The sequence below is a fragment of the Pseudoalteromonas distincta genome (genome assembly GCF_005877035.1).
In the GTDB taxonomy this organism is placed as follows: domain Bacteria; phylum Pseudomonadota; class Gammaproteobacteria; order Enterobacterales; family Alteromonadaceae; genus Pseudoalteromonas; species Pseudoalteromonas distincta.
The window spans coordinates 461371-519041 of the sequence record NZ_CP040559.1 but is presented as its reverse complement, the minus strand read 5'-3'; the positions used below and the strand labels follow the sequence as shown (position 1 = coordinate 519041).

Annotated in this window: 45 protein-coding genes and 1 pseudogene (2 of these 46 only partly in view); 25 read left to right on the top strand and 21 right to left on the bottom strand. The window is 39.9% G+C overall.

Features of this window, described 5'->3' with window-relative positions:
• Positions 1–1355: the 5' portion of a ubiquinone-dependent pyruvate dehydrogenase gene (gene poxB / locus FFU37_RS19050; protein WP_138490321.1), read on the bottom strand. The gene continues 370 nt to the left of window position 1, outside the view; only the first 1355 of its 1725 coding nucleotides appear in the window; the start codon lies at positions 1353–1355; the stop codon falls past the left edge of the window.
• A 316-nt stretch (positions 1356–1671) separates the two neighbouring features.
• Between poxB and FFU37_RS19045 the strand changes: the two genes are divergently transcribed.
• Positions 1672–3327: an RluA family pseudouridine synthase gene (locus FFU37_RS19045; protein WP_138490320.1), complete on the top strand. Its 1656-nt coding sequence runs from the start codon at positions 1672–1674 to the stop codon at positions 3325–3327.
• Positions 3328–3504: 177 nt separating this feature from the next.
• Entirely contained in the window at positions 3505–5424 is a 1920-nt protein-coding gene (locus FFU37_RS19040; protein ID WP_138490319.1) for a tetratricopeptide repeat-containing diguanylate cyclase, read from the top strand.
• Between the two features lie 36 nt (positions 5425–5460).
• Here FFU37_RS19040 and FFU37_RS19035 read toward each other — a convergent pair whose 3' ends face one another.
• The 3 genes from FFU37_RS19035 to FFU37_RS19025 are packed head-to-tail and all read right to left on the bottom strand — an operon-like array spanning position 5461 to position 6277.
• Positions 5461–5679 carry a DUF6500 family protein gene (locus FFU37_RS19035; protein WP_002960126.1) on the bottom strand — a complete coding sequence of 73 codons (219 nt, stop codon included), beginning with the start codon at positions 5677–5679 and terminating at the stop codon, positions 5461–5463.
• Positions 5680–5708: 29 nt separating this feature from the next.
• Positions 5709–5963, bottom strand: coding sequence for a hypothetical protein (locus tag FFU37_RS19030; RefSeq protein WP_138490318.1), 255 nt, complete (start codon positions 5961–5963; stop codon positions 5709–5711).
• Positions 5964–6022: 59 nt separating this feature from the next.
• Positions 6023–6277 carry a hypothetical protein gene (locus FFU37_RS19025; RefSeq protein WP_138490317.1) on the bottom strand — a complete coding sequence of 85 codons (255 nt, stop codon included), beginning with the start codon at positions 6275–6277 and terminating at the stop codon, positions 6023–6025.
• A gap of 331 nt (positions 6278–6608) precedes the next feature.
• Here FFU37_RS19025 and FFU37_RS19020 point away from each other — a divergent pair, with 331 nt between their 5' ends.
• A complete protein-coding gene (locus FFU37_RS19020) occupies positions 6609–7034 on the top strand; it encodes a hemerythrin domain-containing protein (RefSeq protein WP_138490316.1) in 426 nt (141 codons plus the stop codon).
• 99 nt (positions 7035–7133) lie between these two features.
• Here FFU37_RS19020 and FFU37_RS19015 read toward each other — a convergent pair whose 3' ends face one another.
• Entirely contained in the window at positions 7134–9650 is a 2517-nt protein-coding gene (locus FFU37_RS19015; protein ID WP_138490315.1) for a plasma-membrane proton-efflux P-type ATPase, read from the bottom strand.
• A gap of 287 nt (positions 9651–9937) precedes the next feature.
• Positions 9938–10351 carry a hypothetical protein gene (locus tag FFU37_RS19010; protein ID WP_002960120.1) on the bottom strand — a complete coding sequence of 138 codons (414 nt, stop codon included), beginning with the start codon at positions 10349–10351 and terminating at the stop codon, positions 9938–9940.
• Between the two features lie 429 nt (positions 10352–10780).
• Between FFU37_RS19010 and FFU37_RS19005 the strand changes: the two genes are divergently transcribed.
• The 10 genes from FFU37_RS19005 (at position 10781) to FFU37_RS18960 (ending at position 27126) form a co-directional block, all read left to right on the top strand.
• The gene (locus FFU37_RS19005; protein ID WP_138490314.1) at positions 10781–13141 is read left to right on the top strand and encodes a TonB-dependent receptor; all 2361 of its coding nucleotides are present in this window, start codon (positions 10781–10783) and stop codon (positions 13139–13141) included.
• Between the two features lie 24 nt (positions 13142–13165).
• Positions 13166–15319 (top strand): dihydrolipoyl dehydrogenase family protein, encoded by a 2154-nt coding sequence (locus tag FFU37_RS19000; RefSeq protein ID WP_138490313.1) that lies wholly within the window; start codon positions 13166–13168, stop codon positions 15317–15319.
• 2 nt (positions 15320–15321) lie between these two features.
• A complete protein-coding gene (locus tag FFU37_RS18995; RefSeq protein ID WP_138490312.1) occupies positions 15322–16140 on the top strand; it encodes a DUF547 domain-containing protein in 819 nt (272 codons plus the stop codon).
• Positions 16127–17461 (top strand): ABC transporter substrate-binding protein, encoded by a 1335-nt coding sequence (locus tag FFU37_RS18990; protein WP_138490311.1) that lies wholly within the window; start codon positions 16127–16129, stop codon positions 17459–17461. The genes FFU37_RS18995 and FFU37_RS18990 overlap by 14 nt, the downstream gene beginning before the upstream one ends.
• Positions 17458–19212 (top strand): ABC transporter permease, encoded by a 1755-nt coding sequence (locus FFU37_RS18985; RefSeq protein WP_138490310.1) that lies wholly within the window; start codon positions 17458–17460, stop codon positions 19210–19212. The genes FFU37_RS18990 and FFU37_RS18985 overlap by 4 nt, the downstream gene beginning before the upstream one ends.
• 55 nt (positions 19213–19267) lie before the next feature.
• Positions 19268–19906, top strand: a complete 639-nt coding sequence (locus tag FFU37_RS18980) for an ATP-binding cassette domain-containing protein (protein ID WP_138490309.1) — start codon at positions 19268–19270, stop codon at positions 19904–19906.
• Positions 19907–19938: 32 nt separating this feature from the next.
• The gene (locus FFU37_RS18975) at positions 19939–20619 is read left to right on the top strand and encodes a CDP-alcohol phosphatidyltransferase family protein (RefSeq protein WP_138490308.1); all 681 of its coding nucleotides are present in this window, start codon (positions 19939–19941) and stop codon (positions 20617–20619) included.
• Positions 20612–21403: a sterol desaturase family protein gene (locus FFU37_RS18970; protein ID WP_138490307.1), complete on the top strand. Its 792-nt coding sequence runs from the start codon at positions 20612–20614 to the stop codon at positions 21401–21403. Before FFU37_RS18975 ends, FFU37_RS18970 begins: the two co-directional genes overlap by 8 nt.
• A 420-nt stretch (positions 21404–21823) precedes the next feature.
• The gene (locus tag FFU37_RS18965) at positions 21824–23950 is read left to right on the top strand and encodes a glycoside hydrolase family 16 protein (protein ID WP_138490306.1); all 2127 of its coding nucleotides are present in this window, start codon (positions 21824–21826) and stop codon (positions 23948–23950) included.
• 242 nt (positions 23951–24192) lie between these two features.
• A complete protein-coding gene (locus FFU37_RS18960; RefSeq protein ID WP_138490305.1) occupies positions 24193–27126 on the top strand; it encodes a TonB-dependent receptor in 2934 nt (977 codons plus the stop codon).
• A gap of 51 nt (positions 27127–27177) precedes the next feature.
• On the opposite strand, the pseudogene FFU37_RS18955 reads toward FFU37_RS18960, so the two are convergent.
• Positions 27178–27453: pseudogene (locus FFU37_RS18955) on the bottom strand (S41 family peptidase); the annotation flags it as partial.
• A gap of 170 nt (positions 27454–27623) precedes the next feature.
• On the bottom strand, positions 27624–28496 hold the full coding sequence (locus FFU37_RS18950; protein ID WP_002960100.1) for a trypsin-like serine protease: 873 nt from the start codon (positions 28494–28496) through the stop codon (positions 27624–27626).
• Between the two features lie 452 nt (positions 28497–28948).
• Here FFU37_RS18950 and FFU37_RS18945 point away from each other — a divergent pair, with 452 nt between their 5' ends.
• Positions 28949–29980, top strand: a complete 1032-nt coding sequence (locus FFU37_RS18945; protein WP_138490304.1) for a LacI family DNA-binding transcriptional regulator — start codon at positions 28949–28951, stop codon at positions 29978–29980.
• Between the two features lie 95 nt (positions 29981–30075).
• Here FFU37_RS18945 and gtfA read toward each other — a convergent pair whose 3' ends face one another.
• Entirely contained in the window at positions 30076–31548 is a 1473-nt protein-coding gene (gene gtfA / locus FFU37_RS18940) for a sucrose phosphorylase (RefSeq protein ID WP_138490303.1), read from the bottom strand.
• A gap of 176 nt (positions 31549–31724) precedes the next feature.
• On the opposite strand from gtfA, the gene FFU37_RS18935 reads away from it, so the two are divergent.
• The 3 genes from FFU37_RS18935 to FFU37_RS18925 all read left to right on the top strand — a co-directional run bounded on the left by FFU37_RS18935 (position 31725) and on the right by FFU37_RS18925 (position 36580).
• Positions 31725–32951 (top strand): MFS transporter, encoded by a 1227-nt coding sequence (locus FFU37_RS18935; protein WP_101216379.1) that lies wholly within the window; start codon positions 31725–31727, stop codon positions 32949–32951.
• A gap of 171 nt (positions 32952–33122) precedes the next feature.
• A complete protein-coding gene (locus FFU37_RS18930; RefSeq protein ID WP_024596984.1) occupies positions 33123–35519 on the top strand; it encodes a TonB-dependent siderophore receptor in 2397 nt (798 codons plus the stop codon).
• 113 nt (positions 35520–35632) lie between these two features.
• Positions 35633–36580 carry a carbohydrate kinase family protein gene (locus tag FFU37_RS18925; RefSeq protein WP_138490302.1) on the top strand — a complete coding sequence of 316 codons (948 nt, stop codon included), beginning with the start codon at positions 35633–35635 and terminating at the stop codon, positions 36578–36580.
• Between the two features lie 45 nt (positions 36581–36625).
• Here the strand turns inward: FFU37_RS18925 and FFU37_RS18920 are convergent, their stop codons facing one another.
• The 3 genes from FFU37_RS18920 to FFU37_RS18910 form a co-directional block, all read right to left on the bottom strand.
• Positions 36626–37015, bottom strand: a complete 390-nt coding sequence (locus FFU37_RS18920; protein ID WP_138490301.1) for a nuclear transport factor 2 family protein — start codon at positions 37013–37015, stop codon at positions 36626–36628.
• An 82-nt stretch (positions 37016–37097) separates the two neighbouring features.
• Positions 37098–37748 carry a DsbA family protein gene (locus FFU37_RS18915; protein WP_138490300.1) on the bottom strand — a complete coding sequence of 217 codons (651 nt, stop codon included), beginning with the start codon at positions 37746–37748 and terminating at the stop codon, positions 37098–37100.
• Positions 37749–37788: 40 nt separating this feature from the next.
• Positions 37789–38667, bottom strand: coding sequence for an MBL fold metallo-hydrolase (locus tag FFU37_RS18910; RefSeq protein ID WP_138490299.1), 879 nt, complete (start codon positions 38665–38667; stop codon positions 37789–37791).
• A gap of 119 nt (positions 38668–38786) precedes the next feature.
• Between FFU37_RS18910 and FFU37_RS18905 the strand changes: the two genes are divergently transcribed.
• Positions 38787–39674 (top strand): LysR family transcriptional regulator, encoded by an 888-nt coding sequence (locus FFU37_RS18905; RefSeq protein ID WP_138490298.1) that lies wholly within the window; start codon positions 38787–38789, stop codon positions 39672–39674.
• 95 nt (positions 39675–39769) lie between these two features.
• Here the strand turns inward: FFU37_RS18905 and FFU37_RS18900 are convergent, their stop codons facing one another.
• From FFU37_RS18900 to FFU37_RS18890, 3 genes are all read right to left on the bottom strand, one after another.
• Positions 39770–40150, bottom strand: a complete 381-nt coding sequence (locus tag FFU37_RS18900) for a SpoIIAA family protein (RefSeq protein WP_002960091.1) — start codon at positions 40148–40150, stop codon at positions 39770–39772.
• Positions 40151–40248: 98 nt separating this feature from the next.
• Positions 40249–40941, bottom strand: coding sequence for a cupin domain-containing protein (locus FFU37_RS18895; RefSeq protein ID WP_138490297.1), 693 nt, complete (start codon positions 40939–40941; stop codon positions 40249–40251).
• A 49-nt stretch (positions 40942–40990) separates the two neighbouring features.
• Complete coding sequence (locus tag FFU37_RS18890) at positions 40991–41611, bottom strand: glutathione S-transferase family protein (protein ID WP_138490296.1); 621 nt, start codon at positions 41609–41611, stop codon at positions 40991–40993.
• Positions 41612–42002: 391 nt separating this feature from the next.
• Between FFU37_RS18890 and FFU37_RS18885 the strand changes: the two genes are divergently transcribed.
• Positions 42003–42521: a TetR/AcrR family transcriptional regulator gene (locus FFU37_RS18885; RefSeq protein ID WP_138490295.1), complete on the top strand. Its 519-nt coding sequence runs from the start codon at positions 42003–42005 to the stop codon at positions 42519–42521.
• 83 nt (positions 42522–42604) lie between these two features.
• Here FFU37_RS18885 and FFU37_RS18880 read toward each other — a convergent pair whose 3' ends face one another.
• From FFU37_RS18880 to FFU37_RS18860, 5 genes are all read right to left on the bottom strand, one after another.
• Positions 42605–44074, bottom strand: coding sequence for a carbon starvation CstA family protein (locus FFU37_RS18880; protein WP_004334688.1), 1470 nt, complete (start codon positions 44072–44074; stop codon positions 42605–42607).
• A 259-nt stretch (positions 44075–44333) separates the two neighbouring features.
• Positions 44334–45251, bottom strand: a complete 918-nt coding sequence (locus FFU37_RS18875) for a carbohydrate kinase family protein (RefSeq protein ID WP_007584308.1) — start codon at positions 45249–45251, stop codon at positions 44334–44336.
• A gap of 2 nt (positions 45252–45253) precedes the next feature.
• The gene (locus FFU37_RS18870; RefSeq protein ID WP_138490294.1) at positions 45254–46777 is read right to left on the bottom strand and encodes a mannitol dehydrogenase family protein; all 1524 of its coding nucleotides are present in this window, start codon (positions 46775–46777) and stop codon (positions 45254–45256) included.
• Between the two features lie 47 nt (positions 46778–46824).
• Positions 46825–48546, bottom strand: a complete 1722-nt coding sequence (locus FFU37_RS18865; RefSeq protein ID WP_004334683.1) for a purine-cytosine permease family protein — start codon at positions 48544–48546, stop codon at positions 46825–46827.
• Between the two features lie 210 nt (positions 48547–48756).
• Positions 48757–49431, bottom strand: coding sequence for an HAD family hydrolase (locus FFU37_RS18860; protein ID WP_004334681.1), 675 nt, complete (start codon positions 49429–49431; stop codon positions 48757–48759).
• 427 nt (positions 49432–49858) lie between these two features.
• Between FFU37_RS18860 and FFU37_RS18855 the strand changes: the two genes are divergently transcribed.
• Both FFU37_RS18855 and FFU37_RS18850 read left to right on the top strand, forming a co-directional pair.
• The gene (locus FFU37_RS18855) at positions 49859–51385 is read left to right on the top strand and encodes a catalase (protein WP_039488381.1); all 1527 of its coding nucleotides are present in this window, start codon (positions 49859–49861) and stop codon (positions 51383–51385) included.
• Positions 51386–51484: 99 nt separating this feature from the next.
• Positions 51485–52000, top strand: coding sequence for an ankyrin repeat domain-containing protein (locus tag FFU37_RS18850; protein WP_138490293.1), 516 nt, complete (start codon positions 51485–51487; stop codon positions 51998–52000).
• Positions 52001–52056: 56 nt separating this feature from the next.
• Here FFU37_RS18850 and yddG read toward each other — a convergent pair whose 3' ends face one another.
• Positions 52057–52977 carry an aromatic amino acid DMT transporter YddG gene (yddG, locus tag FFU37_RS18845; protein WP_138490292.1) on the bottom strand — a complete coding sequence of 307 codons (921 nt, stop codon included), beginning with the start codon at positions 52975–52977 and terminating at the stop codon, positions 52057–52059.
• A 447-nt stretch (positions 52978–53424) separates the two neighbouring features.
• On the opposite strand from yddG, the gene FFU37_RS18840 reads away from it, so the two are divergent.
• The 4 genes from FFU37_RS18840 to FFU37_RS18825 all read left to right on the top strand — a co-directional run.
• Positions 53425–54078, top strand: coding sequence for a TetR/AcrR family transcriptional regulator (locus tag FFU37_RS18840; protein WP_004334664.1), 654 nt, complete (start codon positions 53425–53427; stop codon positions 54076–54078).
• Between the two features lie 3 nt (positions 54079–54081).
• Positions 54082–54564 (top strand): putative 4-hydroxy-4-methyl-2-oxoglutarate aldolase, encoded by a 483-nt coding sequence (locus FFU37_RS18835; RefSeq protein WP_039488377.1) that lies wholly within the window; start codon positions 54082–54084, stop codon positions 54562–54564.
• Between the two features lie 409 nt (positions 54565–54973).
• Positions 54974–56176, top strand: coding sequence for an amidase family protein (locus tag FFU37_RS18830; protein WP_138490291.1), 1203 nt, complete (start codon positions 54974–54976; stop codon positions 56174–56176).
• On the top strand, positions 56173–57671 hold the 5' portion of the coding sequence (locus FFU37_RS18825) for a gamma-glutamyltransferase family protein (RefSeq protein WP_138490290.1). Its footprint extends 103 nt past the window's final position; 1499 of the gene's 1602 nt are visible here — the first part of the coding sequence; the start codon lies at positions 56173–56175; its stop codon lies beyond the right edge, outside the window. Before FFU37_RS18830 ends, FFU37_RS18825 begins: the two co-directional genes overlap by 4 nt.

The window sequence follows — 57671 nt, the reverse complement described above, 5'->3', positions numbered from 1 at the left end:
TTAAGGTGCTTAAGCGAGATTAAGTCCCCCATTAACATCGAAAAGCCACCATCACCACACATTGCAATTACTTGGCGGTCTCTGTCAACAGATTGAACTCCCATTGCCTGCGACATCGCATTTGCCATAGAGCCATGATTAAACGAGCCAATTAAGCGGCGCTTACCATTCATTGATAAATAACGCGCAGCCCACACTGTTGGCGTACCTACGTCACAAGTAAAAACAGCATCGTCAGCCGCTTGCTCGTTGAGTAACCGTGTTAGGTATTGTGGGTGAATTAAATTTTGCGAGGTTTTGCCGCTGGCTAGTTCATCGAGATCTTGTCGCGATTCTTTATAGTGCTTAACACTCTTTTGTAAGTGCGAGTCTGTGCGCTCACCTTCAATATACTCAAGTAATGTGGCCACTGAATTTTTTGTATCCCCTAGCACGCCACAGTCAATTTGCACGTGTCGCCCGAGTGACGCAGCCTGATTATCAATTTGTAATATGATGGTATTTTCGGGGTAAAAAGCACGATAAGGAAAACTAGTACCAATCATTAATAACGTATCGGCTTCTTGCATTGCATGATAGCCCGACGCAAAGCCAATAAATCCGGTCATACCAACATCGTAAGGATTATCGTATTCAATAAATTCTTTACCGCGCATGGCATGCACTATCGGTGCTTGTAATTTTTCGGCTAGCGCAACAATTTCGTCGTGGGCATCCTTACAACCAGCACCACACAATAAGGTTACTTTTTTACTTTTATTAAGATGAGTCGCCATTGCTTCAATATCAGATAAAGCGGGAGTATACGTTGCTGGCTTTGGCACGTTCCAATTTGGTTTGATAGCTTTAGGCATATCTTTTAATGCAATGTCGCCAGGTAGCACAAGTACACTCACGCCTTTGTTTAATATTGCTTGTCGCATTGCGGTTTCAAGCAGGTACGGCATTTGCTCAGGGCTCGACACCATTTCACAATACACACTGCATTCTTTAAATAATTCTTGCGGATGGGTTTCTTGAAAATAACTACTGCCAATTTCAGATGAAGGAATATGTGCGGCAATTGCTAATACTGGTACATTATTGCGCTGACAATCAAATAAGCCATTAATTAAATGAAGATTACCTGGCCCGCAAGAACCCGCACACACGGCAAGCTCGCCTGATAAATGGGCTTCGCCACCAGCCGCAAATGCGGCAGCTTCTTCATGTCGCGTACCTAACCATTCAATTGTTCCCATTTTTCGCAGACTTTCACTAATGCCGTTAAGTGAATCGCCAGTTACTCCCCAAATACGTTTTACGCCCGCTTGTTCGAGGGTTTTAGTGATAAAACTTGCGATATTTTGACTCATAATATAGAACTCCTAAATATTCAGTTATTCTGTAAATTGATTTTTTGCCTCTGATCTATCAGGTAAGTCATCGTTTCGAAATGCGCTCAATTATTGAGAATCGATAAGCTTAAATATTTTGATAATGATAGTTATATTACTACTGAGACTTTACTAACAAACGCCTATGCTTGCTGCGACCCCATACTGATACATAAAACATGAATGTCCGCTTTAAAGTGTTTATGAATATGCGGGTGCGAGATTTTTAGTGGCTTAACTATGAATATGTTATTATGCGCTCAATTATTTTACTGAATGCTTTTCTCTTACTTCTATGTCAAATTCTGCTTCTTGCTTTACATTATTTTCTCAAAATATTGATGCTCTCGCGCTTCCTGAAAAGTTTACTTTCCCTTTTTATTACGAGCCGCAACCATTAGCTGTAGCAGCCACTAAACAATTACAGCAACAACTTGAAACGTTAACGCATTTAAAAGCAGAAAATGCAGGTAAAATGTTTGGGGTTTTAGTGGTGCAAAATGCTAAGCAACAATTAGGCTTTTTAAGCGCTTATTCGGGGCAAATTGTAGGTGATAAAGGCAATATTAGCTTTGTGCCGCCTGTTTCTAGCATGCAGCTGCAAGACGATAGCTATTTGGCTCAAAGTAAAATAATTAACGATATTAATGTTCAAATTGAGCAATTAGAAAATAGCGAACAACTGCTTGAAGTTAATAGAAAACTTGATGATGCAACACAGAGCTACCAGCAAGCGTTATTAGCTCAACAGGCGGTAATGCAAGCCGGTCGTCAGCAAAGAAAAATACAACGTACCGAAGGTGAATTAGAACTTAGCGAAAGTGATTTTGAGCAGTTAAAAAATAAGCTTGCAGGGCAAAGCATCGTAGAAAAAAAGCAACTGCTGGCACTTAAATCCTATTGGCAAAATATAATCGAGTCACTGCAGCAAACACACATCAATATTTCTGATGAAATTACTCATTTAAAAAAACGCCGTAAAACGCTTTCTAAAAGCTTACAAAAAAAGCTATTTGCACAGTACCAATTTTTAAATGCAAATGGTGAAACTACAGATTTAAATGCTATTTTTGCAGCATTACCTGAGCACACTCCTCCTTCGGGTGCTGGCGATTGTGCAGCGCCTAAATTATTACAATACGCCTATAAACATGACTTAAAGCCACTTGCTATGGCAGAGTTTTGGTGGGGAGCAGCACCTAAATCAGCAATTAGGCAGCATAAGAATTACTACCCTTCTTGTTACAGTAAATGCCAACCAATACTTGGGCATATGCTAAAGGGTTTAGATGTTGAAGATAACCCGCTACTTACCAACCCAGCTCAGGGTAAAGATTTAAGTATTGTTTATAAAGATGACGACTTACTTGTGGTAAATAAGCCCGCTGAGTTTTTATCAGTGCCTGGCGTTAATATTGATGACTCAGTTTATATGCGGATCAAAACGCAGTTTCCAGAGGCATCAGGCCCACTAATTGTACACAGATTAGATATGTCGACTTCTGGGTTATTGATGATTGCGCTTAATAAACGTGTGCACAAAGCACTGCAAAAACAGTTCATTGAACGCACCATAGATAAACGTTATGTCGCATTAGTTAATGGTAACGTAGCTGAGGATAGCGGAGTAATTGATTTGCCCTTAGTGCTCGACTTTGATGATAAACCGCGCCAAATGGTGTGTTACACACACGGTAAGCCATCACTTACTACCTGGCAGGTTTTAGAGCGTAACAACAATATTACCCGATTACAGTTATACCCTAAAACAGGGCGAACTCATCAATTAAGAGTGCATTGTGCGCACAGCTTAGGTTTAAATATGCCAATTATAGGCGACACACATTACGGGCAAAAAGCCGAACGATTACATTTACATGCAGAATACTTAGCATTTACTCACCCTATTACGCTTAAACGATTAGAGTTTGAAGTAGCAGCTGATTTTTAATAAACACATAACTACAGCGACTATATTATACAATGTGTTTGTTTTTATTAATTAAATTGATATCGTTTGTGGTCTTATTTTTTCAATGAGAAGTATATAAAAGCTGTTCAAACCCAAGTTTATTAAGCACTGTGAATAAGTATTTCAATAATAAAAATAAATCAGCAAAGGATTAACATGGCTAACAATACACAAATAAAGATTTTAGGTAATACTTTATGGGCAAAGTATATTGTTCTCCTTTTATTTTTACTTTTTAGTAAACTTGCCTCTGCTAACGGCGATTCATTAAATGCAACTTCACATGCGCTAGACTTTGACACGACTCAAACTCTCATCAATAACATAAAACTAAATGAATTAGACTATCTTCAAAATGGAGACAAACTCACTCAAGCGTTTAAAATAAGCAAAGATCAAAATTGGGAAAAACTTCATTTAGAAGCGGCCGCTTTGTATGCGGAGTTACTTTTTAGACAAGAAAAATACGCAGCGTTAAACACTCACTTATCCTATTACTTAAAGAACAAAGAGTTACCAAACCAAAAAAGTGTGTATTTATTATTTCTCGAATCACAACTCAAGTCTCTAGCGAGGGATGCAAACCCAGCTCCAGCACACATGCTAGCCACAAAATTAGAAGAGAGCCTGCAACAGCATTCATCTAAAGAAAAAATTATTATTTTACGAGCACTTGCTTACTATTACACCGATACAGACGCATTGAAAAAGACCCTAAATGTTGCACTGGAGGGGCTAGAGTTATCATTAAAAGATGACGACTCAGCATCTCAGGGATACTTTTTTAGAAAAATAGCCGATGCATACAATTATCTAAATGAAAAAGACAAAGCCGTATATTATGCAAAGAAAGCGGTTGAAGCATATGAGCAAACACAAGATGGGCTTTTTACTGCAAAAGCATATTGGAGTTTAGGCAATATATTGCTCGAGATAAAAAAACCTAAAGATGCCTTAATATACCTAGACAAAGCATTGCTCTATTTTAAAAAAGCTAATATGCAAAAAGGCTTAACCTTTGCCCAATACTCAATTGCTAGCATTGAGTACTTACAAGCAAACTACGATAAAGCTTTAACTTTAACTAAAGAAAATATTGAGCTTGCTCGTTCTGCAGGTGTACACGACATGCAACTCGCATCGCTCATTTTGTTAGCTGACATATATATAAAACTAGATTTACTTGATCAAGCAAATGAAGCAAACGATGAGGTATTTTTAAAATTAGATAAATTCAGCCGCAGTATTTATAAAGCCGATTTTTTAAGTAAACGCTATGAGCTAAAGCGACGCCTTAACTACACTAACGAGGCTTTTGAAGCAATTGAACAAAAGCTCCTTTATACAAAAAAACACTACGAAGCTACCAGTGAAAGTAATATAAAAACACTACAGGTACAGTTTGAAGTAAAAGAAAAAGAAGAAAAAATACAGCAACTAGAGTACGCAAAAGACATTAGTGAACTACAAGCTAAAGAAGAGTACCAACAAAAAATAATTTGGCGACTCAGCGCTGCTATTGCGTTTATTTTAGTGATTGCTTCATTATTTTTATTTTATAGGCAAGCTCGACAACGTCAAAAATATCACGATATTTCATTAACAGATTATCTAACAAATAGCCCTAATCGCAGAGGAATAATGCGCGCCGCAGAAGCAAAGCTTGATGAAGGTAAAATGACGATAGCAATTGTTGACTTAGACTACTTTAAAAAAGTTAACGACCAATTTGGTCACGATGTTGGAGATTTAGTTCTTATTTCCTTTGCAAAGGCTGCAAAAGAAACACTAAGTGGTGATCATCAGTTTGGCCGCTACGGCGGCGAAGAATGGTTGTTTGCACTAAATTCGGTGGACGAACTAGCTATTCGAGACATATTTGACCAGCTCGCCACTAGGTTTACCGAGCATTGTAGTAATATAAAAGACCTTCCTAGTAATACACAAATCACTTTTAGTGTGGGAGCCTCTGTAAGTAACCCTTTAAAAAGCACACTAGATGTTCTTATTAAGCATGCAGATAAATTACTTTATAAAGCAAAAGAAAACGGAAGAAACCAAGTCGTTGTTGATTAAATAAATACAGCTAAAAATACTTGCTCAGTTAATTGACTAAAGTCCATCTAAAACCATCTGTTTAATTTTATGTGCTTTTACAAAATGATCTAATTTATGGGTGTGTATCCACCAAGTAGCGGCCTCCATAAGTAGCTCTGGGTCGTCGTTTTTATTGGCAAAAAATGCATAAAAAGAAAGCCCTACATTTTCGCCTTTAGCTACTATTTTTTTATCGCACACGGTAATTATTTTTGCTCTTAGTTCTTCCCTCATACATACCTTATTTAATTATATTTTTACTATTAAAATACGCCATTTAAAAAGCTAACGATTAGCTGTAAAAGGCTTCTATCAACCAAGCCATGATTCTCAAGCTCTTTATTAGGCGTATTTACTTTTGCAGCTTTGCATTCATTATCTAATGTCTCATTTTTACGTGTATCGGTTTCGTATGCAATATCTGCTTGGTCCATACATTTTGCCGAGCCTGCATAAGGCTGCGCCGCACAAGCGCTTAGTAATAAAAAAAGTGGAATTGCTATCAATAATTGCTTCATAAATAATCCTATTTTTACGCAACTTATTTACTTTAAATTACAGCTGCAAGTTAGCCTATTTACTTTTCTACCACCATTGCAAAAAATTCAAAAAAGAACGTACCGATGGCATCAAAAAAAGTGTCATTTTTTTCATCCTTTTTAATTTGTGCGCTAATGCATTGATTGTAAACCTGTGAGCTTGTTTGAGCGCCATTTCGATCAACCATTTCAGCCTCTTCAATGCATAAGTTAGGGTCAGAACGCGGGGCTGTACTACATGCACTCAGTAAAGCGCACAGTAATAATGCGGCGATGGGGCTTTTTATGTTCATCCCTAAACTATCCTATTAAGTTAACGTGCTACCTGCATTTATGTGTGAGAGTAATATATAGGTTGTACCCAAATAACACTGACACTTTATCACTGCAATAAAATAAACAACCAGTAAATATTTGTAAGGTTCTGTAGGAATTTATACTCACTTTTATAATTGAACTACGCAAAAGCCTGAAATTATTGCATTCATATCACTGTAAAATTTACAGTGATCGCAGCCAAAGAATAAAAAATTAAATTAAATTTATTAAAATACAAGAACTTAATATTTGGCATTTAGTTTGCTAGTTAATGATATAAGCAAATAAATTGTAAAAGGACTAGTTATGAATATTTTTGAAGCACTACGTCACGATCATGATAAACAACGAGAATTGGTAGATGCGCTTATTCAAACACACGGCGACACAGAGCAGCGCCACAAGCTAATGGATGAGCTAAAAACAGAATTAGAAGATCACGCAAAATTTGAAGAACGTTACTTTTATAACCCACTTATGTTTGATGACTTAACTCATGAAAAAGCGCGCCACAGCGTAGCTGAACATCACGAAATTGATGAATTAATTGAACAACTTGAAGATACCGAAATGAGCTCATCTGCATGGTTAGTTGCAGCTAAAAAGCTACACCATTTGGTACACCATCATTTAAGTGAAGAAGAACATGAAGTGTTTCAATTAGCGGGTAAAGCACTTACCGAAGGGCAAAAAGAGAGCCTTGCTGAGCAATATAACGACGCTATGCATTAGTTGCATAACATGCAAACCGACTTCCACACACTCCCTGTGTACTTATTGGTTATAAGCCTTATGGCTTATAACCAATTTTTTTATTTTTAAGCCTATATGCTAGCTCTTCTCTAGCAATGGTGCTTCTGTCGGATCAAAAATTCGATACGCCACTAGCTTTAAACCATCGTTAATAAAAAACCACACCAAAGCATATGCCCACACAGCAAGTGCCCAGCCCCATCCTAATGGGGTCATAAACACACCATAAACAGCAATAAGTGTTGCTATAACTTGCGTGCCAAATACGGCGACCATTAATATAGCAGACGGTTTAATAGACCAAAATGGACCTCGGGTACGCGCTAAAAATATAGTCAAATGCCCTGCTACAGAAAGTAATAAGTACATTAATGTTTGAAGATGAGGACGGTCGAGTTCAAATACTTTATCTCCTAAGTAAAATAAACCAAAGGCTGCAATTGGCCCTAGAATTCCCAGCACAGATGCAATACCTAAAACGAGCCGCATATTCCATGTTTCGGGCTTATTTTGATAATGTACATTGTCGTATGCAATTGACAAAATGGCGGCATCGTTAAGTAAAGCAAGCATTACAATCATGACTGCTGTTAACGGATAAAAGTTAAAAATTAATATCGCCATTGTCATAAAAAGTAATACGCGCAGAGTTTCAGCAACCCTGTAAATAGCGTAACTGTTCATGCGTTGAAATATTTTTCGGCTTTCTTTAACTGCATCAATTATAACCGACAAGCCATCGGTCATTAACACGATTGATGCTGCTGAACGCGCTGCATCTGTAGCGCCCGATACAGCAATACCACAGTCAGCTTTTTTAAGTGCTGGCGCGTCATTTACGCCATCTCCTGTCATACCAACAATGTGCCCTCTATGCTGAAGCACATCAATAATATGGTATTTATGCTCAGGAAATACTTGTGCGAATCCGTCAGCACTCTCAATAGAGTCATCTAACTGCGTTGTTTGGTGATGCTCAGTTGCACCAAATCCACTAGCATCAAGAATGTTTGTCCCTAAACCCAGTTTACTTGCAGTTTCACGCGCAATGGCCACTTGATCGCCCGTGACCATTTTAACGCTCATACCCATTTCTTTTGCATCGGCAATGGTTTGTATTGCTTCTTCACGCGGTGGATCAAAAAGCGGCAATACGCCTATAAATTGCCATTTACCTTGCTCGTCTGTTTTAGCAACCGCTAAAGAGCGAAACCCACGCGCTGCAAATTCATCTATCGATGCCTCAACTGCAGTTTTAACTGCTTCAATATTAACCGACAAAGCTAAAATAACCTGCGGTGCACCTTTGGTCACTTTAAACGTTTTGCCATCAGCATTTTTAACAATTGCTTCAGTACGTTTGCTCACAGGATCAAATGGCTGAAAATGCTCTATATGATAAGAATCTAGATGCTGCTCAGCTTTTACACTTTGTAATACTGCTAAGTCAATCGGATCGTTATTTTCTGAGCGAGATGCTAATGCCGCGTACAATATAACTTGCTCAGCAGAGCCTTTATTTATTGAGTTTTCGATATAAAACGGGTCACCTAATGTTAATAGGTTTTGTGTCAATGTGCCGGTTTTATCAGAACAAAGAATATCAACACCCGCTAGCTCTTCAATTGCGGCTAAACGTGTTACAACCACTTGCTTTTTAGCCAATAAACGAGCGCCTACAGCCATAGTAACTGATAGCACTGTTGGCATAGCGACTGGTATTGCCGCAACGGTTAATACGAGTGCAAACTGCAATGTGGTGATCATTGGATCATCGCGAAACAAAGCAACAATAACTATAAGCAGTACTAAAGCCGCAGCAAGCATTATTAAATAATTACCAATTTTAAGCACTGCTCGCTGAAAATGACTTGTGGTTCGCTCCCCTTGAACTAACTGTGCTGTTTTACCAAAAAAGGTATTAGCGCCGGTTGCGTAAACTATTGCTTCTATTTCCCCTTGGCGAATAATAGAGCCCGAATAAACAGTTTCACCCGCCGACTTTACAACTGGCAACGACTCACCCGTAAGTGATGATTGATCGACTTCTACGGGATCACCATTTAGCAAACGCGCATCTGCAGGCACTATATCCCCCATCCGCATTCTAATAACATCACCTGGAACAAGTTCGCTGGCATTTAAATTTTGCCACTGAGTATCGCGGCGAACGCGTGCTTTGTTAGCTAATTTTGCTTTTAATGCAGCAATTGCATTACCCGCTTGGTGCTCCTCCCAAAAGCCAACCAATACGTTAGACAGCAATAATACAAGAATAATAAAAAAATCAGCCCAGTGCTTAGCAAGCGCCGATAGAATAATAGCAGCCTCGATCATCCAAGGTATTGGTCCCCAAAAGTAAGATAAAAATTTGAGTATTAGGTTTGTTTTTTCTTCAACTAGTTCGTTAGGTCCATATTGTGCCAATCTTTGTGTGGCATCAGTTTGGCTTAACCCGTCGGATGATGTTTTTAGCTTTGCTTGTAATTGTGCTAAATCGAGCTTGCTCAATTCATCGTAACTTTGACCATGTGAAAACTTGTTTGCTGAATGATTTGATGACTGATGCACTGACGAAATTTTAACCTTTTCCATACGAGCCTTCTATACAACATTGAGTTGAATAACTTGAGGTAATTAAAACCTACTAACCGTATAGCTAACATAAACTAAAGCTGTCGATATTGTTCTTACAAATATATTAACTTTGATCTAACGCAATATTTAGGATGAAATAATATAAAAAGGATTATTTTTAGAAGATGACAAAGAGGTTGGATTATTAAAAGAAGTGCTCAAAGGCTATACATTGGGCTGAAATAGTAAATAACTCAGCCCAATGTATTTTTAGCTATAACCTTAAGGGTATGGCTATTGTTTTATTACTTTACAGTAAATTTCACGTCTTGGTCGCGTAATAAGTAAAGTGCAAAACACGCAGCCCACATTGGCCATGCAGTAAAGAATAATAAGTTATTAAAGCCATCTATGTACTGGTTGTACGAAGAAAGCGTAGATAAACCATGCATTACAAAAATGATACCGTACGTTATACGCTTTTTAATACCTGCTAAAAATGCTAAAACAAGCACTAACTGCACCGCACCAATAATGTAAGCCACTATGTCTGTAGAGCCACTAATACCGTAAAAATGTTCAAAAATACGTGCGCTATGCCCAGGATTAACAAACTTATCGAATGTCCACATAACCATTACAATAAACACGCCTAAACGCAAAGATAAAAGTGACCACTGCAAACGGTTTTGCACATCAGAATTCATTGAACCTGTCATAAAATTTCCTTAAATGAATATTAATAAACGTAGAAGTAACCTAGACCGTATAAGTTGTTTTTTATTTCAAAAAATTTCAAAAATTTTTGATTAAATTCATTAGTTAAGCCATGCAGTACTAAAAGAGAAGCTTATTTAAGTAATTTAAAAAATGCTGCATAAAAGTTAACAGGTTTAAAATGTTAGTAGGTTGAAAGTAGTCTATAATTAATAAATCTTATTAAAAGCAATTATTTATGCTTAATTAAATACAGTTACTCTATTAACATTTTATCGACTAATAAAACAATAGTACTTAATTACCAACTTTATAATGCATCTGTTTTGTTATGTTCTAAAAAACAAAAAGAATCAAAATTTTACTGAAAGTTATTTTTAATCCTTTCGGTCTTTATCGCCAACAACATTTTAACCGTAGAGAGAAAACGTTTGAAACACGCATATTTAGCACTTTCCCTAGCCACCATATTAAATACACCACTTAATGCTTTTGCAGCCGAAGAACCAGAATCAGCAAAAGAAGGCGCAATTGAGCGTATTGAGGTGGCAGGCCAAGTTATTAAATCTCAAGGCCTTTCGGTTAAAAATGCCACTGTAGACGGCCCTTTTGGCGACAACTTAGCTCTACAAGATATAGCCCGTTCAGTAACACCAATTTCAAGCGAGTTAATAGAACAACTCAATATTACGACTTTACAAGACGTACTTGCAGTAAGTCCTAATACCTATTCAGCCAGTGGTTTTGGAGCACCGAGTTTACCTACTATTCGTGGTCAACTCGGTGAGCTTTTCCAAGATGGTACACGCCGCCAAGCAGGTAATAATGGCTTTGGTGTGCCGTTATCGTTCAACTCTATAGAACAAATAGATGTAGTAAAAGGCGCGCCACCGGTATTATTTGGTTCAAGCCAACGCAACGGTGGTTTTGTAAACTTACATTCTAAAAAAGCATCAACTGACGACAGTAAAGGCAAAGCAACGGTATCTGCAGGAAGATGGGATCAGTACAGTGTTTTAGTTGATTACAGTGCACCTATAGTAAAAGACAAAGTAGGTTTTAGAGTAAGCGCTGAACACATTGATAACGGCAGTTACTACGACTTTTCGGGCACGAAAAGCGACAGCCTATTTGCAGCACTTAGGGTGTTACCTGATGACAAGAGCAGCTGGGATATTAACTTTGAGTTATACCAAGTTGAATTTACCGATAACGCAGGTATTAACCGCCCTACTCAAGCCTTAATTGATGATGGCCTTTATATTACCGGCCAAGGCGTGCAAGCCAATGGCAGTACAGTACCGGCAGCAGGTTCAATAATCTCACCTACTGGGCAAGTAAAAATAGACCGTAGTACAGTACTTACCGACCCTGACAATCAAAACGAAGCCACTACTTATTTACTACACAGTATTTATAAGCGTGAACTTTCAAACAATGCATCAATAAAAAACATTACGTATTTTCAGCACTTACAACGCGAAGAAATTGCACAAAATAGCTTTGTTGAAATTATAGATGGTGCCGATACCGCGCAAAACCGTACCGAACTGACTTACCAATGGAGCAACGAACAGCAAACAATTTTTGCTTTTGATGTGCGTTACAACCGCGTGCTAGGCTACAGCCAATTTACAACAGAAGCCGACTTACCTATTGATTTAACAGGCCCAATTTCAAATCGCCGCATTCCTTTAACTGATGCACAACAAGCGCGTTTAATTGAAATTAGCCCAGGTGTATTTGTATCCCCTGGTGGTCAATACGATATTAATAACGATGGCAGCGGCGACTTTAACTTATCAGACACTACCGATTCGCGCTCATGGCAAACGGGTTTTGCTATTCAGCAAGATTCTGATTGGACAGATAAGTTTCATACAAGTGTTGGTTACCGCATAGATTTTTATGACGTAGACGCGCACGACCCAATAGCACCAGAGGGTGAAATTGCAGCTCGCGATAGCATTAACGATAAACTACATTCGGGGCAAGTAAGCTTTAATTACCGATTAAATGGTGATTACACCACTTATGGTGCAGCAAGTTACAACGAAGCCACATCAAATAGTATGGCTGGCGGCACGTCTCTTGGTGGCGACAACACGATTAGCGCACAAAACTTTTCAACCGAAAATACCTTAGTTGAATTTGGTTTGAAATACGCACCAACCGACAGCGATTGGTACGCCGATGGTGCAGTGTTTAGCCAACGTCGTAGTTTACGTAATCGCGATGGTAGTAATACCGGCATTCGTACTACCGGCTTTGAAAGCCAAGTATTTTATGATGCTTACCCTTATTGGCTAAGTGCTGGCTACAGCTATATTGACGCTCGCTACGATAATTCTGCAAGTAGCCAAGATTCAGCGCAAGTAGCAGATGCATTTGACAACTCACGTCCAGATATTATTGCAGGTACCAGTGTTGGCGCACCTAGCTTTACCGCTTTTGCACCTTCAAACACCCGTGTACAGGGCATCCCTGAGCAATCTTTCAGCTTTAACGGAAATTATTCAATTAATTCGAAATGGCAAACGGGTTTTTCAGGTCTATATACAAAGAGTTACCCATTAGACTTTTTGGCGACAGTAAAAATTCGTGATCAATACACACTAAACGTAAATACTAGCTATGCTTTTACGCCTAGTACCAAGTTACGATTAGATGTAAACAACGTGACGAATCAAAAAAACTGGCGCCCAGTATTTGAAGGCGGTTACTTTGGTGCAACTTTAGCTTTTCCTGAGTTGCCAATTAACGCCAAGCTTACGCTTACCCATAATTTTTAAAGACAAGTTTGAAAGAGAGAGAACATGATTAAAAAAATATTTCTATTATTGATTGCAGCGGCCGCCGTCGGTCTGTTCTTTCATTTTGACTTACACCAACTACTTACGCTTGATGGCTTAAAAGGATCGATGGATCAGTTTAACCAATATAAAGAGCAGTCACCATTACTAGTTATTGGTGGGTTCTTTTTACTATACGTAGTAGTAACTGCTCTCTCTTTACCTGGCGCCGCTATTTTAACACTTGCCGCAGGTGCATTGTTTGGCTTAGTTGAAGGCTTATTGGTTGCATCTTTTGCCTCAACTATTGGCGCAACACTTGCCTTTTTAGTATCGCGTTACTTACTACGAGACACTATTAAACAACGTTTTCCTGAGCGCTTAGCCGCCATTGATGCAGGCGTTGAAAAAGAAGGTGGATTTTACTTATTTACCCTTCGTTTAGTGCCGGTGTTTCCGTTCTTTTTAATAAACCTACTAATGGGTGTTACTTCAATAAAGTCATGGACTTATTACTGGGTAAGCCAAGCAGGTATGCTCGCCGGTACATTTGTATTTGTTAACGCAGGTACACAACTGGCGCAAATAGAGAGCTTATCTGGAATTTTATCATTCAACTTAATCTTATCATTCGCTTTATTGGGTATATTCCCATTCATTGCAAAAGGAATCTTAAACGTGTTTAAAAAACGTCGCGTATACAAAAACTACACTAAGCCTAAAAAATTCGACCGTAACATGATTGTTATTGGCGCAGGCGCAGGTGGTTTGGTAACAAGTTATATAGCCGCTGCTGTTAAAGCAAAAGTAACCCTTATTGAAGCGGGCGAAATGGGCGGCGACTGTTTAAACTATGGTTGTGTTCCAAGTAAAGCAGTCATTAAAAGCGCTAAAATTGCAGAACAAATTCGCCATGGTGAAAACTACGGCCTAGAAAATGCGACACCGCAGTTTTCGTTCAAAAAAGTAATGGCACGTGTACACAAAGTAATTGCCGATGTAGCACCACACGACAGTGTTGAGCGTTACACTGACTTAGGCGTAGATGTTGTAAAAGGCTACGGTAAATTAATAGACCCGTGGACTGTAGAAATTAAACTTAACGACGGTGGCACGCAAACACTCACGGCACGCACTATTGTTATTGCCACTGGCGCACGCCCATTTGTACCGCCACTACCTGGTATTGAAGAAACAGGCTATGTAACAAGCGATACATTGTGGAATAAATTTGCAGAGCTAGATGAGGCACCTAAAAAACTTGTAGTACTTGGTGGTGGTCCAATTGGTAGCGAATTAGCACAAAGCTTTGCACGTTTAGGTTCAAGCGTTACGCAAATTGAAATGGCGGAGCGCATCATGATCAAAGAAGATCTTGAAGTGTCTACTTTTGCTCACGAAGCGTTAACCGAAAGTGGCGTTAATATTTTAACATCGCACCAAGCACTTCGCTGTGAAACGCGCGATGGTAAAAAATATATTGTTGTTAAACATAACGACAAAGAAATAGATATTGAATACGACGAGCTATTATGTGCCGTTGGTAGAAGTGCGCGCCTTAAAGGTTACGGTCTTGAAGAGCTAGGCATTGAAACAAACCGCACAGTAGTAACTAACGAATACCTAGAAACACTGTACCCTAATATTTTTGCAGCAGGCGATATTGTAGGTCCATACCAGTTTACACATGTGGCAGCTCATCAGGGTTGGTACGCAGCGGTAAATGGCTTATTTGGTCACCTTAAAAAGTTTAAAGTAGATTACCGTGTTATTCCGTGGACTACGTTTATTGACCCAGAAGTAGCACGTGTTGGCTTAAACGAGCAAGACGCAAAAGACAAAGGCATAGATTACGAAATTACTCGCTTTGAATTTGAAGAGCTAGACCGTGCAATTACCGACAGCGCTACAAAAGGCTTTATTAAAGTGATTACACCCAAAGGCAAAGACAAAATATTGGGCGTTACCGTGGTATCTGAACACGCTGGCGATTTAATTGCTGAGTTTGTACTGGCAATGAAACACGGCTTAGGTCTTAACAAAATACTCGGTACTATACACAGCTACCCTACTTGGGCTGAAGGTAACAAATACGCAGCAGGTGAGTGGAAACGCGCTCATGCACCTGAAAAAGTGCTTAACTTGCTTGAAAAATACCACACTTGGCGTCGAGGTTAACTATGTTTAAAACACCTCTAAAAGCATTGCTACTTGGTTCGGCTTTAGTTGTAACATCGTTTGCAACGTCATTTTCGGCTCAAGCCCAAAACATGCACGATAGCTGGAATGCATTATTAAATAAGCATGTTGTCGCTATTAATCATAATCACAGTACTGAGGTTGATTACGCTGCCATAAAACGTGAGCATGCACAGCTAAAAACGTATTTAGATTCGTTAACGGCTGTAACGCAAAGCGAATTTGACGCGTGGGAAAAGCCTAAGCAACTCGCTTTTTTAATCAATGCTTATAATGCGTGGACTGTTGAACTTATATTGACTAAGTACCCTGATATTAAGTCAATTAAAGACTTAGGGAGCTTTTTTAGCTCACCATGGAGTAAAGAGTTTGTGCCATTACTTGGCAAAACTCGCAGCCTTGATGATATAGAGCATGGTTTAATACGTGGCAGCGGTAAATACAACGACCCACGTATTCACTTTGCAGTAAATTGCGCGAGTATTGGTTGCCCAGCGCTTCGAGAAGAAGCCTATACAGCCACTGATTTAGAGAGCCAATTGCAAGAGCAAACAGTGCGTTTTTTATCAGATATGACACGCAATATGGCTCAAGAAAATACGCTAAGCGTGTCTTCAATATTTAAATGGTACGGCGATGACTTTGAAAAAGGTTTTAGAGGTGCAAACACGCTACAGCAGTTTTTCCTGCAATATAGCGACGCACTTAAACTGATACCCGCTCAGCAAAAAGCACTTAAAAATGATGACATGAAAGTTAAATTTTTAGACTACAACTGGGATTTAAATGTTCGCCATTAAGTTTTGGCAAACACTGGCGCGATACAGCTTTTGCTGTGTCGCGTTTTGCGTTTGTGCAATCGCAAATTTAGCTGCTTTTTCGAGCACTGCGTTTGCTAATACCGTTATTAACTCTAATAGTAAAAGTAATTTAGTAATAAACACACAACAGGGATCTCGCTGGCAACAAGTTCAAGCACTTGGTAGCAATCAAGATGTATACTTTTATGCATGGGGTGGCGACGCGCAAATAAATGCTTATATTCAATGGGCAGCACAGCAAGTTAAAACTAAGTACAACATTAACCTAGTGCATGTAAAATTAAGTGACACCAGCGAAGCAGTAAGCCGTGTACTTGCCGAAAAATCAGCAAACAATAACAACCAAGGCAGCGTAGATTTAATGTGGATCAACGGAGCTAACTTTGCCACCATGAGTGAGCACTCTCTGCTTTTAAAGCAATGGGCAAATAAACTCCCCTACTTTGCATTAACCGATCCGGCTAATAACCCTGCTGTAACCTATGATTTTGGTTTACCTACCAATGGGATGGAAGCGCCATGGGGGCAAGCGTCACTTACGTTTTATTACGACAGCATTGCAATAAATGGTAAGGCAAACAATAAATTGCCGACGACATTAAACGAATTATTAAACTGGAGCGCACAAAACCTTGGTCGCTTTAGTTACCCAAAGCCGCCTGACTTTTTAGGTATGAGCTTTTTAAAATACGCCTTAGTTGTGCTGCATAAGCACAGCAGCGAAAACATTAAAGCACAGCTAAACCAACCAGCTACAACTAAAAATACGGCGCAAGTGTTAAACCCACTGTGGGACTTTTTAGATAAACTACACCCAACGCTTTGGCGTGCTGGCACTCATTTTATGCAAAGTGGTGCTCAAATGCGCCGCCTTGTGGACGATACAGAGTTGAGTTTAGCCTTTACTTTTTCTGCACCTGAAGTACCCGCAGCTGTAAAACGCTATGATTTACCAAACAGCATTCGCAGTTACGCAATGAGTGATGGCAGTTTAAGTAATACCCATTTTGTGGCAATCCCTTACAATGCAAGCCACCAGCAAAGTGCGCAATTAGTGGCTAATTTTTTACTCAGCCCTGAGGCGCAAGCTCAAAAACAAAAAGCGCATATATGGGGCGATAAAAGCGTACTTATTCAATCAACGTTAACGCCTGATCAGCAAGCCTTATTTAAAACAGCTAAACCACATCCAAGTGCGCTGCCTTTAAACAGTATTAAACGCACATTGAGCGAACCTCATCCAAGCTGGGTAAACGCCATTATGCAAGGTTGGCAAACTCGTTATGGAGTAAGCCAATGAGCGTTATTTCAAAAAGTGTACCGATTAATACCAAAGCAACAACGCAGTGCAGCACCGATATGTTTACGCGCATTGCAAAATTTAGCCCGCGATTTTTACTCGCTTTACTTATACTACCCGTACTTGGTGGCTTAATTAGCGTATTGCTGCCTGCCTTTGGTTATGCGCCCGTACTTGAGCAAACAACGTTTAGCTTGCAAGGTTTTAATGCCCTTTGGCAAACACCCGGCCTTACTCAAATGGTTACCTTAAGCGTTGCAACGGGCTTAATAAGTACTCTGCTTGCATTTATCATTACCTTAATGATTTTAGCTGCGTTTTTTAATAGCCCGTGGCTTAACCGAATTCAGCGTTTATTGAGCCCTATATTAGTGATACCTCATGCCGCCGCGGCTATTGCAGTAGGGTTTTTAATTGCCCCTTCAGGTATGATTTCACGCTTAGCGTCGCCTTGGTTAAGCGGCTGGGAACTTGCGCCAAACGGCATGTTTCCGCATGATTCATTCGGTATTAGTATTATTTTAGGCTTAACACTAAAAGAGCTTCCCTTTTTATTATTAATGGCACTGGGCGTACTTGCTCAACCTGAGCTTGGCAAAAAATTACGCCAACAACATAAGGTTGCGCTTAACTTGGGTTATTGCCCAATGACCGCCTTTTTTAAAGTAATACTGCCAAGCCTTTATCCGCTGCTGCGTTTGCCCCTTTTAGCGGTGCTTGCCTATGCAAGTGCCAGTGTAGAAATGCCACTCATTTTAGGCCCAAATACACCACCCACGTTAGCCGTTGCAATAATGCATTGGTTTAACGATGTTGATTTAAACCTGCGCATTAAAGCCTCTGCAGGTGCTTTATTACAACTGGCTGTTACAGGCGGTTTGTTAGCCCTTTGGCTTGGCGGGGAAAAGGCCGTAAAAGTGCTATTTAGCGACTCTCTCACTAATGGGGTGCGCGAATACGGCGGATTTTATTGGCAAAAAATAACGGTCGTACTCACCGCATTAGTAATTAGCTTTATACTATTGTCGCTTATTGGTTTAGTTATGTGGTCGGTTGCAGGTTTTTGGCGCTTTCCAGATGCAATGCCTGAGCAATTTACACTACTGCATTTTAAAAGTGCGCTAATGCAAATGGGCAGTCCGCTTTTTAATACGCTAGCAATCGGTTTAGTAACCACACTATTTGCCATTATTCTTACTTTATTGTGTTTAGAATCAGAGCAGTTGAGTGACAAACCTATTTCTCGTTTTACCAGTTTAATTATTTACTTACCGTTATTAGTACCCAGTATTGCCTTTTTGTTTGGGCTAGTATGGATACAACAATTGGTAAATAACCAAGCCGCATTTTTTAATGTGGTACTTACGCATTTACTGTTTGTGTTGCCTTATGTGTTTTTGTCACTTGCGAGCAGTTATAGGCGCTTAGATCCTCGTTTTGCTCATGTTGCAGCAAGCCTAGGCGCAGCGCCATGCAAGGTGTTTTTTAAAGTAAAACTACCTCAGTTGTTTGCCCCTATTTTAATTGCAGCCGCACTGGGCTTAGCAATTAGTTTTGGACAATATCTCCCCACGCTTTTAGCTGGCGGCGGGCGCATAGCCACAATAACAACCGAAGCCGTTACGCTTGCTAATGGCGCAAGCAGACGCACCAGTGCCGTGTACGCTATTATGCAAATGGCGTTGCCACTTATTGGATTTATACTGGCATGGGTTTTACCTAAATATTTTTTCAAAAGTGCACGTGTTTAAACGTGCACATATTTAAAGCACCCATGTTTAACACTATCAGGGTTAAGGTTTTTTAATGCAGTCATCGTTACAGATTAAAAATTGTCAGCTTTATCGCCAAAATGAGCTGTTACTTAGCTTAAACGAGCAAGTTAATGGCGGTGAAATTCTGACTATTATGGGCCCATCAGGCAGTGGTAAATCAAGCTTATTAAATTGGCTTACGGGTACTTTACCAAGTAGCTTTAAGGCCAATGGTGAAGTGTGGCTTAATGGTCAAAATATCGATAACACCCCTCCACACTTGCGCCATATTGGAGTGCTTTATCAAGACGCTTTATTGTTTTCGCATTTAACTGTTGCTGGTAACATTGCCTTTGCAATGCCCAAAGGTAATAAAAAACAACGCATTGAAAAAATAGCACACGCACTTGAGCAAGTCGGTCTTAAAGACATGGATAATCGCCACCCCGATAACTTGTCGGGCGGGCAGCAAGCCCGTGTTGCATTATTACGTATGCTGCTGAGCGAACCTAAAGCCATTTTACTCGACGAACCCTTTAGCAAACTCGACACCCAACTGCGTGTTGATACACGCGAACTCGTGTTTAGCCAAATACGCGATCATAAGCTACCTGCAATTATGGTAACTCATGACCATAGCGACGCCGACGCTGCAAATGGCAAACTCATTACTTTAAGTAGCGCACTTTAAATACATAGCTTTAAACGCATAAGGCAATAAACATGCTAGACAAATTTATCACCCCTGTAATTAAGCCACTTTTAACACCTGTGGTTATGCTTATGCATAAACGCGGCATAACCGCCGATCAGCTAACCGTAGTTGGCTTTTTAGTTGGCTTATTAGCCGTGCCATTACTGGCGTTTGAAATGTGGTACGGCGCATTAGTGGCCATTGCTTTAAATCGAATTTTAGATGGACTTGATGGCGCATTAGCACGTTATGCAAACCAAAGTTCAAGCGCGGGTGGCTTTTTAGATATCACACTCGACTTTTTATTTTACGCGGCTATTCCGCTTGGCTTTATTTTGGCAAACCCTGAGCAAAACGCAATAGCGGGCTCGTTATTACTTGCCACTTTTATTGGTACGGGCTCAAGCTTTTTAGCTTTTGCGATTGCCGCCGAAAAATTTAAACTCGAAAAACCGCAATTTAAATACAAAAGCTTTTACTACTTAAACGGCTTAACCGAAGGCACTGAAACAATAGCGCTATTTATTGCATTTTGTATTTGGCCGCAGCACTTTGCAGTTATGGCGAGCATTTTTGCTATTGCGTGTGGCATAACTATTTTTACCCGTATACATGGCGGTTATCACACGCTTAAGCAACAAGAAGCCGATGCTAACAAAACAGCTGAAAACATGCCTAGCAGTGCAAGTTCTGAGGTAATAAATGACTAATGAAGTATGGTGGCGTTTAGGTTTCTTTTTTAGCATTTTAGTTATAATGATGCTGCTTGAATGGCAAAAGCCTGCTCGCCAAGCACCTATTAAAAGCAGTACACGTTGGTTTGCTAATTTTGGATTAGTGTTTGCTTCATCAGTTATTGCGCGCTTAGTGGTCCCTATTGGGTTAACTGCTGTTGCACTTTACAATCAAGAGCACGGTATTGGCTTATTTAATCAAATAGCCCTACCAAGCAGTTTAATTATTATATTGAGCATACTTTTACTCGATATATTAATTTATTGGCAGCATAGATTATTTCATCAAGTGCCTATTTTATGGCGCTTGCACCGCGTTCACCACGCCGATGCACATGTTGATACAAGTACGGGCTTGCGCTTTCACCCTATCGAAATTGTACTGAGCATACTTATAAAACTCATTGCAGTAACAGCTCTTGGCGTACCTGCCATTGCGGTACTTATTTTTGAAATAGCACTTAATGGTTTAGCACTATTTAATCATGCAAATATACGCCTACCTAATGCTATTGAAAAACCACTTCGTTTAATATTAATGACGCAAATATTGCATCGAATTCACCATAGCCAAGTGGTTAGTGAAACTAACTCAAACTATGGTTTTAGTGTAATTTGGTGGGATAAATTATTTGGTAGCTACAAAGATAAAGCTAAAAAAACCGACGCAGATATAAATATTGGCTTAAAAGAATACCCAAGCCAAAAGCAAAATGCCTCGCTTTGGGGATTACTTTCAATGCCTTTTAAAAACAAGTAAAGACAAGCATATTTTATCTCATACGATACCAATCCACTTAAAATTACTTTTATGTAGATTGGTATAAACAAAATACTCTTTAAATACTATAAATATACCTGTAACTAACCTTTTAATTGTTAAGTCCTTTCCTACTTTTAGTCGTAAAAAATATTCCGTTCTTGCTCCCATCAAAAAATACAAACAACGTAACCATGTGTATAAAATGCAATTTATGTACAGTCTCAAATTGGTAAACTGGTCTTACCGTAAACTAATTGTAAATAAAATAAACAAATATGTTGACCATTTGCGTACTCCACAATATCATTTGTAAGCGCTTACAAAACACATATCAAAATGTAAGCGCTTACAGCATGAGAAAACAAAGCTCAAAAAACAATTAATCTGACAATAATCTGTTGAAACCGGGGTTCAGTTATGAACATTGAAACAACGCACATTACACGTTTACTTGCCGCTATCTCTTTAGTTACGTTAGCTGGCTGTGGTGGTGACTCTGCCACTAAATCAAATTTTGAAAATGTAGATGCCTCTGAGCCAGTATCAGATTGGCAAATGGTTTGGAGCGACGAGTTTGAAGGCTCAGCCATTGATACAAACAAATGGAACTATGAATTAAACTGCGATGGCGGTGGTAACAACGAGAAACAGTGTTACACCGACAGTGAGCAAAATGCATTTATTGCAGACGGTGTGTTAAACATTGTTGCCCTACCCGCTGAAGAAGGTGCAGAAAAACCTTACACTTCAGCGCGCTTAAATACGCGTTACAACGCCGACTTTACATATGGTCGCTTTGAAGTGCGCGCCAAACTTCCATCAGGACAAGGTAGCTGGCCAGCATTTTGGATGCTGCCAACTGATGAAGTTTACGGCACTTGGCCTCGTTCTGGCGAAATAGATGTTTTAGAATCAGTAAACCTTAAAACACCAGATGAAGATGGCGGTATAGAGTCTAGTATCCATGGCACACTTCATTACGGACGTGCGTGGCCAGATAACAGCTACACAGGGCAAGAATACAAATTCCCTGAAGATACTAATCCAGCAGATGATTTCCACACGTATGCTGTTGAATGGCAAGAAGGCGAAATTCGCTGGTACGTAGACGGTTACCTTTATGCAACTCAGCGTCAATCTGAGGTTTTATATAATTCCAAAAATGAGCCTGCGGGCTTAAAACATCGTGGTTGGTTTGCAGAATACTTTGAACAAGGTTCTGGCGAACTTACAACGCATTGGGATAGCGCACCATTTGATAAAGACTTTCACTTATTACTAAACCTAGCAGTAGGCGGTGACTGGCCTGAAAACGTTAATGATTTAGGTGTAGACGCTAGCGCATTTGAAAACGGCCAAACCTTTGCTATTGATTACGTACGTGTTTATCAATGTGCATCAAACCCTGATACAGGTAAAGGTTGTGAAACCATTCGCCCAGGTTACGATAGCTTAAACGATGCCTTACTTGAGGGCGATGCACCAGTACCTATAGCTGGAGGGGTTACTCCATTAACTATATTTGGTGATTCTTTTAATATTAATTGGCCTGCGTGGGATTGTTGCGGAGGCTCAACTCCTGCAGTAGTTGTTGATGAACAGCAAGGTAATACAGTTGAATTTAGTGTTGGCGAAAACCCAACTGTAAACGGTTTTATTTCAAGAGCGGCAAACATTACTGATGAAGCTGGTGTAGCTTCCCCTTTTGATGCAACCCCCCTGTTAGCACAAGGGTATTTTCAGTTTAAAATGAAAGTAACTAGCGCACCTGCTGATGCAAGCTCTACATGGGTTGTTAAGCTTGAAAGCGCAGGAGACGCCCCTACGGCAGCCGAATTGCCTATTACCCAAAGCGTTGAAGGTATTGCGCCTGTTGTAGGTCAATGGCAAACATACACATTTAAATTAACCGATCTTGTTGCTGCAAACTTAGATATTAGTGCTATTGATGTAGTTATGATTTTCCCTGCTTGGGGAACTGGTAATGGTGCTGTTTATAGAGTTGATGATGTAAAAATTACGCAAGATTTCCCTGAACTTGATGTGTTCTCTGATACCCAAAATCTTGACTGGCCAATGTGGGACTGCTGTAGCGGCTCTACGCCAGTGGAAGCAATGGATGATGAACAACATGGTATAACAGCAGAATTTACTATAAATGATACGCCTACAGTAATGGGTTTTAACAGCCGTACATCTGTTGGCGGAAGCGGCGAAGCATTTGATGCAAGCGCTATCATAACGGTTGGTCAAATTACGTTTGATATGAAAGTTACGAGTATGCCAAGCACACCCGATGCCCCATGGTTTTTCAAAGTTGAATCAAACGAAGGTGACTCTGCCGTAGAGCTTGCACTTACTGAAAGTGTTGAAGGCATTGCCCCTATTTTAAACGAATGGCAAACATATACTTATACGCTTTCTGACTTATCGGCTGCCGGTTTAGATGTAAGTTCGATAGATGTATTAATGATTTTTCCTAATTGGGGCCAAGGCGCTGGCGCAGTATACCGTGTTGATAATGTAAAAATTTCAAACCCATAATTTAGATTTCACTGACAAAAATTTAGGTGTTTATACCAATTGCATTAAACAAGAGACCTATTATAGCGCTAAGAAAATAGCACAATAACAAGGCGAAAATTGTTACATATAGTTGTTCTATATAAATAATTTTTAACGCAGTTAGTGAGTTATTTAATGCGATAGAATGATCATATTTTTAATAAAATTGGTATTACACAGCACCTTCACTCTTGAACAACATTTTATAAAGCAGAGCTATTATGAACACATTTAATTTTAAAAAGAGCCAACTTGCGGCTTCTGTGTCTCTCATCATTGCTGCGAGCACATTAAACACAGCTATTGCGGCAGAAGCAGAAACAAGCGTTTCATCTGATGTAGAAGTTATTGAAGTAAAAGGTATTCGCGGTTCACTTATTCGTTCTATGGATATGAAACGCGACTCTTCGGGTATTGTAGATGCTATCTCGTCTGAAGAAATGGGTAAATTCCCAGATACAAACTTAGCAGAATCGTTACAGCGTATTACCGGTGTATCGGTGAGCCGCGCTAACGGTGAAGGTAGCCAAATTACAGTACGTGGTTTTGGTCCTGAGTTTAACTTAATTACCTTAAATGGCCGCCAAATGCCGGGCACAGGTTATACACGCTCGTATAACCTTGAAAACGTTGCCTCTGAAGGCGTAAGTGCGCTTGAAGTATTTAAAACAGCTCGAGCAGACGTGCCAAGCGGTGGCTTAGGTGCAACGGTTAATATTTCTACTGCGCGCCCTTTTCAAAAGCCGGGTCAAAATTTTTCGGCAACCGTTAAAGCAAACCACGACTCGTCAAACGAAGCTGGCGATGACGTAACACCAGAGTTTTCTACTGTTTACAGCAATACCTTTGTAGATGACACTTTTGGTTTCGGTTTTTCATTTTCGCACCAAGAGCGTGACTTTCAAAAACAAAGTGCCAATATTCAAGGCTGGCAAGCAAACGTAGACCTACCTGATTTAGATAGCAGCAACGTCGTTGATAACCGCACAGACCCTGCAGGTAACTACTACTTCCCTAAAGACATGAACTACTCTATTGAAGATGTAGAACGTGAACGTACAAACGGACAAGTTACTTTTCAATACGCACCGGTAGATGGCTTTGTAGCAACACTTGATTACACTGCAAGTAAAGCTGTTACAGGTTCTCAAAGTATTGGTTGGGGTATTTGGAACGACTTTGGTAGCAATATTAATGGCTACGAGCTAGATGAAAATGGTACAGCTGTTTATGCTGATATTAGCGGTAACGATGCGTCATTCACAGCTAATAAAGGCACTTCAGAAGTAAAAGCACGCTCACTTGGTTTAAACCTAGATTGGGAAATTAGCGACACGTGGCACGTAGAGCTTGATTACCACGACTCTAAAAACGAAACTGATAACGGCGCCGACAATGGGCTGGGAAGTGCCGGCCAAGTAATTTTAGGTTCTGATCAGCTAGCTAATAAAATTTATGATTACCGCACGGGCGAAGTACCCAGTGCACAAGTTAATTGGTTAAATGGCACAAGTGAATTAACGCCTGGCGAAATTGATTCAAACTTTAGTCAGTTTACTCACTCACCGGGTGAATCAAACATTGAACAATTACAGCTACATACAACATGGTATAACGAAAGTTATGACATTGGTTTAGTTAAAGTAAAATTTGGTGCATCACGTACAGAACAAAACACCGGTGGTTACACCGCGTGGAGTGGTTTAGTAGGTGGTCCAGGCTTTAACCCATCGTATACAGAAATATTCCCAGATAGCATGTTTACCCGTCACGATACATCGGGCCTTTTAGATCAATTTGAAGGGGGCGGCAGCAACTTACAACCTGGTTACTACTATACCTACGATTTTGACGAAGCTGTTGCACGCCAAATTGCTTACTTAACGGCAGATGTAACAGGTGGCGATGCATATGCTGCTAATGCATACGCAGACGGAATAGATAGCGAAAGCTACGTAGAAGAAATCACTGATAGCTTTTATGTTCAATCAAGCTGGGAATTTGACGTAAGTAACTACTACGTAAAAGTAAATGCAGGCCTACGCTATGAGCAAACAGATGTAACCAGTACTGTACGTCAACGCGTTGAAGATCAAGTTAATTGGATCAGCGCTTCTGAGTGGATCATGCAATACGCTGCTGGCGGCGATGATAACTTCTTAGAGCAACAAGGTGATTACGATGTTTTACTGCCTTCAATCGACGTAAGTGTTGATTTAACTGAAGACGTAGTAGCCCGCGTATCTTGGGGTAAAACAATGTCGCGTGCACCACTAGGTAATTTAGCCGGTGGCCGCAGCTTAACAGGCAGCCCAAAACCTGGTTCTCGTACAGGTAGCCAAGGTAATACAAACTTATTGCCGTTTGAATCAACAAACCTTGATTTATCACTTGAGTATTACTACGCAGAAGGCAGCTACGCATCTGTTGGTTACTTTAAAAAAGACGTTGATAACTTTATTCAAACCACCATTACGCAAACCACTATTGATGGCTTGTACGATATTTTAAACGGCCCTCGTTACTTACAAGCCGTAAGCGATATTGAATCACGTGGTGAGCAAGCAACAACCGACGCTATTTTTGCACAAATGATTGCCAGCGGTTACGGCAATGCAAATGGCGTTATTGAACCAAACAGCGACGATCCGCTAATTACATGGAATATTAGCCAACCACAAAACACCGACAGTAAATCGGTAGATGGTTTTGAAGTAGCTGTTCAGCACTTAATTGGTGAAACCGGTTTTGGTGTTGGTGTTAACGCAACGTTTGTAGATGGCGACGTTGAATTTGATAGCGAAAGCCTTGATCAACAAGCACCGCTTACAGGCTTAAGTGACTCAGCTAACTTCCAAGGTTTTTACGAAAAAGACGGCCTATCAGTTAAAATTACTTATGCATGGCGCGACTCATACCTAATTGGTGTAGGCCAAGCGCAAGGTTCAGCTGATGCGCCTCCGCAATATGCTAAAGCGTATGGCCAGTGGGACATGAGCGTTAACTACGATGTAAACGAAAACGTAACGGTATTTTTTGATGGCATAAACTTAAATAATGCAACCGAAGAAGGTTACGGACGTTACGAAGAGCAATTCTTATTTGCTAATCAATACGGTCCGCGTTACTCAATTGGTGCTCGTTACACGTTCTAAACTATTTCCTAGTTAGAAGATTAAGCCGCTTGTTACAACAAGCGGCTTTTTTTATAGCGTTTTTATTTGCTCAAGCAACACATTGGTTGTCCAATCAAGGCCGTTATACGCCACATCGGGTTTGTAAAAATCCCCTGCCCCTCGCGCTCTGTTTACGTATACTTTGTTAGATACAATCACTTTCCCCAACCCTGAAGGTAAATCGGCTAAGCGTACCTCCATATACATAGAATCAGCGCTACTTGGTGCACCAAATAACGTTGTATTTTCAAAAAGCTTAAACTTATCAAGCGCATCTAAACAAGCACTCGCACATTGCGGCGGCACTGCTCAGGGTAGTAGGTAGAATGGGTTCTTGTGCAGCATTTATAATTAGTGATAGTAGTAAAGCGCAGAGCAATACAAGATCGGTTATAATATGGAACGACGTAAAATTAGCCATTTATATTTTTCCTTTTAATCTTCTTGCCGGTGCAATGTTATTGCAACTCTGTACCTTAATGGCCATTTTCTATTATTACTTTATCGATCCATTCATTAAAGGATGACACTCTGACAAAAACTGCGACTGAATCATATTTTCCGGGAATGAATTGATTTAACGCAGAGTCTATTTCCACCCAGCTGGCTAAACCTACTAAGATTGGCTTATCTTCGGTAAATATGACTGCAGGACCTCCACTATCCCCAGAGCCAATAGTCCCCTCCAAAGGTAGAGCAGTTTCGTCTGCGTCAAATTTAAATCTAATCCAGCGTTCATCAACTTTAGTGATAACATTGTTGTAATAATTAAGCTGCCTAAATTCTTGAGTCGGTGCCAAGTCTGTAAATTTTTGTCGAAACCAGTTGTAAACTTTTTCTAAAAAACCGGCGTTTTTTGTCTCTCTTAATTCTCCAGTTAAACCATTACCTACCGCTCCCTTACCGTATACAGTAACTTCGAGGCCTAATTCAGTTTTTCCAGAAAAACGTCTAATTGGATTAATATGATCTACTGAATCGGTAAGTTTAATTAATGCTATATCGCTATGGCTATTTAAAAAATCCATCAATGGTTGAGGATCACTATCCCCCCAGTCAGTTTGGTCTTGGACATATTCTGGGTGAAAAATTATTTTATCGATTTTATTTTCGATACCACCTACTTCTATAGGTTTTCCAAGATAATCATAATAAAATGTGTAAATTACATGTGCGGGAGCTAACAACCAATTTTTATCTATTAAAACAGCTGTCCCTTCAAAGGGCATATCTACATAGTATTCTGGAGCATTTTTTAGTTCGTACAGCTCAGGCTTAATATCATGGCGCTTAACAACTGCCTGCGAATTAAATGCAATCATCAACACAAAAATAATAAATTTTTTCATTTAAACATCCTTATCATAAGTGACAGAAAAAACGTCAACCCCTTGAGCTTAACATTCGTACCTGACAATTTTATCTACGACATTTGTCGTTTTACTAAACCGACAAATATCCAAATATTGCGATACATTTATCTTAGCCATCAAATAAATTTGTGTAAACAAATAGTTAAGTGCGAATTGATATGTTAATTGTAAAAACACACCAAAATGGAGAAGATAAATAATATTCCAGATAAGCAAAATTTCCTCTTGAACAAAGCGAATAAACTATAAAAACTTGCTCATTTAATCATCTTTACACACTTTTCAAAAAGCGCCTGTACTCTAAGGAGGTGTTAAACGGGTTGTAAAAAGTACGATAAAAACACCTAAGGTAAATACTCTTAATTTTTACTTTGCTAACGCCCTGAATATGTTAGTTTATTAACATGAGTATTGAGTAAAGAATTGGTATGAGTAAGCAAACCCGCTGGACCCTTAAAAGTATTGCTAAAGAGTTAGGTGTGTCTAACGCGACAGTATCTAATGCGTTTAATCGCCCTGATCAGCTATCGGCTAAACGCCGAGACGATATTCTTGCAGCGTGTAAAACTTTGGGCTATTACGGGCCTAATAAGGCCGCGCAATCGTTGCGTAATGGCACATTTAATATTGTCGCTTTAGTGCTGCCCGATAGTGTGGAATACATGGTGTCGGACCCTGTGGCTAGTAGCTTTATGCGCGGTGTTACCTCGGTGCTTGAAAAAAATGGCATTAATGTTTTATTGTTTTCAGGTAATAGCGATAACCTTAACAACGTGGTCGACTTTGTAGATGGCTTTATTTGTTATGGCCGCCCTCGTAATAACGCGTTAGTTGAGCAGTTAAAAACAGTGTCTAAACATGTAGTGACAATTGATTTTGATATTGCTCGCAATGCCTCTGTAAATATTAATAACGAGCAAGCAAGTTACGAAATTGCTAAACACGTACTACATAATCAAAACGATAAAGTGGCTATATTAGGGCTTAGGTTACTTGATGAAAACGTATTATGCCGCGTGTATGAGCATCACGAATTTGAAACCGGACAATCTATTTCGCATCAACGTTTACGTGGTTATCAACGCGCTTTAAGCGAGGCAAATATTACGGTGGCTGACGATCGCATTTGGAACATTCCTGAAAGTAGCGAGCGTTTTGCTAATATTGCTGCTAAAGAGGTTTTAAGTGCCTCCCCTCGCCCTAACGTTATTATTTGTATGAGTGATTTAATTGCCCTTGCCACAATGCGAGAAGCAATAAAACAAGGCATAAAAATAGGTGAAGAACTGCGTATTGTGGGCTTTGATGGTATTGATGAAGCAGCCCGGTTTGTACCTCGCCTAACCACCATTCATCAAAACAGCCAAGAAAAAGGCGTTATAGCCGCTGAATTATTTATTTCTAAAGAAGAAAAAATTAAGGAAGTCAGTTACGAATTAGAGATTGGTGCGAGTAGTTAGCTTACAAACCTTGTAATAGTTTTATGTGTTAAAAAGCCAAGCTACTTAAGCTTGGCTTTTGCTTTACATGGCGTTTGTAAATTACTTTTATAACATTAAGCTAAAAATGAATTTAAGTTAATCGTTGTTTCTTCATCACCGCTTACCTGCGTAATAAGTGCATGGCGTAATTTAAAATCAACAGTGAGTGAAATAGTTTGCTCATCTAGTTGCCACGATAAACAACACATACTGCCTTCACCTTGGGCGCTAAATTCACCTGCAAATGCAGGGTGTGAATTGCGAATTTTAATTAATTCAATTAAACCTTTTACTACAGGCTTATTTAAGGCCTTGTCGATTATATTTGCGTCTAAATATGGGCGGTTAATATCACGGCCTACATTTGTATTTGTCAGTAATTCCATGTCGTTTTCGCAAGCAAATAGGCCGCCGTAATAAACTTGTGGTACACCTGGAGCAAAAAATTGAATTGCACGCGACAGTAAGTAATCAAAGTCTTTAGCGCCTAATGCGTTGTAGTACGTACAGTTAACTTGATATAAGTCGACATTACTCGCCGCAGCGCCAGTAGCTTGGCGGCTTTGGTTGTTGCTATTGGCGTGCATTGTTTCTACTAGGTTATCAATCTGCTGTGCATTTAATAGCCCTGGTTTGTCGCCCATTGGACCTGCGTCAATAATGCCAATACCGTCGTGTGTATCAAGTACGGTTAAGCAATTACGTGGCGAAATTTGTAACCATTTGAGCAGTGCATCTACATCGTTGTTAAATAAGCTGTGTAAAATAAGCGGTGGTAACGCAAAGTCGTAAACCATATTTACGCGTTTTGCCACTTCTACCTGAGTTTGATAATGGCTATGAATTTCTGCAATGGTTTCCATGCCTAAATCGTTTGCTTGCTTAGATAAGTTATCTAGGTAGCCAAACGTTTCATCAAGCATAAAGCAGTTAGTGCCAGCTTGCTTAATGGCGTAACCCGCCGCATCTAAACGAATAATATTTACATTGTTAGCCGAAAATTTAGTAAGTACGTTATTTAAATACGCAACACCGGATTCTACTTTTACGTTTATATCAATTTGGTTATCGGTAAAAGTGGTCCAAAAGTCATACGTTTGGCCGTCGCCGCACTGCATCGGCGTAAAACAGCTACCTGGGCGTGGGCGGTAAATTGCTTTTTGCTCAGCTTCGCTCATACCATTTGGAAATACATCATCTTTGGTTAAAAACAAATCCCAAAATTCTGATTGCTTACCCTTTGCTAGTACATCTTGAAACTGAAAAGACTGTGCCGATACATGGTTAACAATTAGGTCTGCCATTAAGTCGAGATCTTTACCTAATACTTGTATGTCTTCCCAAGTGCCTATTCTAGAATCAACTTCACTATGATCAATAGGGTCAAAGCCAGCATCGCTGCCATCAATAGGATTGTAAAATGGCAATAAGTGCACACCACCAAATACGCCTTTTAAAGGGCCGTTTAAAAGTGTGGTTAGCGCGCCTATATTTTGGCCAGTGATTCGATCAGCATATGTGATCAATTGAACTTTATTCTTCATCATTGTGTGATTACCATGTTGAAACTTAATCGATTAAGATATATCTTTAACTAGCGAGTAAGAATTTACAAGTAATTTTTAATAATTTTACATACAAATTTCGTGTCTCACGTAATACTACAGTAAGCAACTGACTGACTTACGAAGTGTTAATAAAGAATTTAACGAGGAATAAACACATGACAAAATCACACACACACGTAAGCAGCGACCCACTGCAACAAATACGCTGGCTTACATACATGATGTTTTTTATGTTTGCCATGACCTCTGACGCAGTCGGCATGATAATCCCCGAACTTATAAAAGATTTCGGTTTGAGTATGACTCAAGCTAGTGCATTTCATTACGCTCCCATGGCATTAATAGCCTTTAGTGGATTATTTTTAGGATTTTTAGCTGACAGCCTTGGCCGTAAAAAAACCATTATGCTAGGTCTATTAATATTTTCTGCGAGTTGTTTTTTGTTTGCATTTAGCACCAGTTTTACCTTCTTTTTAGTATTGCTTTGCTGCATAGGCCTGGCCATTGGTTTATTTAAAACCGGCGCACTGGCATTGCTTGGCGATATTTCGCATAGTAACGACGACCATACTAAAACTATGAACAAGGTTGAGGGCTTTTTTGGCATTGGCGCTATTGTAGGCCCTGCCCTAGTTGGTGTTTTATTAGTGCAAAACGTAAGTTGGACATACCTGTATATTACTGCGGGCGTAATGTGTTTAATTCTTGCTTTATTAGCATGGCGAGCAGACTACCCTGACGTAGTTAAAACAACTGAAAAGCCAGCCTCTTTGGCCACCACCATGAAAATGGTAAAAAACCCTTATGCACTTGGCTTTTCTTTAGCTATTGCACTTTATGTAGCGACTGAAGTGGCTATTTATGTATGGATGCCGACGCTATTAAAGGACTACACAGGCTCTTGGCCGCTCCTTGCCACTTATGCACTTACTATATTTTTTATACTACGTGCTGCAGGTCGTTTTATTGCCGTATGGTTACTAAATCGTTATAGCTGGCAAGGTGTTATGGCTTATTTAAGCTTAGGTATTGCGCTTTGTTATGTGGGTACACTTATTGGTGGCGTTGACTGGGCTGTAGGGTTACTACCTCTTTCAGGTTTATTTATGTCTATGGTTTATCCAACTTTAAACTCTAAAGGTATATCGTGTTTTCCTGCTGAGCGCCATGGAGCCGTAGCCGGGGTTATATTATTTTTTACCGCATTATCAGCTGCTTTAGCTCCTTTATTTATGGGTATGATCAGCGATTACTTTGGCCATGTGCGCTATGGCTTTTACTTAGCAACAGGGTTTGCCGTGATTTTATTTGTAGCTATGTTGTTCAATTATTTACGCGACCCATCAATGAGTGCTTTACAAGAAAGTAACCCAACAGCTTAATAAACTTGTATCTCAATACAATAAAAAACACTTTTAAAATCAACATATGAATAATAAAAGAGCAAATTAAACACAAAATGATTTGCTTATTGTAAAATATTTGTTATTTTTACTTAATCGATTAAGTAAAAATAACAAATCCTACTGGGTTCAACACAACGAGGCGTTCACATGACAACACACAATACACCTTTATATTTAATCAGCGCTTTAGCACTTGCCGTAAGTCAAGGCGTTAACGCACAAGAAACAGACCAAGCAACACCTGAAGCATCACAAAACAAAGGTCTTGAAACAATAGTTGTAACCGGCGTACCACGTCGAACAACAATCATGGCTTCAAGCGTATCAGTTAGTAGCGTATCACTTGAACAAGTTCAGGTGTCTACTCCTCGCTCAACAGCCGAGGCTTTTAGAATCATCCCTGGTATTCGTGCAGAATCGACAGGTGGCGAAGGTAATGCAAATATTGCTGTTCGTGGCCTGCCAGTTGCTTCGGGCGGTGCAAAATTTTTACAATTACAAGAAGATGGTTTACCTGTACTGCAATACGGTGATATCGCTTTTGGTAATTCAGATATTTTTATGCGATTAGATAACACTGTGCAAACTATCGAATCGATTCGTGGTGGCTCAGCATCTACTGCAGCAAGTAATGCACCTGGTGGCATTATTAACTTTATCTCTAAAAATGGCGAAAACGAATCTGGCAGTGTATCTACAACACTTGGCTTAGATTACGACAGCGTTCGTACAGACTTTGAATACGGCACTTACTTAACCGATAGCGTGCGTTTTCATGTTGGTGGCTTTGTTCGACAAGGCGAAGGCCCGCGCGAAACAGGTTACACGTCTAATAAAGGTGGCCAAATAAAAGCTAATCTTACAAAAGATTTCGACAACGGTTACGTTCGCCTTTACTACAAACACTTAGACGATAAGAGTGTTGGCTACCTTCCAATGCCAATGTACTCAAATGGTGACTCTATTGCTGGATTTGATGCGCAATCAGACACACCTCACTCAGCGTTATTTACTAAAACAGTACGTTTAAATGGTGAAAACCAAATCAGTAGCGGCGATATTCGCGATGGTATGAATCCAAAGGTTGACTCTGTTGGTTTTGAAGCTGTATTTGATTTAGATAACGATTGGCGTATCGAAAACCGTTTTCGTAAATCATCAATAAGCGGCAACTTTAACTCGCTTATTCCTGCAGAGGTTGGCAGCGCATCATCTATTGCACAGAGCATTGGTGGTGTAGGCGCAACACTCAGTAACGCAAACACGGGCGCTGCATTTAACGACGACCTCGCTATGCGAATTCATACGTTTGACGTAACAATGAACGACTTCGATTCATTAGTTAACGACTTTAAACTAACTAAATCGTTTGATGATGACACCAGCATTACCTTTGGTTATTACGCGTCAACTCAAAACATTGCTATGTCGTGGTTATGGAATTCATACCTTATGGAGCTTAAAGGCGACAATGCAGCATTATTAAATGTTACTGCAGCTGACGGTACTGAATTTTCAGAAAATGGTTTATATGCATATGGCACACCTTACTGGGGAAACTGTTGCCAACGTGATTACGACACAGAGTACGACACCCGTGCACCATACGTTGCATTCTCTACTAAATTAGGCGACGTAAGCATTGATGCAAGTGCCCGTTACGACAGTGGCGAAGCTCGCGGTAACTACGCAGGTGCCGTAACATCAACTGTAGATATGAACCGCGACGGTGAAATATCAATCCCGGAACAAAACGTTGCTGGAATTGATACAGCAAACGCAAGTCCAGTAAACTACGACTGGAACTATTCTTCTTATTCAATTGGTGCTAATTATCAAATTGATCCAAGCCTTGCTACGTTTGCACGTATTAGTAAAGGTGGGCGTGCAAATGCTGACCGTCTTTTATTTGGTAAAGTACGCGCCGACGGCTCTGTTGCAAAAGAAGACGCTGTTGATGAAGTGAACCAGTTTGAGTTTGGTGTTAAAAAGCGCTTTGATTCATTATCAGTGTTTGCTACTGCGTTTTTTGCCGAAACTGAAGAGCAAAATTTTGAAGCAACATCACAAACGTTTTTTGACCGTGAATACGAAGCAAAAGGGATTGAAATAGAATCTACTTACTTTATTGATGCATGGGATTTTCGCGGTAATTTAACCTGGACCGATGCAGAAATAGCAAAAGATGCGCTTAACCCAGATGTTGTAGGTAATACACCACGTCGTCAAGCCGATTTAATTTACTCATTAATGGCACGTTACAACTATGAAAAAGGCGCTGCAGGGGTAAGTTTCATTGGTACTACCGATGCATACGCTCAAGATAATAACGACTTGCAATTTGACGGCTACACACAGGTAAATGGCTTTGTAAGCTATGACTTATCTGAAAACCTTAATATTGCGCTTAATGTGAATAACCTATTTGATACAGTAGGTATTACAGAAGCAGAAGAAGGTTCAGTACCTGAAAATAACATTATTCGTGCCCGTACTATTAATGGCCGCACAACGTCGGTAACTTTAAAATACGCTTTTAACTAAATGTGTGTATTGCGCTGCGGTGAGTAGTCACTGTAGCGCCTTTTAAAGTATGAATAAATAACACCCTTCACGTTTTTTAGCCTAGCCTTGCTAGGCTTTTTAGGATATTCCAAATGACTAAACTCCTGTGCTTAGGCGAGCTATTAATTGATATGCTGCCACAAGATGCTAATAACTCGGCCTATTTACCTATACCAGGTGGCGCGCCTGCCAATGTAGCTGTTGGCTACGCAAAACTCGGCGCAGAGGCTGCATTTTGTGGTGGTAAAGGGGACGATCATTTTGCCAATCAATTAAGTAATGCATTAGCGCAATACAATGTAAATACAGACTATTTATTTACCATTGCAGGCTCACAAACCGCCATGGTTATAGTAAGCCTTGATGAAACCGGCGAGCGTAGTTTTGGCTTTTATCGCCATAATACAGCCGATGTACTATTAACGCAGGCGCATTTAGCGCATATAAATTGGCAAGAAATAAGCACACTACACTTTTGTTCAAACACATTAACCGAATCAGCAATTGCCAACACAACGGTTAAAGCGCTAGAACTTGCAAAAGCGAATAATAAGCTCGTCAGTTTTGATGTGAATTTACGCTACAGCTTGTGGGAAAACACAAGCGATATAGCAAGCAATGTAAAAGCCTGTTACACCTATTGTGACATAGTAAAACTCTCGCGTGATGAGCTTAATTTTTTAGCCCAGCATAGCGATACAACGAGCGATGATTACATTCAAATGCTATTAAATACCGGAGTAAAACTGGTGTTTTTAACCGATGGACCAGAGCCTGCAACGGTTTACCACAGCGCATTTACACTCAACGAATCGGCACCAAAAATAAACGCCGTAGATACAACAAGCGCGGGTGATGCATTTATAGCGGGGGTTTTATACTACTTAAATAACTTAGGAAGTGATTTACCACTAGCAGAGAAACTAAATGATAAAGCGAGCGTAAAAGGCGCCCTGCACTTTGCTCTTAAATGTGGCTCTAAAGCGTGTTTAGCTAAGGGGGCATTTCCGGCATTACCTGTGCTGGCTGATGTACTTTAATAGACCTAATGTTTTTTAAGTTCAAATCTATGCAGTAACGCGTTGTTACTGCATAGCATCAAACACCATTTTACTATCCACTATTTGTTCAAAGTGCGTTATTTTTTGATTTTTAAGCTGCCAAATATGCGCGACCCTAGCTTGCATTTTTTTACCCGTTTTAATATAAGTACCAGAGTACGTGCCATACACTACAACAGTATTATCTTGGGATAAGTAGTTTTGTGGCGTAAACATGTAGTTATACCACTCGCTTGCAAGCTTTTGAAAAACATGTTCAGTAATGTCATTCATACCATGGTATGTACCAGCATAAGCAAAACCGTCAGCCTCTTTCCAAGTAATAGTATCACTTGCATGAGCAACTAAATTTTGCCCATTCTCTTGCGATGTTTTGCCTACATACGTACTTTTAATTATGTCTATGTTGCTCATTTTTGCACACCCTTGCACTATAAAAAGGAAGCTCAATAAAGCTGTAATATAAACAGCTTTATTATTTAGAAATTTCATCGCACTATACTAGCCCAACTGATTGCTGTAAGTAGGTAACCCACTGCTCAGTTTTTCCATAATAATGGGCTATATCGGCTTTTTGCCACTTACCTGTGTCAAATTCAAATGCTGCACTAGGAAAACCTTGCCCATGAATATTGTGCAATAAGCCACGGCTTTGTGCTATATGTTGATCTGTTGCATCGCCTTCTAGCGCATTAAAGTGGGTTTCAAATAAGGCCTTGTTTAAACCCAGCTCCAATGCAATATCAGTCAGTACATGCAGCTGCATAATGTTTTTACCCTGAGCATAATAAGCATGTTGAATACTATTAAGCATTTCCCCACCTGATATACCAAGCTCTTGCGCTGCCAATATAGCGGTAATAGCCGGAGCCGAGTTGAGTATAATATCGTTGGTTTTTAAAAGCCCATCAGTATAGTTACTACCAAATACCTGTCCGGTTTTCTTCGCTATGACACTGTCGTTTTTAAGTGCAAATTCACGCCATGCAGGAGTCACAGGTTTGACATTATCACCTGTTAGCATGCCTCCACTGTGTACTTTTACAATTAAACCATCAATATTTTCAGCAGCGGTGATCAAGGGCACGCTGCCGTAAGTCCAACCACATAAAGGGTCAACAATTATATGTAACGTTACGCTTTTCATTAATATTTCCTATCTAAATAATTGTTTAACGCAAGGGCGCTCAGTGCCATTGCATCTCACCCATAACCACTTTTGAGCCCAACTCTAAAATGCTTCTTGCACCTAAATCAGGGTAAGCTTGAGTCATACTCTCTACAAATTCAGCTGAGTTTTTTGAACTTTTTGCAGCGCTATCCGCTTTATTTAAGTACCCTTTCATGAATGACACACCAGAAAGGTCTTGTTTACTGCCCTGTAAAAAGTGACCTGGAATAACAGTCTGAGGTTTTAAATTCTCGATGTTATCTAATGTTGACTGCCAAGTTTGACGCTCTGCAGCAGTGCTCGAATCGGCTAACCACACATGCATTTGATCAAATACTACAACCCCACCCAGCACTGTTTTTATAGAAGGGATCCAAAGGTAAGTATGCTTTGGATCATGCTGTAAATTTTTAATAATAATTTCTTTCCCATCTATAGTTAGGCTATTTGATAGCATTACTTCTGGCAAAATAAGTTCTTTAGGTGCATTGCTCTTTAAAATAGGCCCCCAATAATTTAACTTTCCTTGCATTGAGCGTTTAATATTCTCTACTGTTGATTTAGTCGCTAATAACTTTGCTTTTGGAAAAGCAGCTTTAATTACATCTAAACCAAAGTAAAAATCAGGGTCGCTGTGACTAATATAAACAGCTGTTAATGTTTTACCGCTCGCTTTTATTTTTTTAACCAATGCTTGTGCATCATTACGCTGAAATTGGGCATCCACTAATAACACTTCGTTATTACCACTTATAATGCTTGATGAGACAGCAAAAATACTTTTGTCTTGTGGGTTATATACATCAACAACTAATTCACTTTTCGCTAATACCGGTTGCATTAATGTGCTTGCTAATAAAGCTGTTGCTGCTAATACGTGTTTAACTTTTTTCATTCTCAGTAGCCTGTTTGTTATTTCGTTAAGATGAGGCTATTGTATGTTGCAATTTAAGAATGAAAAACTAGGCAGAATGCAACTGTCTGTTGCATAAATCGAACATATAGGCAAAGTGAATGGATAGAATTATTGCAGCTGATGTATTTATAAAAATTGTAGAGCAGAAAAGTCTAGCCGGTGCTGCCCGTGCTTTAGATATGTCTAGATCTATGGTTACACGGTATTTGAATCAAATGGAAAAGTGGGCAAATACCCAACTACTCCATCGGTCAACAAGAAAAATAACACTCACATCAGAGGGTGAAAAAGTACTTAATCATAGCCGAGAGCTCATTGCCATCGCCCAAAACATCAGTGCGCCAATAGAAAGTAATAACAGATTAAACGGGCAAATTAGGTTGTCGTGCTCGCCTTTTTTAGCACATGATGTACTACCAGATATGTTGCAACAATTCTTACACGCTCATCCCGAAGTCAGTATTGATGTACAAATTAGTAATCACGTTACAAATTTGGTAGAAGAGCGAATAGATTTAGCAATTAGAATTACCAATGACTTAGATCCTAATATAATTGCTCGCCCACTTGGGAAATGCCATTCAGTATTATGTGCAAGCCCAGAATATTTAGAAAAAAACTCTAAGCCTATAACTACGGATGATTTGAGTCGCCATAACTGTTTAAACTATTCACGGTTTGAAAAAAGTATGTGGCATTTTTCACACCCTGAAAAACCCGTATCTGTAGCGATTGCTGGTAACTTCAGTGCTAATGATTCGAGCTTACTGTTAAAAGCTGCTCTTAATAATCAAGGAATAACTCTACAACCTAAGTTTGCTGCGCAGAAATATATAAATAATGGAAAGTTAATACATTTACTACCACACCTTAAACCACAAACTTTGAGCATATACGGTATTTACCGCTCCAGGAAACATCAGTCACTTGCACTTCGTTCATTTATTGACAGCTTAGTAACGTATTTTGATAAAATTGATACTTAACAATAAGCGAAAACTATTAAACGTTCGCTATAAGTTCTTTATTTAAGAGTTGAAATAGCGCTTTGTAAGCGCTATTTTTTGAAAGAAGGGATTTATTATTCGTCTAACCAATCTATTGCTGCGGTAGCATTTTCAAAGTATTGAACCTCACCCGATATAAACCAGTTGCCTATTTTTGCCATTCGAGCTTGCCACTCTTTATTACCGTAAATAGCTACTTTTTTAAATTCTTTAGAGTGCTTAACACCTAATTTTAAGTCATCCCACGCTGCGCGTAATTCCCAACCTTCAAGTTCGCTACCATCTATTAAGGCGTTCACGACTGGGTGCTTAACTTCGCCAAGAGCTGAGTTTATCATTGGGGTAATTATCTTGTAATCGTCGTGAGTAAGCGTACCAACGGCTTTGAGTTTTAAAAAAAACTCTCTTCCTGCACGTTCAAGACCAATAGATAAACCATGTGTTGTGTGTACCATTACTGCTCTCCTTAAATAGGCTGAGTGGTAAAAGTACACCTTCTAAAATTAATTAGTCCTGAACTAGATCAATAAATAGTCTCAAATAAACGACTCAATTACGCATTTTGTACGCGAGATATCTGGTTTTCTACATCAGTTAAATGACCCGTTTTAAGCCATACTTTTGCACCATTACTTCCCGCTTTAACGTTAACGGAGCTATTGATAGGCACTCTTAACCAACTGTTTTTTACAAGGGTATCGGCTTGCTCATCAAATGAGCCTTCAAGTACTAGCAGCTCAGCTCCGCCTTTTGCGTTTATAACCATGCAGGCGTTGGGCTTAAAGTGCAGCAAGCTTACCTCTTCAAAGTCGTCTTTATATAAAGGGGTTACGGCAATATTTTTAAAACTAGGATGCACCGTACTTTGCATCAAGTTTGTTTGCAAACGCACGTGCGTTCGGTCATCTGGCTGAAACTGCCATAACTTTACAAATATAACGCAGCCATTTTCAGACCCCGGTTTGTGCTTTGATTGCGGTGGATTACGGATATAAGAACCTGCCGCAAAGTCACCATGCTCATCTTGAAATACCCCTTCAAGCACAACAAACTCTTCACCGCCTGTATGTACATGCGGCGAAAACTCACTGCCAGGTGCATAACGAACAATAGTCGTTGCGCGAGCAACTTCGTCGCCCACTCTATCGAGCGCTCGTCTATCAACACCCGCCATTGGCGATGCAACCCACGGGAGCGTTTCGCTATGTACCACAACTCGTTTACTAAAATCGGCAGCTATTTTCATATTTGGCTCCTAAGCGTAACTCCACTTAAATTTTAAACTAATAACCCCATTAAGCCGCAACACTTGGGCGTTTTGCTACTTTTTCTTGCCATGCAACTAAATGGGTTAGCTCATTTGGGATTACTATTTGTGCAAATCCAGCAAATACCAGCCCAGCAAACAATGTAATATCAGCAATACTAAACTGCTCACCAGCAACAAACGCCGATTGCGCTAGTACATCATTAAAATAGCTAAACCCTTGGCGCGCTTTTTCGCCTTGTTTTTCACCCCAAGCCACATTTTGATATGTTTCAAGCTCAGGACCTAAGCCATCAGTTGCATGATGAAAGTAAGTTGCCACAGCGTCAAGCACCATAGATTCTGCACGCTTTTGCATCATGTTAATTACTGCACGCTCTTTTGCGGTTTCACCCATTAAAGATGGGCCTTCAAATGCGGTATCAATATACTCAGTAATAGCGGTACTTTCTGATATAAACGTGCCGTCATCTAGCTCTAATACGGGCACACCTGCTAATGGGTTTTTAGCTAAAAAGGCTTTTGTTCTGTGTTCACCATTTAATAAATCAACAGGTACAAACTCAACATTTGAAGTGGCATTTTTTTCAGCTAAAGCGATACGAACACGAAGTGGGTTTGGAAAGTTTTCTACATCATAAATTTTCATAGCAATCTCTATCTTTATTGTTTAAAAGTGAATTAATAGCAGCAACCTACCTACTGGTAGGTAATTTATAATATTAAACTAAATTTAAGTCAACGTTTAAATTTTTCTGATTTATGGGATTTAACTTAATTCACAATAAAATTATGGAGTTGCTTAAAAGTAAAAACACTTGTAAATAACTACCTACTGGTCGATAATTTTGCTGTACCAATTGCATTAAATAAGTGATCTATTATTGCGCTAAGAATATAGCGCAATGAAAAAGACGAAAATTATGACATGCAGTTGTTCTGTATGAATAATTTTTAACGCAGTTAGTAAGTTATTTAATGCGATACAATGATCATGTTTTTAATAAAACTGGTATTACTGCAGATAGGAAATATTAAAAATGAGTAAAAAAGAAGCTTTATTGAAAGCCGCTGAAAGTAAGGTGCGCCTTGGCGGGTACAGTAATTTTAGTTTTAGAGAGCTAGCCTGCGAAGTCGGCATTAAAAGCGCCAGTGTACACTACCACTTTCCGACTAAGGCCGATTTAGGTGCAGAGCTTGCTCATCAATATACTGATTCTTTTTTAGCAGCGTTAGGCGAGCCAAGCGAGCTTAAAGCAAACGGTAAAAATCCTATTGATGTGTACACACAGCTTTTTAGACGTGCATTAGTAACCGATAAAAAAATGTGTTTATGTGGTTTACTAGGAGCCGAAAGCGATAGCCTTCCAGATAAAGTACGCCTTGAAGTAAAGCGCTTTTTTAATCAAAACCTAACATGGCTTAGCGCTGCACACTTAGCTAATGGTGAGCCTAACCCCGCTCAAGCAGCTATTCAAACAGTGAGCCTGCTTGAGGGTGCTATGATGATAAGCAAAACGCTCGACGATAATAGTTACTTTGAACTTGCCACTCAGTAATACCTAAATTTAGTACACAAAAAAGCGAGCTATTGATAATCAATAGCTCGCTTTTTTAATGCTTGAAATAACTTATGTGATTATTAAACCGCTGTTGGTTTAACTTTATGCTTAGAGTGCACAATAGCTAAAACAATTAAGCCAATCACTGTTACTACAGCACCAATAGGTTTACCTAAATCGCTTGATAAGTTAAGGCCAATTGCTGCAGTGCCAATATAAGAAACCGTTACCGCTGTTGCTATAACAGCAGGAACACTGGCAATCCAATGGAATGTGCCACGGTCAAACAAGTACTTAGTGGCAAGCCATAATACGCTTGTAGAAAGCAGCATGTTTGAAAATGCAAAGTAGCGCCAAATTAATGAGAAATCGAGCTTCGTCATAAAGTACGCTATAGCAAGTATAGGCACCGCCACTAATAAGCGATTACGTAAGCTTTGTGGAATATTAAACGCATCAACAACAGTTAAACGTAGTGAGCGGAACGCTGTATCACCAGAAGTAATTGGGAATACGGCTACTGCAATAATTGCCATTATACCGCCAAATACACCTAAGTAACTGTTAGCTACATGGTTAACAACTAAGCCTGGGCCACCTTGGTCAAGCAATGCTTTTAAGCCCGCGTAACCATCTGGGAACGCTGCAATACCAGCAAGTGCCCATACACAACCTACAATACCTTCACACATCATAGCGCCGTAATAAACTGGACGTACGTATTTTTCGTTAGTTAAACAGCGCGCAATAATAGGCGCTTGAGTAGAGTGAAAACCACTAATAGCACCACAAGTAATTGTTATAAATAACAGTGGCCATGTTGGTAATCCATCTGGGTTTGGCTCTAAAAAGTCATGTGCGTGGTCAGCTTCAAAGTAAGCTAAAAAGTCACTTGGTACCGGTAAGTGCGGCGCATTAATAAGTAATGAAATAGCAATTGCCACCGTCATTACAATCATTAGCGCACCAAAAATTGGGTAAAACTTAGTGATAATTTTATCAATTGGTAGCAAGGTAGCTAAAAAGTAATACGCTAAAATGGCAAGTACCCAAAAGGTATTATTTGCCAGTATTGTACCTTCAAAAAAATCAAGGTTACTTAGCAAACCTGCAGGGCTCATAATAAATACTACACCTACAAAAAACAGTAGCATGGCAGTAAATACAAGCATAAAGCCTTTAAATACGACGTTGTAATAATGGCCTGCGATTTCTGGTAGGCTTTTACCGTCTTCTTTTATACTCATTACACCTGAGAAGAAGTCGTGTACAGCGCCACCTAACACATTACCAAGTACAATCCATACTAGTGCAACGGGTCCGTATAAAGCACCTAAAATTGGGCCAAATATTGGACCTACGCCAGCAATGTTTAAAAACTGAATTAAAAATGCTCTTACAGGGTGAATAGCTACGTAATCAACACCTTCGCTAAAGCGTTTTTGTGGTGTGTCAGCAGTTGAATCCAAACCGGCTTGTTTTTCAACAAATGGGCTGTAAAACTTATAGCCCAGTATTAAAATAGTGAGGCAGATAAAAAAGATGATCATAAAGCACGTTTCTCTTTTTGTATTTTAGTTATAGAGCGCATTGTGTGTCGCCCCGCCTTTTCAATCCGTGAATAATCGACGAACGATAACAAAGCTTTAACCCTCAAACAATAAGACGTTTAGCTAATACAATAATCGATATAAGCCACTATTTACGCAACCTGCGCACTTAACACTCACTTATCGCCTGCGTCTTATTTTAGGCACAAAAAAAGCGGTTAAACTTTTACGTATAACCGCTTTCACACACAATGTTTTTTTAAAGTGGGTTCATAAACTCACTAATTTGTTGATGCGTTAAAGTAGGTGTTGCACCAGAACTTTCGGCGACCATTGCTCCAACGGCACATGCAAAGTCAACGGCATATTGCGCGTCGTCGTTGCTACACAGCTGATAAATTAACGAACCTAAAAACGAATCCCCTGCGCCAACAGTGTCAATTACGCTAATTAAATAACCTGAATTATAAAAATTTTCGCCTTTGATTGTTAATAAAGCACCGTGGCTGCCTTTAGTCACACATAAGTAATCGGTATTTGTTTGCTGTGCTATAAACGCTAAATTTTGTTCAAGCGAATGAAACTTACAACCCATCGCTTTTGCAATTTCGTATAGCTCTTCATCGTTTAACTTAATAAAGTCTGCTTTATTCATTAAATCTACAAGTGTTTCTAGCTTGTAATGCGGTGCACGTAGATTTACGTCAAATACTTTAAAGTTTGCTACATCAACGAGTTGATTTAACGTAGCTAAAGACGCTTCGCTTCGCCCAATTAGGCTGCCAAATACAAATACATCGCTACTTTTAACTTTACTAAGCAACTCATCGGTAAGCGCTATATTATCCCACGCAGTGTCTGCCACTATTTCATAACTTGCAGAGCCACCACTATCGAGCGTTACCTCAACCGTGCTAGTTTTTTTGTCACTATTAATAGCAATGTATTCGCAGCTTACGCCTTTGCTAGTAATTTCGCCTAGTAACTCAGCGCCTAACTCGTCGTTACCAACAGCGCTGATCATGTCGGCTTTAATGCCAAGTGAGTTAATACGCACACACATGTTGAGTGGCGCGCCACCTAAGCGTTTACCTGAATCAAAACAATCCCACAGTACTTCGCCAAAACAGCTAACACTTACGTTTTCGCCTGATTTATGATTAATTAAAATGCTCATAATTAGTTACTCTTTTGATCAAGTACAGCCTGCATAATGGCTTTAATTTTACTATTAGGTGCATACAACGCAGCAATCGACTTTTTATATTCAGCAGTAAACGTTTCGTTATGCTCAAGCTTACCAAACAAGCTCGTTAACTTTAAAAATGCAATTGGGCTAGTTTGAGTCTCTTGCGCGTAAGAATTAAGCTCTTTGTGCATAGCATCTTGAATTTCAAGTTGCTCGCCGTTTTCAGTTAAACCTTTATCGCTGTATAAACACCAAGTAGCAATAACAAGCGTTGCCAGTGATACATCTCGACCTTGTACTAGGTTTTCGTTAATTGTGGCAATTAAAAACTTAGGCAGTTTAGCTGAGCTTTCACTACATATACGCGCTAGGCTGTCTTTAATATTAGGATTAGCAAAACGCTCTATTAACGTATCTTTGTAGCTTTCAAGGTCAATGCCTTCAAGCGGTTCAAGATTTGGCGTTACTTCTTTATCCATAAAAGCACGTAGGTATGTGGCAAATAATTCATCCGATACCGTTTCGTCAATAGTCCCATAGCCATGGATTGAACCTAATAAACCAAGTACAGAATGCCCTGCATTAAGTAAACGTATTTTCATGGTTTCATAAGGCGTTACATCAGTAACAAACTGAGCACCAACAACATCCCAATTTGGACGACCATCACTAAATGTGTCCTCTATTACCCATTGTGTAAACGACTCACAGGTAATTGGCCACTCGTCGCTAACACCATATGCATCAACCACGTAATCAATATCACTCTTTTTAGATACCGGTGTAATACGGTCAACCATCGCATTTGGAAACGATACGTTTTGCTCAATCCACTCGCTTAGGTCTTTGTCTTGTTCTGTAGCAAAGGCTAAAAGCATTTTGCGTGTTACGTTACCGTTGTGCTGAATGTTATCGCACGACTGAACTGTAAACGCGCCTAGGCCTTGCTCTTTACGCAATTTTAACGCAGCAGTAATGTAGCCAAACGCTGTAATTGGATCGTTCGGGTTATTAATGTCGTTAATAATATCTGGATTACTGTAATCAAACTCGCCCGTTGCAGGGTTAAAGTTGTAACCGCCTTCGGTAATAGTAAGCGACACAATTTTAGTATCGCTGTGCGCTAGCTTATTAATTACCGCTTGTTTGTCCTCTGGAGCAAACAAAAAGTCGATCATTGAGCCAATTACTTTGTTATCTATTGTACCGTCTGGGTGTCTAACAGTAAGCGTGTAAAGGTAATCTTGCTGCTTTAAAATATCACGCAGACCACGGTTACCCTCTAAAAGGCCAACACCACATATACCCCATTGCTCAGAGCCCGGAGTTTTTAAAAGCTCATTAACATACACTGCTTGGTGAGCACGATGAAAACCGCCCACACCAATATGTACAATACCGGCTTTAACTGCGCTACGGTCGTAGGTTGGTGTATCAACATGGCTTGGTAATTGAGCCAAGCTCTGTTGGTTTAGCCCTGTAACTAGAGCGTCAGTGTGTTGGTATTGTGTCATGGTGTGACCTTACTAAACAAAGATAAAATATAAATTACGATACTGTATTACGATGCTGTATTGAGTACTTTATGGCGCTTTAACGACCAGTACGCAGTAACAAAATAAATAACAGTACAAATAAAACAGGCTATTTCGAATTGCGATTTATTAGCGCTGTACATACTCATAGTTTCACTGAAAAACATCACTTGGCTGGCAAATATGAAAATAATAACCAGTGAAACCGTAGAAACCGCGTTAAGTACTTTGGTAAATACAGAGCTGTCAATTACTGGCTTTGGAATGTCTTTAGCCTCAGCTGCTTGATATTCTTTAATATCACGTTGCTCTTGCTTTTCTGCTGCAATTTCTTGTGTGTAATCGTCACCAGCGCCGTATTTTTTAGCTAAAAGCGTGTAAACAACAATGGTGAAAATCCATGTAGGAATAAACAAGTAGTAAAACGACATTACATCAATTGCGTTTAAGCCAAAGCCAAACACAAGTGCTAACGCCCAAGATGCTATAGCCGGTACGCTGCGGGTAATATTTTTATATTTAGCCCAATAACGTGTTAGGCCAATTTTAGGAAATAACACATGCTCAGCAAACACAATGCCGCCTACTGGTACAACTAATAAGCCTGCGTAAGTAAGTAGCGGAAGCATTTGAGAAAATACAAACGGGAAACATGCAATAATTACGGTTACAACACCTACAATAGCGGTTGTGCGTTCACGTGATTGATTAACAAATATAGATTGTGCTGCAAGGCCTGCACGGTAAAGGTTTGCGTTAGCTGTAGTCCAACCGGCAATAATTACAATAACAAAACCAGTCCAACCTAATGCATGGTATGCAACATCGCCCGGATCAAGTGATGAAATAGTTGTTTTAAGTAATACCGCAACACCTGCGCCCATAATACCGGCAGAGATCCACGCTAAGTAATGGCCAAAAAACATGCCCACACCAGAAAACAAACCATAGCTTTTGCGTTTAGCAAATCTAAAAATAGCCATGTCGATTAAACCAAAGTGAGTTATTGAGTTAGCAGCCCATGCAAAGCCAATCACTTCTAATAGGCCAATGCCCTTTTCACCATCGGCATTGGTGCCCGTCCATATGGAGGAGTCGCCTATGGTCATAAAGTCGCTAAAGCTAGTTAAAGAGGTAGAACCTAATACGTGATTTGAAAGCTCAGGGAATAACGCGAACGAGCCTGCAATAAATATAACAAATAGCCACGGCGCACACAGCTTTGAAAAGTCAGCAACCGTAGAAAAGCCATACATCGCAACAAATACAACAATAGAGCCAACAGCTAAAACAATGGCTACAAACCAAAAGCTATTTGGATACCAATCAAGTTGCGCAGGTATATCAAACAAAAACCGCACGGCGGTGGAGGATACCGTGATCATCGCGGCCGATATAACACTAAAAATAACCACGTTAGCCCAGTTATAGAGCTTGGTCATTGAGTTACCAGCAATTTTGTTTAAGTAGTTATATAAACTTAAGCGGGTTTCTACTGCAATGGGTGCAGTAATCAGCCACCAAGAACACATTGCTAACAGGTTACCTATTAATAAACCCAGTAGAATGTCGATGGTTGAAGCGCCTAATGCAACAAACGTTGCACCAATAACAAATTCAGTAGCCGCAACATGTTCGCCAGCGTATAGCCCTGCAAAATGCTTCCAGCCGTGAAGCTTATTATTAGCAACAGGAAGTTGCTCTTCGTTTACATCTTTAAATGTTTGTGTGTGTGGACTCGTTGCCATGGTATTTCCTATTGTTAACAGCAAAATATTTAATACCTAAATACTTTGCCTTTTATAATTTGGTTTATAAACGCATGATGTTTTGCCACGTTTTGTTTTATTTTTAGTAAAGCAAAACCATCTACATTTATATTTTGCGTTTGCTTGCCTGTCAGTGAGTAAGGCGAGCAAATCGCGTTTAAAACTTTGTGTATTTAAAAAGCTGCGTGTTTACTGCTTTTTAAGTTCAGGGTATGCACTAAAAAAATCTTGCCAATGCGTTAAATGATCAACATTTGGGTAAGCACTGTGTACATGATTAACAGAGCCTTGCATATGTTGCCCACCGCTGTAATGCAGTACTTGCATATTGGCGTCAATTCCTGCATTTACGCCGGCTTTACTGTCTTCAATTACTAAGCAATGCTCTGGCTTTACACCCATTTGCTTAGCTGCATGTAAAAATAAATCAGGCGCCGGTTTACCACGCTTAACTTCGCTGCTGGTAAAAACCGTATCGCTAAAGTACTTACTTAAACTCACTACGCTCAACGCTTTTGCGGTGCGTGCTGGGCTACTGCTAGTAGCTATACAAATAGGCACAGCTAAATTGTTAAGTACGTCTTCTATACCATCAGTCGTGGTTAGTCCGGTTTCAAATTCGTTTAATAGTGCCTCGCGGTAGTCACCTTCAAAGCTTTCAGGAAGAGTGACATTAAATGCATCCGCTATTTTTTGGCTTACTGTTTTAAAGTTGCAGCCTAAAAAGTGTTGCTGTACATAAGCGCGGTCAATCTCAACGCCTTTTTCAACAAGCATATTAATGAGTACTTGTGCGCTTAAAATTTCGCTATCAATAACAACGCCATCACAATCAAATATCACTAGCTCAATATTAGTATTCATCTTGTCACCTTATTAACACTGTTTGGTTTAGCTAATTTAAGTATAACGAGTTAAGCGCGATTAATATTGTGCAACTTTTTAGTGCAACTCAGCAATGAGCATAAGCTCACTGGTTGAGCATATTCCCTTTATTGCGCGAATATGTCAACACACTGTAAGTATAAAACGCACCAGCTTGGTGAAAATACCGCCAGATAAAACTAAAAACCTTTGTATTTAATAAATTTTATAAAAGCATATTGCGACTAAGGTCGTAGTAAAAAAATTACATTAATGTAAAAAGTGTATCTGCAAATTCATTTCATCTGTTTTACAAATCACATCAATCTAATTAATCAGTTTTACCGAAGTTAATAAAATTAATACTATCGTTTACAGATTAACAGCCTGCACCACTGCCGGCACTTTTAAATAGATGAGGTCGACAATGAATACTCAAATAAACAAAACAAAATTAACACTAACTGCACTGGCACTTGCGATGGCATTACCGGCAAGCGCAGCAACAACTCTTACTAAAGATAACGGCGCAGCTGTTGGCGACAACCAAAATTCAATTACTGCTGGCGAACGTGGCAGTGTATTACTAGAAGACGTGCAACTAATTCAAAAACTGCAACGCTTTGCACGTGAGCGTATTCCTGAGCGTGTTGTGCATGCTCGTGGTACCGGCGCACACGGTGTGTTTGTAGCATCAAAAGAGCTAGACGATTTAACAATTGCAGCACCGTTTGCACAAGCTGGTAAAGAAACAGACGTATTTGTTCGTTTTTCATCAGTAATTCACTCAAAAGGCAGCCCAGAAACACTGCGTGACCCACGTGGCTTTGCAACTAAGTTTTACACAGACCAAGGTAACTGGGATTTAGTAGGTAACAACTTACCGGTGTTCTTTATTCGCGATGCGATTAAATTTCCAGACATGGTTCACTCGTTAAAGCCATCGCCGGTTGATAACATTCAAGATCCTAACCGCGTATTCGATTTTTTCTCGCACGAACCAGGTTCTACACAAATGCTAACGTGGGTTTACAGCGACTACGGTACACCAGCAAGTCTTCGTAAAATGGACGGTTGGGGTGTACATGCATACAAAATGATTAACAAATCGGGCGATGTTAAATACGTTAAGTTTCATTGGGTAAGCCAACAAGGTATTGATAACCTTGACGCAAAAGAAGTAGCTAAAGTGCAAAGCCAAGACTTCCAACACTTAACACGCGACCTTTACAGCGAAATTGGTAAAGGCAACTTCCCTAAGTGGGATCTATACATTAAAACGCTTGATCCATCGCAGCTTGATGATTTTGATTACAACCCGTTAGATGCAACAAAAATGTGGTTAGACATTAAAGAAACTAAAGTAGGAACAATGACCTTAAACCGCATGCCAACTAACTTCTTCCAATCTACGGAACAAGTAGCAATGGCACCGGCAAACATTATTCCAGGTATTGAGCCATCAGAAGACAGACTATTACAAGGTCGTATGTTTTCTTACGCTGATACACAAATGTACCGCCTAGGTGCTAACCACCAGCAACTGCCAATTAACCGTGCAAAAGTTGAAGTGGTTAACTACAACCAAGACGGCGCAATGAATATTGGTAACACAACAAGCAATGTGAACTACCAGCCAAGCCAAGAAAACGTAGCTGAAAACCCAATTGCACGTAGAAGTAACACAGAGCTAAAAGGCTTTGTACAACAAGCCGCGATTAAAAAGCAGCAAAACTTCGCGCAAGCAGGTGTTATATACCGTGGTTTTAGCAAGCAAGAACGTACAAACCTAATTAATAACCTAGCAGGCGATTTAGGCAAAGTGCAAAACAGCAGTGTTAAACACAAAATGCTTAGCCACTTTTACAAAGCTGATAGCGAGTACGGTACACGCTTAACTAAAGCTGTAAACGGCGACCTTAAAATGGTTAAACAACTAGCCGCTAACTTATAAGCAACTAGTTAAAAGCAATTAGTCCCAACTAAATAGCTATTTAAACCACAACCATGAGGAAGGAATAAACCCCTTCCTCTTTTATAAGAGACAATTGTTATGCGTAATTTATTAATTATAGTCGCTCTATTTATGAGCTTTACCAGTAGCGTTTACGCTCAAAATACATCAGATACACAAACACCCAGTACGCAATCTGAAAGCCAACATTCTGCAAAAACTCAATACGATAGCTTATTTGCTTATTACTTTGCCGCAGCACGTACAAACGACACAGCTGTAATAGAGCAATTTGTAGATGCCGGTATTCCTATCGACAGCTACAACAATAAAGGCTACACCGCGTTAATGATTGCTACTTACCATGGTAATAAAAACACGGTTAACACACTTTTACACTTAGGCGCTAATGCCTGTCTAGAAGATAACCGAGGCAACACAGCGCTAATGGCCGCTATTTTTAGAGGTGAATTTAGTATAGCTAAAACACTCGTATCACTTGATTGCGACAACGCGCATCAAAACAAAGCCGGTCAAACAGCAGAGCAATTTGCACAAACATTTGGTCAACAAAAAGTTATAGAGTTACTAGCGCAGGTAAATAATGCAAAATAATCTGCACGCAACAAAAAGCCCTAAAATAATAGGGCTTATTTTTATTAAAATTAGTCTTATGTTGCAGACGCTATTTGAGGTTGTTTAGGCTTTTCTCGCGTTACAAAGTAGCAAATTAGCGAGCCCACTGTTACCAGTACAACCCCTTGCCAAAACGAAGCGCTCAGCGTAATAGATAAATACAACGCCGAAATAATAGTAGAAAACACCGGTGTAAAGTACGAAAGCGTTCCCAAAAGCATTAAGTTACCGCCAATAATAGCTTGATTCCACAGTGCATAACCGCTCCCCACGACTACACCAGCTAATAGCAATGTTATGCTTGAGCCCAGTGAAAACGTTAATGGCGCTTCATTACTAAAACCATATTGCGCCCACAAACTCATTGCCGTAACAGCAAAAAATAACGTAATGGCATTTTTACCATTACTCAGCTTTTGCGTTACTACGCAATAAATAGCCCATATAAACGCCGCAGCTAATGCCATTAAGTAAGTAGCAGGATTATCAGCAAAGTTAGTAACAAGCGTATCGAGTGACATTTTTTGATCGCCCGTAATACACCAAGCAACGCCTAAAAAAGCAATGATCATGCTTGGGTAAACCCAGAAATTTACTTTTTTACGGCCAATAATAATAGAGAGCAGTATAGTCAGCGTGGGCCATAAATAATTAATAACCGCCATTTCCATTGCCTGATGACGGCTATTTGCCATACCAATAGAAAGCGCCAAACAAATTTCGTACGATACAAATAATAAAGTACCTATTACCAAGTAACGTTTTGAAAACCCACTAAACTTGGGCACTCCCATAACCAAAATTAAAAATATCGCACTGGCAGAATACATAGCCGCCGCACCACCAATGGGGCTAAACAACTCAGAAATATCCCGTAGTAATGCAACTAAGCAACTCCACAGTAATATGGCCGCGACTCCATAAAGCGTGTATTTATTTTTGCTTATAAAATCCATTTGCCAATCCAAAAGTACTACTCGTAAATTTGAAACTAAACTAACAGTAATTATTTAATTAAACAATAAGGGTCTGTTGATCTTTCAAGGTTAAATTTGCAGCAGTCTGTTTGGTATTTAGGCAAGGCAGAGCCTATATAGTGTGGTTATTCCCCATTAATGGGCGATAACGTAGCATTAATGCCAAACAGGCGCTCCCCAAAGGGTTCTTCCTAGGGGCTACTTACTCTTTGTTGCTCGGTTTTTACTTAGCCCACTAGGTTACAAATCTCGCGCCGCGATTAAATAGCCCCTAGTTTGAACAAATTTTAATCCGCAAAGATCAACAGACCCTAAAGTTAATAGCTTAAACCTCTCGTTTGTTTTTAACATTCACCCTCTTTAGTAATTGACCTTTTGGTCAGTAAAGCTACAATCAATCAATACGTTAAACACGCAAACTCAATAATGACCACACAAATAAAACCAAATAAAAAAGAAGTGACACGCGAGAAAAACCAAAAACTAATTTTAGATGCCGCCGAGCAATTGTTTTCGCAATTAGGTTACGACGGAGCAAGTATGAGCATGGTTGCTAAAGAAGCGCAGGTGCCAAAAGCTAATATTTTGTATTACTTTAAAAGTAAAGATGGTCTGTACGAGTCTGTGATTGACCGCATAATAGCTAATTGGAACTTAGGGCTCGATAACGTCACAATTAACGACGATCCAGCTACCGTGCTTTATAACTATATTAAAAGCAAAGTAATACTGGCCGTAAATCAGCCAATGCAATCTCGCTTATTTGCCAGTGAAATACTGCGCGGTGCACCCTATTTACAAAACTACTTTAGAACCAATACCCGCCCTTGGGTTAAACAAAAGGTTGATGTACTTCAAGCATGGATGGACGCAGATAAAATGGATAAGGTTGACCCCTACCATTTGCTCTTTACTATTTGGTCTACCACACAATATTACGCCGACTTTCAGGCTGAGGTTTTACTCGTAATGAACAAATTAGAGTACGACGAAACCGATGTGGCACAAATTACGCAATCAATTGCCCACATAATTTTAAAAGGTATTGGTCTTAAAATACCTGAGCAAAGTGAGACTTAACCCATGACATCCTTTACTACACCCGATTTATTTGACGATCATCGCGATAACGTGCAAGTAGCAGACAGCGGCCTTTATCACTTTGGTAAAAAAACCACGTTTTATGGCAAAGTAGTTACCGTTACCTGCCCAGAAGACAACTCTTTTGCCGCCGATATATTGCATGAAAATGGTGAAGGTAAAGTATTGGTTATAAACGGGTTTGCGAGCAAACGCTTTGCGTTTATAGGCGATATTATGGCTGAGCGTGCCTTAAGTAATGGCTGGGAAGGCGTAATAATAAATGGCTGTTGCCGAGATATAGAAATACTTGCCACGATGAACTTACCTGTAATGGCGCTAGGCTCTACACCACGTAGTACCTTAAAGCGCGGCTTTGGTGATAAAAACCAAGCTATTACCATGCTTAGCACCACCATAGAACCTAACGATTGGGTTTACGCCGATATTAACGGTTTAATCATCAGTAAAACGCCCCTTATTTAGCACTCAAAACCATATAAATAAAGACCAACTTGGTGCATCTGCGCACCAAATTGGTTTGTTTTAGCTCATTTTAATCTCACTATTTCTATAGCCCACATTTACAAATCTCATATAACCCAACAAAACCTGACCAGTTGGACAGGATTTTAATTTATGGCATTCCTCTTGCTTAGTCTAAGCACTATAAAATCAAAACTACCGATTAAAAAGCGGAGTTATACCAATTACATTAAATTAGTGATCTATTATAACGCGAAGAAAATGACGCAGTGAGTGCGCTATTTAATCCGATAAAATGATCATGTTTTTAATAAAATTGGTATTCATAATAATAATAACCAGCCCGCTTTTTAATCACTCTTAACTTAATAAGTAAGTACTTGGTCAGTTTTATGATAATGAGCTGCAAATGAGTGATAAAAAAAACAACAAAGGTATATTTTGCAATCACGGTCCTACCCTGTGGCAAACAAACCACTCTGGAGTGCTTGCAAACAATCGCTTAGCTGTAAAAGATGTATTTGCAGTAAAGGGCGAGCGTAACAGCGCAGGCAACCCACACTGGTTTAAAACAGCTAAACCGGCTCAAAATACGGCAAGCTCGGTTAACAAGCTCATGACCGCTGGTTGTAACTTTATAGGCTTTACCCATACTGACGAGCTAGCTTATAGCTTAGAGGGTAATAATATACATTATGGCGCTGCGCAAAATCCTAAATTAAAAGGGCATGCTTGCGGTGGTTCGAGTATGGGGTCTGCTGCTGCAGTTGCTGCAAACTTAGCTGATATTGGCTTAGGCACCGACACTGGCGGCTCAATTAGAATACCCGCCAGCTATTGTGGTTTATATGGCATAAGGCCAAGCCATAACGTGATTGAAAAAGACGGCCTAACACCGTTGGCTCCCCCTTTTGATACCATAGGTTGGCTTACCCAAAGCGCTGAGCTATTAAGCGACGTAGGTAATGTACTGCTACCAAATCAAGCTATTAATAACGTTGATACCTTAGTTATTTGCGAGCCGTTATTTGAACTCGTTGACTCTGCTTTACAAGCCCCACTTAAACAATTGCTTGAAAAAACCAAGCCTAATTTTAAGCACCATAAAGAATTTGAACTACCTAACAGCAACTTATTAAATGAACTTGCTGATAGTTTTAGAGTACTGCAAGGGCGAGCAATCGCAAAAACGCATAAAGATTGGCTTCAATTGCCGGGGCAACTTCCCCAGTTTGCTCCAGCAATTGCGGCACGTTTTGATATGGCGCTTGCCCTAACTGATCAAGAAGAACAAGAAGCACTAAAAGTGCAAACCCAATGGCAAACACTAATAGCTAAAAACCTAAATACAAACAGCTGTTTATTTTTGCCAACCACCCCCACAACCGCACCTAAATTAGGCGCCGACACAAGCGCCTTACGCATGCAAATTATTACGCTTTCGGCAATTGCAGGGCTTAGTGGCTCAGCGCAAGTGCATTTACCACTGGCTGATTTAGCAAATGATCATCCGTATGGTTTTTCATTAATGATGAGCCACGGTAACGATAAAAGCCTACTTGCTTGCGTTAAGCACCTAGCTGCACACTTTAAACAGGACACACCGGCATGACCACACACAACATTGCATTTACCGCGTCTCATTTTTCGGCAACAGAGGCGGGTATAAATATACTAAAACAAGGCGGTACAGCTACCGAGGCTATGGTAGCGGCTGCCGCTGCGATTAGCGTTGTATATCCACATATGAACTCAATTGGTGGCGACAGCTTTTGGCTTATCGATAACCCAAGCCAAAAAACGCCTACCGCTATTGACGCCTGCGGCCGCGCAGCAACTAATACAACGCCCTATAACTCGCTCACACAAATACCAGAGCGCGGCGGATTAAGCGCACTGACTCAAGCGGGCACAATACGCGGCTGGCAAAAAGCGCTTGAACTAGATGAGCATGCGGCACTACCACTGTCACAAATTTTAGCACCTGCTATTGAACTTGCTCGCGAGGGTTTTACCGTTACAAAAAGCTTGCAAGCAGGCTGCGAAAAGCTAGCCACTGCTAAAAATACCAATGAGGCGTTTAAAAACCTCTACATACCCAATGGCAAGCCCTTACAAGCAGGCCAGCATTTTAAAAACCCTAAACTTGCAGCAACGTTTGAATACCTAGCAAAGCATGGTTTAAACGCATTTTATGAAGGCGCACTTGCCAACTCATTTGCCGCCGACTTAGCAAAAGCAGGCAGCTTAATTACCGCAGGTGACATTGCAAATACTAAAGCCGAGGTAGTTACTGCGCTAAATGCAAACCTCAGTGGTATTGATTGCTACAACTTACCCGCGCCAACACAGGGCGTACATTCACTACAAATAATTGGTGCCGTAAATAAGTTAAAGCATTTAGCTAAAACCGATGCCGACTGGACACATTTAATTGTTGAAGCAACTAAACAAAGCTTTACCCATCGCCCTACCCTTTGGGCTGACCCTGAAGCATTAGGATACGATTATAAAAACGCACTAACCGATAATCGCTTAAGCGAACTTGCTAATAATATTGATATGAGTAAAGCCAAAAAATGGCCATTTAACGCAGAGCCTGGCGATACTGTGTGGATGGCAGCCAGAGATAAAAACGGGCAATTAGTCAGCTTTATTCAAAGTATTTACTGGGAATTTGGCAGCGGAATATTAATGAGTGAAGGTGGCTTTGTGTGGAATAACCGTGGTTTAAGCTTTAGTTTAAACAATCAAGATATTGCTGCGAGTAACAATAATAATGCCCTTGCGCCAAATAAAAAGCCGGCTCATACACTTAACCCAGCACTGGCCAAGTTTAGCGATGGTCGTCGACTTGCTTACGGAACAATGGGCGGTGAAGGGCAGCCACAAACTCAAGCCGCTGTTTTTGCAGGCTACGCGTGGCGAAATAAATCAATAAAACAAGCAATTAGCGACCCTCGTTGGTTACTTGGACGCACATGGGGCGATACGAGTACAAATTTAAAAATTGAAAAAGAGTTAGTTTTTCATATAGAACATGAATTAAATCAACGTGACCACGATTGGGTAAGCGTTGATAATAATAACGAAATGATGGGGCACGC

What these genes read in the sequence shown, in the direction of transcription:
- FFU37_RS19045 (WP_138490320.1), top strand. Translation starts at nt 1,672, where the DNA reads ATGTCAAATTCTGCTTCTTGCTTTACATTATTTTCTCAAAATATTGAT.
- FFU37_RS19040 (WP_138490319.1), top strand. Translation starts at nt 3,505, where the DNA reads ATGGCTAACAATACACAAATAAAGATTTTAGGTAATACTTTATGGGCA.
- FFU37_RS19035 (WP_002960126.1), bottom strand. Translation starts at nt 5,679, where the DNA reads ATGAGGGAAGAACTAAGAGCAAAAATAATTACCGTGTGCGATAAAAAA.
- FFU37_RS19030 (WP_138490318.1), bottom strand. Translation starts at nt 5,963, where the DNA reads ATGAAGCAATTATTGATAGCAATTCCACTTTTTTTATTACTAAGCGCT.
- FFU37_RS19025 (WP_138490317.1), bottom strand. Translation starts at nt 6,277, where the DNA reads ATGAACATAAAAAGCCCCATCGCCGCATTATTACTGTGCGCTTTACTG.
- FFU37_RS19020 (WP_138490316.1), top strand. Translation starts at nt 6,609, where the DNA reads ATGAATATTTTTGAAGCACTACGTCACGATCATGATAAACAACGAGAA.
- FFU37_RS19015 (WP_138490315.1), bottom strand. Translation starts at nt 9,650, where the DNA reads ATGGAAAAGGTTAAAATTTCGTCAGTGCATCAGTCATCAAATCATTCA.
- FFU37_RS19010 (WP_002960120.1), bottom strand. Translation starts at nt 10,351, where the DNA reads ATGACAGGTTCAATGAATTCTGATGTGCAAAACCGTTTGCAGTGGTCA.
- FFU37_RS19000 (WP_138490313.1), top strand. Translation starts at nt 13,166, where the DNA reads ATGATTAAAAAAATATTTCTATTATTGATTGCAGCGGCCGCCGTCGGT.
- FFU37_RS18995 (WP_138490312.1), top strand. Translation starts at nt 15,322, where the DNA reads ATGTTTAAAACACCTCTAAAAGCATTGCTACTTGGTTCGGCTTTAGTT.
- FFU37_RS18990 (WP_138490311.1), top strand. Translation starts at nt 16,127, where the DNA reads ATGTTCGCCATTAAGTTTTGGCAAACACTGGCGCGATACAGCTTTTGC.
- FFU37_RS18985 (WP_138490310.1), top strand. Translation starts at nt 17,458, where the DNA reads ATGAGCGTTATTTCAAAAAGTGTACCGATTAATACCAAAGCAACAACG.
- FFU37_RS18980 (WP_138490309.1), top strand. Translation starts at nt 19,268, where the DNA reads ATGCAGTCATCGTTACAGATTAAAAATTGTCAGCTTTATCGCCAAAAT.
- FFU37_RS18975 (WP_138490308.1), top strand. Translation starts at nt 19,939, where the DNA reads ATGCTAGACAAATTTATCACCCCTGTAATTAAGCCACTTTTAACACCT.
- FFU37_RS18970 (WP_138490307.1), top strand. Translation starts at nt 20,612, where the DNA reads ATGACTAATGAAGTATGGTGGCGTTTAGGTTTCTTTTTTAGCATTTTA.
- FFU37_RS18965 (WP_138490306.1), top strand. Translation starts at nt 21,824, where the DNA reads ATGAACATTGAAACAACGCACATTACACGTTTACTTGCCGCTATCTCT.
- FFU37_RS18960 (WP_138490305.1), top strand. Translation starts at nt 24,193, where the DNA reads ATGAACACATTTAATTTTAAAAAGAGCCAACTTGCGGCTTCTGTGTCT.
- FFU37_RS18950 (WP_002960100.1), bottom strand. Translation starts at nt 28,496, where the DNA reads ATGAAAAAATTTATTATTTTTGTGTTGATGATTGCATTTAATTCGCAG.
- FFU37_RS18945 (WP_138490304.1), top strand. Translation starts at nt 28,949, where the DNA reads ATGAGTAAGCAAACCCGCTGGACCCTTAAAAGTATTGCTAAAGAGTTA.
- gtfA (WP_138490303.1), bottom strand. Translation starts at nt 31,548, where the DNA reads ATGATGAAGAATAAAGTTCAATTGATCACATATGCTGATCGAATCACT.
- FFU37_RS18935 (WP_101216379.1), top strand. Translation starts at nt 31,725, where the DNA reads ATGACAAAATCACACACACACGTAAGCAGCGACCCACTGCAACAAATA.
- FFU37_RS18930 (WP_024596984.1), top strand. Translation starts at nt 33,123, where the DNA reads ATGACAACACACAATACACCTTTATATTTAATCAGCGCTTTAGCACTT.
- FFU37_RS18925 (WP_138490302.1), top strand. Translation starts at nt 35,633, where the DNA reads ATGACTAAACTCCTGTGCTTAGGCGAGCTATTAATTGATATGCTGCCA.
- FFU37_RS18920 (WP_138490301.1), bottom strand. Translation starts at nt 37,015, where the DNA reads ATGAGCAACATAGACATAATTAAAAGTACGTATGTAGGCAAAACATCG.
- FFU37_RS18915 (WP_138490300.1), bottom strand. Translation starts at nt 37,748, where the DNA reads ATGAAAAGCGTAACGTTACATATAATTGTTGACCCTTTATGTGGTTGG.
- FFU37_RS18910 (WP_138490299.1), bottom strand. Translation starts at nt 38,667, where the DNA reads ATGAAAAAAGTTAAACACGTATTAGCAGCAACAGCTTTATTAGCAAGC.
- FFU37_RS18905 (WP_138490298.1), top strand. Translation starts at nt 38,787, where the DNA reads ATGGATAGAATTATTGCAGCTGATGTATTTATAAAAATTGTAGAGCAG.
- FFU37_RS18900 (WP_002960091.1), bottom strand. Translation starts at nt 40,150, where the DNA reads ATGGTACACACAACACATGGTTTATCTATTGGTCTTGAACGTGCAGGA.
- FFU37_RS18895 (WP_138490297.1), bottom strand. Translation starts at nt 40,941, where the DNA reads ATGAAAATAGCTGCCGATTTTAGTAAACGAGTTGTGGTACATAGCGAA.
- FFU37_RS18890 (WP_138490296.1), bottom strand. Translation starts at nt 41,611, where the DNA reads ATGAAAATTTATGATGTAGAAAACTTTCCAAACCCACTTCGTGTTCGT.
- FFU37_RS18885 (WP_138490295.1), top strand. Translation starts at nt 42,003, where the DNA reads ATGAGTAAAAAAGAAGCTTTATTGAAAGCCGCTGAAAGTAAGGTGCGC.
- FFU37_RS18880 (WP_004334688.1), bottom strand. Translation starts at nt 44,074, where the DNA reads ATGATCATCTTTTTTATCTGCCTCACTATTTTAATACTGGGCTATAAG.
- FFU37_RS18875 (WP_007584308.1), bottom strand. Translation starts at nt 45,251, where the DNA reads ATGAGCATTTTAATTAATCATAAATCAGGCGAAAACGTAAGTGTTAGC.
- FFU37_RS18870 (WP_138490294.1), bottom strand. Translation starts at nt 46,777, where the DNA reads ATGACACAATACCAACACACTGACGCTCTAGTTACAGGGCTAAACCAA.
- FFU37_RS18865 (WP_004334683.1), bottom strand. Translation starts at nt 48,546, where the DNA reads ATGGCAACGAGTCCACACACACAAACATTTAAAGATGTAAACGAAGAG.
- FFU37_RS18860 (WP_004334681.1), bottom strand. Translation starts at nt 49,431, where the DNA reads ATGAATACTAATATTGAGCTAGTGATATTTGATTGTGATGGCGTTGTT.
- FFU37_RS18855 (WP_039488381.1), top strand. Translation starts at nt 49,859, where the DNA reads ATGAATACTCAAATAAACAAAACAAAATTAACACTAACTGCACTGGCA.
- FFU37_RS18850 (WP_138490293.1), top strand. Translation starts at nt 51,485, where the DNA reads ATGCGTAATTTATTAATTATAGTCGCTCTATTTATGAGCTTTACCAGT.
- yddG (WP_138490292.1), bottom strand. Translation starts at nt 52,977, where the DNA reads ATGGATTTTATAAGCAAAAATAAATACACGCTTTATGGAGTCGCGGCC.
- FFU37_RS18840 (WP_004334664.1), top strand. Translation starts at nt 53,425, where the DNA reads ATGACCACACAAATAAAACCAAATAAAAAAGAAGTGACACGCGAGAAA.
- FFU37_RS18835 (WP_039488377.1), top strand. Translation starts at nt 54,082, where the DNA reads ATGACATCCTTTACTACACCCGATTTATTTGACGATCATCGCGATAAC.
- FFU37_RS18830 (WP_138490291.1), top strand. Translation starts at nt 54,974, where the DNA reads ATGAGTGATAAAAAAAACAACAAAGGTATATTTTGCAATCACGGTCCT.